This is a genomic window from Cupriavidus phytohabitans (assembly GCF_017815025.1).
GTDB lineage: Bacteria > Pseudomonadota > Gammaproteobacteria > Burkholderiales > Burkholderiaceae > Cupriavidus.
Genome location: NZ_JAGIQB010000045.1, coordinates 1 through 57,671, shown reverse-complemented (window position 1 = coordinate 57,671; position 57,671 = coordinate 1). Strand labels below are relative to the sequence as shown.

The following is a 57,671-nucleotide window of genomic DNA, read 5'->3' as shown; positions in this document are numbered from 1 at the left end:
GCATGCCTGGCAGCTGACCATCGGCTCGTCGGGTACGGCTCGCCTGCTTGCGCGGTTGTTGCAATGTAATGGCCTGACCGCACGAGGGCGCAGCACGATTACCTATGATGGACTGTTACGGCTGTCGCTGCGCCTGCTGGAGGCGGGGCATCTCCGTCGCCTGGAGCTTGCCGGCCTGAAGCGCCATCGCATGGAAGCGCTGCCGGGTGGCCTTGCCGTGATGCTGGCGGTGTTCAAAGTGTTTGGCATCGATGAGATGCTGCCATCCGAGCCCGGCTTGCGTTTCGGCGTATTGCATGGCTTGATGCAGAGCTAGCGTCCTGGCGCGGTCACTGAGAAAGGGGCGCCAGGACGGCGGCAAATGCGCGACCTACCGTTGGTTGTCCAGCGGCGACCCACCGTCGGCAATCATTGCCTTAAGTTTCGCAACCTTCAGTTCGGCACTGGTGAACGCGGTAGCCTGTTGCGCCGCCTTGCCCCCAGCGCGGAAGATGGTCTGTTGCAAGCCGGTCAACGTGTGATGGCGTACCACCACGAAGCCTTGATAGCCTCCACTGGAAAGCTGCTCAACGTAGGCCCGGAAGTCGTAATAGCCGGAGCGGTGGAAACTCTCAAAGGGAGAGATGGGACTGTTATCAGAGGTGGTCAAGCTGGAAACTTCACTGCGATGGCGTCGGAATGGCAAACGGCGGCATTGCGGCGACCAGGTATCGGCGGTAGGCGTGCTCGATGTCGGCATCCGCATCAAAGCGCGCCTCCAGGGGATCGTTTCGGTATTTCGAGCAGTGAAAGCTGCTAATGCCGGCGGTGGACTCCAACGTCACCAATCCTTGGTACCGTCCGGACGGTAGTTCCAGGACCGAGGTTGTAATGGATACCTCTCCACGCTGATACGTCGCCATCTTTGATTCCATTCTGGACACCAAATGTGGACAGCTTATCAGAGGCTTACTGTTTTCAAACATAGATTTCTCTTGCGACCAACGTGGAGCGATCACGAAAAAAATGTCCCCTCCGAAGGGATCCTCACCACGATCGCGTCGGATGGCGACGTCTCGGTCTCGATGCCATTCTCAATGGTAGCGCAGGGGTCATCTGGGGCCCCTCGTTGCTCGAAGCCACGGCCTGAGTCCGTAGCTTGCCCGCTAGAAGGGAAGTCGGGCCCCCTTGAAGCGCTTCCACAGGCCACGCAGTTGCTCCTTGTCCGCGTCCACCTTGCCTGCAAGGTAGCCGCGCGCATAGCCGGTGCCAGATGCCAGCTGCGGGTCCTTGACTGTGAGGCTGCGCAACAGGTCATCCGCAACCGCCATGTCGTTGCGCCAACCCAGGTCATCCTGCAGACGCGACAGCTGGCGACGGAAGCGCTGCAACTTCTTCGCCGGGAACAAGGACTCGAAAAATTCCGTCGCGTAGCGGAGCTTCTTGGCGGCAATGCGTGCGCGGTGGCGCCGATGTACGTCGAGCCTTGCCATGCGCCGGCCGCGTTTCAACAACTTGCGATGGCGCTGGCGCAAGGTGTCCAGCGCAAACTTCGTGGCCGGCTCAGCCAGCTCACTGCGTTGCGCATGACGCCAGTCGCCGCTACCCGCCCAATGGTTTAGTGCAAGGATCAGCCGGGTGTAGCGCTCGGAGTCGACCGCTTGCCCAGCGCGTTGTCGCGCTTCGGCGGCGACCTCATTTGCCGCAGCCAGGATCTCATCGGCGCCCACGTCACTCCGCGCCCCGTCGACGGACTCGCGTAATGTTGAGTGGGCGAGGACCTCCCAGTCCCGTGCAGGGCCCAGCTCGCCGGCAATCCACTTGACTTCTTCCTGAAGTTCGGGCGGGCAGGCAATCAGCGACTGGAAGATGCCCAGCGCGGAGCGCAGGCGGCGTAGTCCGACCCGCATCTGATGCACGGTCTCCGGGTTGTCGCTGTTCACGACGCCGTGTTCGTTGGCCGAAATCTGCGCGAGGCAGTTTTGCACAATGCTTTGGAACACGGCTTCGGTCGAAGCCTCGTCGGAAAGCCTGAGGGGGGCCGCGCGAACCGCTTCCGAAGGCTCGCAAACGACAAGCGCGTAGCCGCGGTCGCCCTTGCTCGCTCGGCTCACGCGCATGGGAATCGAATCGAGCAGCTCCAGTGCGAACCCGAAGAGTTCAATCGACGCTCCGGCCTGGATCTCCAGCTCGAGTTCGCGGATGGGCACCGTGGCCTTTCCTGCGCGGATGACGCCGCGATCCAGGGCCACCTGCACCTCCGCGCCTTGCGGCAAGCGCAGCAGCGCAACGGTCCGCTGCACCTCGGAGACGAAGAGCGGCTCCAGGCGCTCCGCCAGGTCACTTTCACGAAGCAGGTCTCCCAACGCCGTGTCCTTGGGGAGTTTCTCCTGCAGTGCAGTCAAGTCGGGCGCGGGCCCGGCAATTGCAGATTCGAATTCCTCGCGCTCGTATAGGCCACCCTGCCGCCTGCCGTGGGTTTTCAATGTCTGCACATAGTGGCTTCCCGCCTGGCGCACGCGCAGGGAAGCACGGTGTTGACGCAAGGACAGGTCAGCCGTATCAAAATACGTACTGACGAGCTGCTCGTCGTGAGGCGGCTCCACGCACCGGGACGAAAGCAGGGGCAGCGCGATCAGTCGGTCAACCTCGTCTTGCAGAAGTTCGAGCTTCAGTTCGCGTTCCATCTATTCCAGCTTGGCGGAACTCTCGAATTCCGCAAACACGCGGGCCTGTACCGCGTCCATGACCGCCAGGACCCGGGCATCGACTGGCCCGCCGGCCGTGACACCCGTGGCATTCTTGGGTTTCGACCCGAGTGGATAGAAAACAAAAACCGTATCGAACTGGCCTGCCGCCTCCTTCTTGAGGTTCCGGTTGAGCGCTTTCAGATATCGCTTCTTTGTAGTCTTCGACATGGGCGTCATCGCTTACTGTTGTTGTCAAGGGTTGGCGGTTGCCGGCCATCTCCAAACCAGTCCGCTTAGAACCGTTGGTACCACTGCGCCCCGCCGAGGTCAATTATCCACCCACTGTGATGACCTGCGGCAGCGCTGTTTTGGGAGGGCTCGTTGGGCCGGCCGCTTATCGCTCGGAACGGATAACTACTTTAGTCGACTTCAAGAGCAAAAGTGGAAGTGTCTTGCATAACTTGGCGCGGGCCTGCCTTTTTCCGTTGGTGCTGTCGTCAATGCGAGTCAGTCCTCAGGCGAACGTTCATTACAGGAGGCTGCGCAGTAGTCCCTGGTGTGAATGCCTCATGGCCGCGGGCCGTTGCTGTGGCGCAGGACGCTGCACGGCCCCGTCTGGGGTCACCAGTGAGACAGTGTGAGCACCAGCTGCGACCTGCCATGAAACGCTGACGCAGGATGTGGCGCAGGTATTCAGCCAGCTGACGGGCCTCGGTCAGACCGAGGGCATGACTCATCTCTGGCAATCGCCGTTCACTGTGAAACAGGCGTCGTTGTCAGCAATTCGCCCCGAAGCCGAGCACGCCCGGGCGGGCCGCAAGGGGGAGATCATCGCCAAGATGAATGCCTTGCTGTCGCCCGCATCTTCTATCTCCACGATGGCGGGGAAGAGGGGCTGATGCTGTCCAGCGGTGAATGGATGGAGCGCAGCTTGAGCGTCGCTCGCAGCAGGAAGGCGACTCGGCGCAAGATTCTCTGCTGTCGTCTTTGGCCTGAGTTGTCTTGGTTTCTTCCGCTGGTTATCTGGCCCGAAGCGTCACCATGTCAGAAATATGACGGTCATAATCGGGGCGCGTCTGGCGAGTCCAGCCACTGTGGACGGATGAAGCATTTCTTCACTTCTTCACCCGAACGCCCGCACGCCGGTCATCCACCCATGAAGCACGAATCCGAACAGCGCCCAGGCCGCGAGCCCGATGACCCCTGCCATGGCATCGCGCGCCAGGTTCCCGGTCGGGTAGCTAGCGCCTGCTTCCCTGTCCCGCCGGCGCGCTGACACGAAGTCCGCGACCGCCCATGCCAGGAACGCGCCAAACAGCACCACTGCGGCGAGTGTTCCGTTGGCAAGCAGGTGCGCCAGGGCCCAGGCCTGCACGCCTGCCAGCATCGGATGACCGAACGCTGCCTTGATGCGGTTACCAGGCACATATGCCGCCGCAATCAGCACGAAGGCCGGGATCGTGACGAATGCAGCAACGTGCCGCCCCCACACCGGCGGCGCCCAGACTACCACGTGATGCGCGCTGGCCAGGCCGTAGCCCCAGACAACCAGCGCCAGGCCGGCAATCGAAACCAGGGTGTACAAGCCTTTCCAGCCACGTAGGCCGAGCCTGGCAATCTGCGCGGTACGCCATGGGTCGGCAACCATGCGCACGGAGTGCACACCCAGGAAAATGAACAATCCCAATACCAATACCGTCATGCTGCGACCCGATTCGAACGCCACAGGGGAATCGCCATCCGGTGGGCGAGTCGACAATGCCGAAGCGCCGCAAGCGTTGGGCGGATAGCGCCAAGACTGCTCATTGTTTGTTTGCCTCCTGCCCGATGTGCCGGACATCGGTGCCCTTGACGATGTAGATCGTGAATTCGGCGATGTTCGTGGCGTGGTCGCCGATGCGTTCGATCGCTTTGGCGATGAAGAGATAGTCGAGGGACACGGAGATCAGCTTTGGGTTCTCCATCATGTAGCTCATGAGCTTGCGCACGAAGCCGCGAAATTCTTCATCGAGGCCGCGATCCTCTTGCTCGATCGTTGCTGCGGCTGTTGCGTCGAGCCTGGCAAAGGCATCCAGGGCCTTGCTGAGCATTCCGACAGCGAGTGCAGCGCAGACGCGGAGCTCGGAAAAATCGATGGTCGAGCGCGGCACTTCGTTGAGGATGCGCTTCGAGCGCTTCGCAATGTGGTAAGCCTCGTCTCCCACGCGCTCCAGGTTCGTAATGGTCTTCGAGATTGCCATCAGCAGTCTCAGGTCGCGAGCCGTAGGCTGCCGCCGGGCGATGATGTCACTGCAATGCGCGTCAATTTCGACTTCCTCCCGGTTGACACGCGCCTCCGTCGCGATGACGTTCTGCGCAAGGCTCACATCGAAGGTCTCCAACGCACGGATTGCCGACTGAACTTGTGCCTCTACCAGCCCCCCCATCTGCATGACTTCCGTGAAAATATCGGTGAGGTCGGCATCGAACTGGCTGGACAAGTGCTTCTCGGTCATGGGGTTCCCCATTCAGCCGAAACGACCGGTGATGTAGTCTTCCGTTGCCTGCTGAGTCGGCTTGAGGAAGATCTGTTTGGTCTGGCCATGTTCAATCAGCTCGCCGAGGTACATATAGGCGGTGTAGTCGGAAACCCGCGCCGCTTGCTGCATGTTATGGGTCACGATAAGAATGGTGACGCGTGCCCGCAGCTGGCCGATGAGTTCTTCGATACTGCCCGTGGCAATGGGGTCCAGTGCCGAGGTGGGCTCATCGAACAGCAAGATCTCAGGATCGGTGGCCAGGCATCGTGCGATGCAAAGGCGTTGCTGCTGTCCGCCGGACAAGGTCATAGCCTGTGCCTGCAGACGGTCTTTGACCTCGTCCCAGAGTGCAGCATCCCGCAGGGCCCCCTCGACACGTTCATCGAGCATGGAGCGATTCTTCGCCCCCCGCAGGCGCAGCCCATAGGCGACATTTTCGTAGATCGTCTTGGGGAAGGGATTTGGCTTCTGGAAGACCATGCCGATGCGCATGCGCACTTCGATGGGGTCGACCCGGGGATCGAGGATGTTGGTGTTGTCGGGATAGAGCCGGATGTCCCCTTCGTACCGGTTGCCCGGGTAGAGGTCATGCATGCGGTTAAAGGAACGCAACAACGTCGATTTGCCGCAGCCGGAGGGGCCAATCAGGGCAGTGACACGCTTCTCGTGGATGGGCAGGTTGACATTCTTGAGCGCCTGGAAGGTTCCATAGTAGAAGCTGAAATTGATTGCAGCCGCCTTCACGGGAGTCGGCTCCAGGGCATGCACCTTCAGTTCTTGCGCGATGGCATTGCGTGCCGAAGCGGCATAAGGGGTCTGGTCTGACACGGACATTGTGTTGCCTACCACTTGATGTCCCTCCTCAGGCGATAGCGAATCCAGATGGCAAGTCCGTTCATCGAAAGTGTCATCAGGACCAGGATAAACCCGGCTGCAGCGGCGTTCTGCTGGAAAGCTTCCTCGGGGCGGGATGTCCAGTTGAACATCTGGATCGGCATCACGGTGAATCCTGACCAGAGCCAATCAAAATTGATCCAGGGGAATCCCGGCTCGAACGGCGACGGGGGCAGGAATGCGATAAAGGTGAGTGCGCCGATGGTAATGATGGGGGCAGTCTCTCCGATGGCGCGCGACATGCCAATGATGACGCCGGTCATGATGCCGGGCATGGAGTATGGAATGATGTGGTCGCGGGTTACCTGCCACCGGGTGGCACCCAGCCCGTACGCGCCTTCACGAATATGCTGCGGGATGGCGCGAATCGCCTCGCGCGTGGCCACAATAACGACCGGAAGGATGAGCAGTGCGAGCGTCAGGCCGGCGGAGAGGATGCTCTGGCCCAAGCCAAAGGCATAGACGAAGATCCCCAGTGCGAGCAGGCCATAGACGATGGAGGGCACGCCAGCCAGGTTAGTGACGTTGATCTCGATCACGTCGGTGATCAGGTTCCTGGGTGCGTATTCCTCCAGGTAAGTGCCGGCGGCAATCCCCAACGGAACGGCGGCAATAGCCGTCACCAGCATCACAAGCAAGGAGCCGACCCAGGCGGAAAGTATGCCGGCCTGCGAAGCCCGCCTCGACGGGAAGTTGGCAAAGAACTCCGGTGTGAGACGTTCCCAGCCCGTAAAGGCCATCTGGACGAAGAGCGCAACGAAAGTCAGGATGCCGACAAGCAGGGCGATAAAGCCGGCAATGGCGAAGAAGAGGTCCCAGCGCTTATTGGACTTGATGATGACGCGCATCGCCTCGAGTGGCGGCTCGTGCATGGACGTACCTTTCAATATGCCTCGCGATAGCGGCGGCGAATAATGTGTCCGAGAATGTTAAAGAGCAGCGTCATCAGCATCAGCGTCAACCCTGCTGCAAAGATAGATTGGTAGCCAATGGATCCGTGCGGGAGGTCGCCCAGCGCCACCTGCACGATGTAAGCGGAAATGGTCTGGGCGGGTTCCACGGGATTCATCGTGAAGTTTGGCTGCATGCCGGCGGCCACCGCAACGATCATGGTTTCCCCCACGGCACGGGAGATCCCCAGGATGTAGGCGGACAGGATTCCGGACAACGCTGCCGGCACGACGACCCGCACCGACGTCTGGAAGCGTGTGCCGCCCATGGCATAGGATCCTTCGCGCATGTTCATCGGCACCGCCCGCATTGCATCTTCGGCCAGCGAACTGACGTAGGGGATGATGGCGATGCCCATCACGAGCCCGGCGGAAAGCATATTGAATCCAGGCAGCGAAGGGATCAGCGCCTGCAGCATCGGCGTGACGACCGTGAGGGCAAAGTAGCCGTAAACGATGGTAGGAATGCCGCCAAGCAATTCAAGGAACGGCTTGATGACTTCCCGGAGCGAGGGATTGGCGAACTCCGAGAGGTAGATGGCAATCACGGTGCCGAGTGGGATGGCGACCGCCAGCGCGACCAGTGAAGTTGTCAATGTGCCCAGAAGTAGCGGCAGGATGCCGTAGCGGGGTTCCGCGAACAGCGGAGTCCACAGCGTATCGGTGAAGAATTGCCGGACGGGAATGTTGCCGAAGAAGTGCGCCGACTCGCTGACCAGGACCCACACGATGCCCAGGGTCGCAATAACGGAAACCGAGGCAGCAAGAAAGAGAATGCCCTCGATCACGCGTTCCTTCGTATTCCGGAAGGGCTTCCTGGCGAGCCGCTCGCTGACCACGTGCGGGGCGATAGCCGTGGGAGCGGTTGTGGTAGTGGATTCTGGCATGGCAGCCTTCACTAGAGCGTTCTGGCCTGGCGCGGACGGCGGCCCGTGCCAGACATCAGCTACAGCTTTGCTTCGCGAGCCAGCAGGGAATCGATGGTGACCGCCACGTCGGGTTCACCGCCAAACACGGTGCCAAGCTTCTTCTTCGCCAGGTGCTCCGCTGCAATCGTATAGGCCTTGGCGGGGAGGGGAACATACTTCACCTCGGAAGCCAGACGCGCCCCGTGCTGGAGGTAGTAGGCCACGAAGTCCTTGACCTCGGGCTTCTCGAGCGACTTCTCATTGACGTAGATGAAGATCGGTCGCGAAAGCGGATTGTATGAACCATCCAGGACGGCGCTGGCGCTCGGAGCCATGGCCTTGCCGCTCTTGTTGACGATGGGAACGGCCCTCAGTTTGCCCTTGTTCTCCTCATAATAGGCGTAGCCAAAATACCCGAGGCCGTTCACATCGCGCGAGACCCCCTGCACCAGGACATTGTCGTCTTCGGAGGCGGTGTAGTCGCCGCGCGAAGACTTGGCCTTGCCGACAATGGCTTCCGTGAAATAGTCAAAGGTACCCGAATCCGAGCCTGCCCCGAACAGCTTCATGGGTGCGTCCGGGAATGAAGGGTCTACTTGCTTCCAGGTCGTGATCTTGCCTTGTGCCGCCGGCTCCCACATCTTCTTGAGCTGCTCGACAGTCAGTTGCTTGACGAAGGTGTTCTTCGGGTTGACGACGACAGTCAGGGCGTCGAATGCGATAGGAAGTTCGTAGTATTTGACGCCCGTCTGCGCGCAGGCTTCCATTTCCTGCTTCAGGATAGGGCGTGAGGCGTTTGAGATATCGGTCTCGCCGCGGCAGAATTTCTTGAAGCCGCCGCCAGTGCCGGAGATACCCACTGTGACTTTGGTCGCCCCTTTTTTGGCCTTTTGGAAATCTTCCGCTACGGCCTCGGTGACCGGATAGACGGTACTGGAGCCGTCGATCTTGACAATGGCCTGGCCGTGCGCGGCCTGAGTGCCGATCGCCAACGCAGCTATCGCCAGTGCAGCTGGAGGAGCGAAGCGCATCTTGAACCCCCTCGTGTCGGTGGGTGGACAAAGCCAGAATAGAAATTGCAATTCTGCAAATCAGTTCTATGAAGGCATTGCGACAAAACGATGACAGTGAATTGACCGTGCACGACAAGTGCGTGAAACGGCCCTCGCTGCCTTGCGCGGATGACGTGAGCGCCTCAACAGCTTGAGCAAAAGTGAAACCCCGTTGCGGCGCTTGCGGCACTTGCGGCGCTTACAGCAATCGAGCGCGATGCATGCGCAAGCGAGTCTTGGCGCACACGTGGCAATGGCTGCCGCAGGTCAGGGGCTGAATCTGCCGTCGATCCGTTCCTGCCATGGAGCCCGCACCCGCGCCCCCGGGCAAGCGGGGCAGGCTCATGCGCCGCCGTCGACATTGATGATGTCGTGAGGCAAGCCCAGTTCCGCCGCCACGCCAGCGGCACCGCGGCAAAGGCTTCATTGATCTCAATGCGTTCGATATCGCCCAGCGCCCAGCCGGCGCGCTGCAGCGCCTGCCGCACCGCCGGGACGGGGCCAGGCCGAACATGCCCGACTCCACGGCACCGACCCCGTAGGCCACCAGCCGGCCCAGCGGCTCGAGGCCGGGCTTCGGCAAGCGAACGTTCCGCCACGATCATGGCCGCGGCGCCGCTATTGAGGCCGGGCGCATTGCCGGCGGTGATGGTGCCGTCCGGACGAAACGCCGGTTTCAGCCGGCCGAGCGCCCCCAGCGTGGTATCGGGGCCGGTTGGCTTCGTCGACCTCGAACAGGGTTGTGCCACCCTTCCCCTTGACCGCCACGCCGGCGATCTGGCCGGCAAACCGGCCGTTCGCGTTTGCCTGCGCAAGATTGCGCTGCGAACGCGGGATATCGGCAGGCCGTAACGGTGTTCCGGCCTGACCAGCGTGAAGGCCACGGCCGCGCCATGGCGGTCGCGGCCGCCCGCGTCATGTAGTCCTTGCGGGAGTGCCCGCGCCACCGTCGTCCATATCCGCGCGATGCTGCGTGACTGCAGGCTTGCCCGGATCCCTCTCGTTCGCATCGGCGGGCACCCTGATCCGGTACCAGATGGCATACATCGCTGGCAGGAACACCAGGGTCAGCACCGTGCCGGCAAGGGTGCCGCCGATCAGCGTGTAAGCCAGCGTTCCCCAGAACACCGATTGCGTCAGCGGAATGAAGGCCAGCACTGCCGCCAGCGCGGTCAGGAGTACCGGACGGGTACGTTGCACCGTCGCTTCGACGACCGCGTCGAACGGTACCATGCCCGCGCGCTTGTTCTCATGGATCTGCCCGATCAGGATCAATGTGTTGCGCATCAGGATGCCGGACAGCGCGATCAGTCCGACCAGGGCGTTGATCCCGAACGGCTGCCGGAACAGCAGCAAGGTCGGCACCACCCCGATCAGCCCCAGCGGGCTGGTGGCAAGCACCATGACCATGGCCGAGATCGAACGCACCTGCAGGATGATGATCAGCAAGGTCAGGGCCAGCATGATCGGGAACAGCGGCAGCAACGCCTTGGTGGCCTTGTCGGATTCCTCGATGGCGCCTGCCTGCTCGATCCGGTAGCCCGCCGGCAGCCTGGCCAGGATCGGCTGCAGCTGCTGCTGGATCGCCGCGGACACATCGGGGGGCTGCAGTCCCTCGGCGATATCGCCGCGTACCGTGATCGTCGGCGTACGGTCGCGGCGGCGCAGGATCGGATCTTCCATGCGCACATCGACGGTGCCTACCTGGGACAGCGGAATGCGCTGTCCTGCCGCCCCGGTCAAGGTGAAGCCGGAGATCTTCGCCGGGTCCAGGCGGATGTCTCCCGCGGCGCGCGCCAGCACCTGTACCGAGCGGATATCCTCGCGCACTTCGGTGACCGGCAGGCCGTTGAGCAGCAGTTGCAGTTGCTGCGCCACGCCGCTGGAAGTCAGCCCTACGGCCTGCAGGCGATCCTGCTGCAGTGTGAAGTGCAAGGCGGGCGCACGCGATCCCCAGTCGGTATTGACGGTCCGCATCAGCGGGCTGCTCTCCATCACGCGGCGAACGTCCGCCGCAATGGCGCGCAGTTTGTCCGGATCCGGCCCCGCGACGCGGAATGCCACCGGGAAGGGCGAGTAAGGGCCGAATACCAGCTGGCTGACGCGCACGCGGGCCTCCTGCGCCAGCCCATCGGCAATGGCCTGGCGCAGGCGGACCTTCAGCGCTTCGCGTTCGGCCTGGCTGTCGGTCCGCACCACGAGCTTCGCAAAGGAGGGATCCGGCAGTTCCGGCGACATGGCGAGATAGAAGCGGGGCGCGCCCTGGCCGATGTAGGCCGTCACGATCTTCGCCTCCGGCTGGCGGGCGAGCCAGGCTTCGACCTTGGCCGTGGCCGCGCTGGTCCGGCCAATCGCCGTGCCATAGGGCATCTGGACTTCGACCAGCACCTCGGGGCGATCGGAAGTCGGGAAGAACTGTTTCTTCACGATGTCCATGCCCAGCACCGACACCACGAAGCTGCCCACCACGACCGCGGCCACGATCCACTTGCGCCCGATGACGCGCCCCAGCAGGCGACGGAAGCGGTTGTAGTTCGGCGTGCCATAGATGGCATCGTGGCCGCCTGCGGCCTTGCCGATCTCGGGCAGCAGCTTGACGCCCAGGTAGGGCGTAAAGGCGACGGCGACGATCCAGGACACGACCAGGGCAATGCCCACGATCCAGAACATGTTGCTGGTGTATTCGCCGGCCGTTGAGCGCGCAAAGCCGTTGGGCATGAACCCCACCGCAGTGACCAGCGTGCCGGACAGCATCGGCGCGGCGGTGTGGCTCCAGGCATAGGCGGAGGCGGCGATGCGGCTGTAGCCTTCCTCCATCTTCACCACCATCATCTCGATCGCGATGATGGCGTCGTCCACCAGCAGGCCCAGCGCCAGGATCAGCGCGCCCAGGGTAATGCGGTCGAAATTCTTCCCTGTCGCCGCCATGACCACGAACACCGCGGCCAGCGTCAGCGGCACGGCGGCCGCCACGACGATGCCGACGCGCCAGCCCATGCTCACGAAGCACACCGCCAGCACCACCATCAGGGCGACGAAGAACTTGACCATGAACTCGTCGACCGATGCGCTGATGTTGACGGACTGGTCGGTCACCTTGGCCAGGCTCATGCCCAGCGGCAACGCTTCATTGATCGCCGACACTTCCGCATCCAGCGCCTTGCCGAGGTCCAGGCCGTTCCAGCCGTCGCGCATCACGACGCCCAGCAGCAGCGCGGGTTCGCCGTTGTTGCGGACGAGGAAGGTCGCCGGATCCTCGTAGCCGCGTTCCACCTTGGCGACATCCGAAAGCTTGAGGGTGCGGCCCTGCGCCACCACCGGCGTGTCGCGGATCTTCTGCAGCTTGTCGAAGGCGCCGTCGAGGCGAATGAAGACCTGCGGACCCGCGGTGTCGATCGACCCGGCGGGCGTGAGGGCGTTCTGGCTGTTCAGGGCCGCGAAGATGTCCTGCGGCGAGATGCCCAGCGTGGCCAGGCGATCATGGGAAAAGCTGACGAAGATGCGCTCGGACTGTTCCCCGATGATGTTCACCTTCTTCACGCCCGCGACGTGCAGCAGGCGCTGGCGCAATCCTTCGGCGTCGCGGACCAGCGCCCGCTGCGGCTCGCCCTTCGCCTTCAATGCGAACAGCGCGAAGGTCACGTCCGAATACTCGTCGTTGACGAGCGGGCCGATCACGCCGGCAGGCAGCGCCGCGGACTCATCCCGGATCTTCTTGCGCGCCTGGTAGAACTCTTCCTGGACCTCCGCTGGCGGGGTGCTGTCGAGCAGGGTGACGGTGGTGAACGCCAGGCCGGGGCGGGTGTAGGTCTCCGTGCGGTCGTACCAGCGCAGTTCCTGCATGCGCTTTTCCAGCCGTTCCGCCACCTGGTCCTGCATCTCCTGCGCCGTCGCGCCCGGCCAGGCCGTGATGACGGTCATGGTCTTCACCGTGAACGCGGGATCTTCCGCGCGACCCAGCTGGAAGAAGGCGATGACGCCTGCCACCGACACCAGGAGGATCAGGAACAGCGTGACGGATCGCTCGCGCACCGCGAGCGCAGAAAGGTTGAAACCACTCATTGCTGCGCTCCCTGGCCGGAAGCCTGCGCGGCTCCGCTCCCGATTGCCGCGATCCGCACCTGCTCGCCCTCGCGCAGCAGGTGGGCGCCCAGCGCGATGATCCGGTCGCCGGCGCGGAGGTCACCGGCGACACGCGCGGCATCGTCGTCCAGGCTGCGCACCTTGACCGGGCGCCAGCTGACGCGATTGGACTTTCCGTTGAGCACCCATACGCCCGGGCCTTTGCCCGGATCGAAGAGCGCGCCGATCGGTACCTGAAGGTCGGCTTGCGTCGAAGCGCGGCGGACTTCCGGAATCCGGAGGACAACGGTGGCGCCGAGCGGGGCCTCGGCCAGCGCGCCTTCGAGCACGTACCTCGCTTCGTAGGTGCGGGTCTGCCGGTCCGCCGCGTTGGAAAGCTGCCTGAGTTTTGCCGATACCGTCAGCGTGTCGTTGCCGTAAAGGGTCGCCTCGCCGACCGAGCCCACCGGCGGCAGAAGGGTTTCAGGGAGGTGGACCACGGCTTCGCGCCGCCCCGCATGCGCCACGCGCACCACCACCTGGCCGGCATTGACGACCTGCCCGGCATCGGCCAGCGTTTCCACGACAACGCCGTCGGCGTCAGCGACCAGGACTGCGTAGCCGGTGGCATTCCTTGCCACGTCCGCCTGGGCTTCCGCTGCCTTGAGCTGTGCCCTGGCCGATTCCGCCGCGGCCCTGATCTGGTCGTAGGCCGAGGCCGACACCGCGCCGGTCCCGACCAGGTCGCGATAGCGGGCTTCGTCATCCGCCGTTTGCCTGGCCCGGGCCCGCGCGGCAACGACCGTCTCCTGCTGCGCGTGCTCCGCCAGCTTCAGGTCGTTGGGGTCGATACGCATCAGCGGCTGGCCGCGCTTGACCGCCTGGCCCGTATCGACAAGCCGCTCCAGGACTTTGCCCGGGACACGAAAGCCCAGGTCGCCCTGGACCCGGGCGGCAACGGTTCCGGTGAAAGAGCGTGTGGCGGCGGCCGGGTCCTGGACGATTCCGACCCGGACCAGCGGGGGCTGGATGCGTGGATCGGCCGCCGGCGGCTCGCCGCAAGCGGCTAGTGCAAGTGGCAACACGCACGCGGCGGCGGATAAAGCGATTCGGCGCTGAAGCATAAGGTCCTCTCTACGCGAGATTGAACCTGAATTATTGGTCGTGTGACCATTTTAGTCAATGGTCACAAGCGAGCGCAGCAGCGCGGCGGCGCATACGCCGCCTGCAACGAAGCGCAGGTGCCTGTTACGGGGCCAGGCTGCGCAGTATCAGGCTGGAAAGCTGCGCGTGAGCCTCCGCGGCAACGTCGAGGTTGTGCTGCAGCAGCAATGGATCGATGTAGGGACGCATGACGAGGTAGATCCCGTTGGCGGTTTCGTCCAGCGGTGTCTTGCGCTCGAATTCACCCGATTTCCGGCCCTCCAGGATGGTCCTCATCACGAGATTCCGGATGTGGTCCTCATAGGCGAGAACCGGCTGCCACCGCTCCTGCGCGGCCGCCGCGGCAATCGCATAGAGCTTGCGGTCCTGGAAAAACAGGCGCACGCCGGCGTCGACCAGCGTCTTGAACAGCCGCCGCAAGCGTTCGGAAGCCGTCGGGACGACGGCAAGGGCATCGTCGACCTCATTGGTGATCGCGCCCAGGCAGTTTGCGCAGATCACTTCACCGATCGCCTGCTTGGAATCGAAGAACTTGTAGATGTACGCCTTGGAGAAGCCGATCGCCTTGGCGAGGTCGGAAACCGTGGTCTTCTCGTAGCCGTAGAGGCTGAAGTGCTCGGTGGCCGCCTCGACGATCTGGGAGCGGACATTGTGGTCTGCGGGGCCCCGGGATGGCGGGGCAGAGGGTGTGGTTTCGGTCATTCGGCCAGCTTACCGTGGTAGATGGTCATTGACAACCAGTGACCAATTTATACTATAGTCACTACTCCGATCGCTTAAGTCACCGCACACTCCAATGCTTTTCCCTCGCTATCTGACCCTGCTGCTGAGTGCCTGCGCCATGGCGGGCTGCGCCGTCGGCCCTGATTACAGAAAACCGGACGTTCCGGTTTCGGAACGCTACCTGGGCCAGTCCGGCATTGAACAACGGTACGCGCCGCCGCCGGCCGAGTTGGCAACCTGGTGGGAAGGTTTCGGCGATCCCATGCTGACCCGCCTGGTGTCGCTGGCGCTGGAACAGAACCTGGACCTGGCGCAGGCGTCGGCGCGCGTCACCCAGGCACGCGCGGGGCTTGGCGCGGCCAACGCGGCCTTGCTGCCTTCGGGCAGCGCCAGCGCGCAGGCGGGCAGGAGCTACCAGTCGATCGAGACGCCGCTTGGCAGGCTGCAGAATGCCACGCCGGGCTTTGACAGATATGGCAATACCTACGAGGCTAACCTCGGCGCCGGCTGGGAGCTGGACGTCTTCGGCGGACTGCGCCGCGGGCGGGAAGCCGCGCTGGCGGAATACCAGGCCTCGGCAGCGGGCGCGGCCGCGACGCGTCTCGCCGTGGCCGCGCAAACGGCCGACCTGTACATCACCGTGCGTGGATTGCAGACCCGTCTGGGCATCGCCAGGCGGCAAATGGAGACGCAGCAGAAATTGCTCTCCACGGTTGGCCTGCTGTTCGGCAAGGGCCTTGCCGCCGAGCTGGAGGTCCGTCAGGCCGAGGGCGCGCTGGCCCAGGTCAGCGCCACCATCCCGGTGCTGGAGACAGGGCTCGATGCAGCGTTGAACGCGCTCGACGTGATGCTTGGTGTTCCGCCGGGCACGTATCGCGCCGAACTGGGCGGTCCAGGAACGATACCTGCGGCACCGCAGCTGGCCGGTACGGGTTCGCCGGCGGACCTGCTGCGACGCAGGCCGGACCTCATCGTCGCGGAGCGCCGGCTGGCGGCAGCCAACGCACGCATCGGTGTCGCCATTGCCGAGTACTACCCCAAGTTCTCGATCAGCGCCCTGTTGGGCAGCGCCACGACCGTGGCCGGCGGCAACCTGTTTTCCGCCGGGGCGAGCCAGGCGGCGGGCGTGCTGGGCCTGCGCTGGCGCCTGTTCGATTTCGGCCGCATCAATGCCCAGATCGACCTGGCCCGCGGCCAGGAGGCGGAAGCCCTGGCGGCATACCGGCAGGCCGTGCTGCGCGCGACCGAAGATGTCGAAAATGCCTTTTCCGCGCTGATCAAGCGTGAAGAGCAGGCCGGTACGCTGGCACAGGGTGAAGCCTCGCTGACGCAGGCGCGTAACGCCTCGCTCGCGGCCTACCAGAAAGGTGTGGTCCGCCTGATCGAGGTGCTGCTTGCCGACGAGAGCCTGCTGCGCACGTCCGATGCCAGAGCGCAGGCCCAGACGGAATCCGCCCGCGCCGCCGTGGCCGCGTTTAAGGCGCTGGGCAGCGGCTGGCAGCCGGCAACGGCCCTATAAGGCAATAATGCGGCTTGCTTTCCGGCAATCCGGCTGCTGGACTCAAAAATCGCACAGTTGAACGTACGGAGCTTTGGGGATTTACAGAGCTCGTGGCTATGACGGCCGATATATCGAGACCCGTGCGGCCAACGGTCCCTAGTCAATCATCCCTTGAACGTCAAAAACATGATAGCCCCAGGGGGGCATGTCGAGGAACAGACCACGGGCGTGCAGGTCATCGCCTGGTCGGTCGTAGACAGCAGGACCGAGCCGGTCCTGGAGTCGTATGGTCCGCCCTGCCAATTCCGTGAAGGGAATTCGCATGAAACATTGGCTTTGCTGGGGTGAGTAGTTTACGGCCACGAAGATCCACTCATGAGAAGCACGTACCCAGGCGAACGCAATGAAGTTGTCGGACGTTTTGTTGTCGACCCAGGCGGGAATGCATTCCAGCAAGGACCAGTTCCCGTCGCGAAGGAGCGGTTGGCGCAATACAGCAAGCAGCCGGGTATAGAACTGCGCGAGCGTTCCGTCCACCGCTTCATCCGGGGCGCGGACCAGGTGCGGCGAGATACGTGCTCGCCGGCCCTCGAACTGTCCTTGGTGGAAAAACCGCAAGCCCGGCGTGAGGAAGGTCAGCACGGCGGCAGCTTCATGAACTTCGGATGCAAAGGTTGATGCCGCGCGCGGTTCATCGTGATTCTCCAGGAAGCGCACCAACTTGTCCTGATAGGCGAGCTCAGCGTGCAGGTGCTCTCGCACGGGGCGGGCGTGCTGCTCGTGCAAGCGGTCGTACAAGCGCTTGTCATACGTGTAGTCGAAGCCCTGTTGCTGCAGCGTCCATTCCAGATCCCAATACACTTCAGCCATGAACAGGAAGCCGGGATGCTGGCGCCGCACCGCCTCCGTCGCCTTTGGCCAGAACGGGTCGGGCCGGATGCCCCAGGTGCGCTCAAATACCTCTGGCAAGATAAGCATGGCCATGTCGCAGCGCACACCGTCGCACTGGTCGGCAATGCGCTCCAGTTCGCCAATCATCGCTTGCTGCAATTGCGGATTACCGTAGTTGAGCTGCAGCGTGTCGGGCCAGCCGTCGAAGTATGGGTCTCTGCCGTAGGCGAGCAACATCGGTCCGCTCCTCGTTTCCACGCGGCAATAATTGCGTGGCGAACGCACCAGAGCCTCCTCGCTGCAATGGACGAAGTAGTCGGGGTGCTCGTCCACCCATGTGTGATCCGGGGCCATGTGGTTCGGCACAAAATCGAGCATCAGGCGCAGCCCGCGCTTTCTCGCGCGTGCGCGCAGGCGCGCTAACGCTTCGTCGCCACCGAGGTCGCGGTGCACGGTGTAACGTTTGATCGCAAAGCCGGAACCAGCGATATCTGCCTCGCGCAGATCGGGCAGCGTTTGCTCGAACTCCCGACCCCACGCCGCATTGCTGCGCGAGATGCGCTGCGCGGCAGGCCCCGTCTGCCAAACGCTTAGCAGCCAGAGCCAGTCGAAACCCAGCTCTGCCAGATGGTCCAGTTCGGTGTCGGGGATATCATCCAGCGTGGCCGCATGGCCGAGCGATTGCGACAGCTCGGTCATACGGACTCGGGTGTTGAGCTGGTATAACGCCGGGTAGCGAGGTGTCAGCACAGCTGTCAACCAGTCCAGGTGGCCTTCTCGGGAGAGACCGGGTTGCCCGGAGTCGCAGACTCCGGGCCGTCGTGTGTGCCTCTAAGCGCGCGCAAGGCAGCGACCTGCGCGCCCGGCGTGAGCAACATGTCCTTCGACAGTATGGAATTCCCTTGGATGATGCGCGCGACGCAGCCCGTCCAGCCGGTCTGGTGGCTCGCGCCGAGTCCCACGCCGGTGTCCCCGTGGAAATATTCGTAGAACAGCAGCAGATCGCGCCAGTGGGGGTCGTCGCGGAACTTGTTTGCTGCGCCGTATACGGGCCTGCGGCCGTCTTCGTTGCGCAGGAAGATCCGACTTAAGCGCTCGCCTAATTCATGCGCTACTTCGAGCAATGTCATCATCCGCCCGGTCCCTGTTGGGCACTCAACTTTAAAGTTCTCGCCGAAGTAGGCATACAGGCGTATCAGCGATGTATAGATCAGGTAGTTGATGGGCATCCACACGGGCCCGCGCCAGTTGGAATTGCCGCCGAACATCCCGGTGTCGGAATCGCCGGGCACGTAGGCCACACGATACTCTTGGCCTGCATGGCGGAAGACGTAAGGGTGATCGAGGTGAAAGCGCGACAGCGCGCGAATGCCATGCGGGCCGAAGAACTCGTCTTCATCCAGCATGCGCGTCAGAATCCGGCGCAGCTTCTGCTCGTCAACGATCGCCAGCATGCGACGGTTGGATACCCCGGGCTGTTGCGGCAGATGCATGCTGGCGGCGAGCTCCGGGTGGCGCCCCAGGAACAGCTTGGCACGCTCCCGGAACGTCGGTAGCCTGGCGAGGATGTCTTCCTCGAACACGGCCACCGCCGCTAGCGGCAGCAGCCCTACGATGGAGCGCACCTTGAGGCGCGTGGCATTGCCGTCAGGGAAACGCAACACATCATAGAAAAAGCCATCCTCGTCATCCCACATTTCGTCGTTCCGCTCGCCGACGCTGTCCAGCGCGCCGGCAATGAACACGGTGTGCTGGAAGAATTTCTCTACGAACTCCTCGTAGAGCGGCTCCTGCAGCGCAAGCTCGACGGCGATACGCAGCATCTGCTGGCTGAAGAACACCATCCAGGCAGTACCGTCAGCCTGATCCAGGTAACCGCCCGTTGGCAGTGGCGACGAGCGGTCGAACACGCCAATATTGTCGAGCCCGAGAAAGCCTCCCTCGAAGACATTGGCCCCCGTCCGGTCCTTGCGGTTGACCCACCAAGTGAAGTTGATGAGCAGCTTGGAGAAGGCGTACTTGAGGAACTCGACATCGCCTCTTCCACCGTGACGCTCCTTGTCAAGGACGTAGAGCTGCATCGTAGCCCAGGCATGCACGGGGGGATTGACATCGCCGAAGTTCCATTCGTAAGCGGGAAGCTGGCCATTCGGATGCAGGTAGTCGTTGCGAAGCATCAGGTCGAGCTGTTGCTTGGCGAAGTCGGGATCGACCATGCTTAGTGGAATCATGTGAAACGCCAAGTCCCATGCGGCGTACCAGGGATACTCCCATTTGTCCGGCATCGAGATGATGTCATCGTTGAACATGTGCGCCCATTCGCTGTTGCGTACCCGCCTTCGCTCCAATTTCGGCAATCGGCCACCCGCGCCGTGCTCGTCGAGCCAGATACCGAGGTCATAGTAGAAGTACTGCTTAGTCCAGAGCATGCCGGCCAGCGCCTGGCGCATGACGTTCGCTCGATCTGGGTCGCCACGAATGGCGGAAGGTGTGATCGACGCGTAAAAGGCATCGGCCTCCTCCAGCCGGGTGGCAAATACCGCATCGAAGTCATTGAAGGGTGCGAATGCCGAGCCCGGTGCCCGGGTCGTCAAGCGCAACCGCACGACTTGTGACTCACCGCCGCCGATGTTGAGGTGATAGTGGGACGCCGCCTTGGTTCCCTGCTGCGCCGGATTCACCGCCGCGGCGTCGCCGTGCACGATGAAGTCGTGGATACCGTCCTTAGCATAGGGCGACGCGTTGCTTGTGCCGAACAGCCGGGCGTTGTTAGTCTCATTCTCGGTGAAGAGCAGCGGCACGTCCGAGTCGCAGTAGAGGTAATACTCGCCCAGCGATTCCTGAATTAAAGGGTCGCTGTGACGAGCGCGGACCGTCGCTTTCCCGGAGGAATCGACGCGCTCGACGATTGGCTTCGAACCGCCTCGAGGCTGCGACCAAGTATTGCGGAACCACAGGGTCGGCAACACGTGAAGCGGCGCTGCATCTGGACCGCGGTTGAAGATGCTGATTCTGACAAGCACGTCTTGAGGCGTCCCCTTCGCGTACTCGACAAAGACGTCAAAATACCGGTTGCCGTCAAACACGCCGGTGTCCAGTAACTCGTACTCGGCTTCATGCTTGGTGCGGCGGCGGTTGGTCTCGACGAGATCCGTGTATGGATAGGCGGCCTGTGGATACTTGTACAAATACTTCATGTACGAGTGCGTCGGCGTGGAATCGAGATAAAAGTAATACTCCTTCACGTCCTCGCCATGATTGCCCTCGCTGTTGCCCAGTCCGAAGGCGCGCTCCTTGAGAATCGGATCGCACCCATTCCATAGCGCTAGCGCGAAGCACAATACCTGATGATCGTCGCTAATACCGCCGAGGCCATCCTCACCCCACCGGTAGGCGCGTGAGCGGGCCTGGTCATGGGTGAAATAGTTCCAGGCGTCGCCGTTGTCACTGTAGTCTTCGCGCACCGTCCCCCATTGCCTCTCGCTGAGGTAGGGGCCCCACAATTTCCATGCTGCGCGGCCCGCGTGCGCTTCATCGAGCCGGTGTTTCTCTGTTTCATTGCTCATGACGCAATCCTTCTCTAGCCGGCGAGGCCGGGCAAACTGGACCGGAATGGGGCCAGTGTGAACACGATATACGCGCAATCCAATCAAGCGTCAGTCAGCTTTCGCCAAATCTGCTAGATGCTTACTGGTACACAGGAGACATTCTTCAGAATATGGTTAAGCTGGTTCCCGGTCTTGATCACACCCCTGGAAATGAAGAAGGCGAGCAGAGAAGCGACCGCAGTCGCCCGGTGTCGAGGGAGGTACCAGATCTCTGCGCTTGGGATGGTCACGGCCGCAAACAGGGCCGCGGAGCCGCCGACAAGGCCTGCGCCGACAATGACAATCTTCGGTTGCCGCATGGCAAGCCTCCTTTCGAGCCTGTCTTCAGGTGCGCTTGAACCTATTGAAGTGCGCAGGGATCTCACTCTCTTGCTCCATATCAAATAATATTTCGAGCTGTTCCGTGACGAGTCGAGAGAGCCTCTTTTCGCAGGCCTTTGCAATAAAGTGAAGCACCGCGGGAAGATCGATGCCGTCGTGCCAGTAGGCAATGCTCGTACGGCAGCATTGGGCGGGGTCGTCCGCGCCCAGCGAGTTCCGGTTTTCCAGTGAGCTTCATTTTTGAAGCCGGGACCGGAGGCAGCCTCAGCGCCCTGAAGCCTTTAAGAAATTCCTCGTTCCTTTTCGGCGTTCACAGCTACTTCATTCGTTTAAAGCGATGTCTAAGGCGTTAACTGAAAGGACGAGCGTCTTGACGGCCTCCGATCTTCCCCAAGAGGTCGCAAAGTGCGATCAGATGCCAACGTCTGGCAGTTCGTGTTGTCCCGCACAATATATAGCTGAGCCTGATCCTCCGACACCTTTGGCGGCGACGAAACGATGCGATCGGAAGCGGAGCGCGCGGCCGAGCTTTGATCATATGTTGATACCCACCTTGCTGCGGGAATGACGGAGGCGGAAGCGCGACCAATCAAAGGTAGTCTCCCATAGAACCAACCACTATATTTCTGCAAGACAGTCGGGTGTGGCCTGCCCGAGGGCGTGCGCCACGCTTGCGTCTAACGCGCTCGATTCGCGCAGCCTGCGGGCCGGAGACCACGCTTACAGTTGGGCTTGACAGCCGAGCAATTCCTCGCCGCTCACAGCGCAAAGAACCGACCATGTGGGGAGCCAGTATGAACGGGATGGACGATGCCGCGCTTGGATCCGCACCATGCGTTGGTGACGAAAACACCTTGCAGGTGTTATTGGTGGCGTCGGAGATCGTTCCGCTGGCCAAGACAGGCGGCCTGGCGGACGTCTGCGGGGCGCTTCCCACGGCCCTTGCCCGGCTTGGGATCGATGTGCGCCTGATGATGCCCGCCTACCCTGAAGCCCTGGCGCGCCTTGTTGCGCCGCGACAGGTTGCCGATCTTGGAGAATTGCTGCCGGGAGCTTTCGTACGCCTGATCGCAGGTTCGATGCCGGATTCCCGCTTGCCGATATGGCTGGTCGACTGCCCGGCGCTATATGACCGGCCTGGGACGCCATATCAGGACGCGAGCGGCTGTGAATGGGAGGACAATGCGCAGCGCTTTGGCGTCCTCTGTCATGCCGCCGCGCGGGTGGCGCTAGGACATGCCGTGCCCGGATGGCGCGCAGACGTCGTCCATGCGCATGACTGGCATACCGGGCTGGTGCCACTGCTGGTGGCGCTGAGCGGCCAGCCGCGCCCGCGCACGATATTCACTATCCATAACGCCGCGTTCCAGGGCAACTTCCCACTCGGTCTGGCCGAGCAGCTTGGTTTGCCTCAAGACACATTGACTCCTGATGGAATCGAATTCTACGGCCAGCTCTCGTTCCTAAAGGCCGGTGTGCGCTATGCGGACAAGGTGACCACCGTTAGTCCGACATACGCGAAAGAAATCTGCACTCCCGAATTCGGTTTTGGCATGGATGGGGTGTTCCGGGCCCGAAGTGCTGACCTCGTCGGCATTCTCAATGGTATCGATGTGCAGCACTGGGATCCCTGCACCGATCCGCATCTGTCGCGTAATTACTCGTGCAATGACTTGCGCGGCAAGGAGTCATGCAAAGCGGATGAGCAACGGCGCCTCAGCCTGAATGTCGACACTTCCGCGCCGCTGGCGATCTTTATTAGCCGCTTGACCTGGCAAAAGATGGCCGACGTACTCCTTGAACGGTTGCCGGACATGTTGACGCGCCACCCGCGCCTGCAATTTGCGCTACACGGGCGCGGCGAAAGTAAGCTGGAAGCCGGCTTTTCCCGCATGGCTGCCTGCTTTCCCGGGCGTGCATCGGTGCAGATTGGCTATGAGGAGGCACGGGCGCATAGACTCCATGCTGCCGGCGACATTCTTCTGCACGGGTCTCGCTTCGAGCCATGTGGCCTGACTCAGATGTACGCCATGCGTTATGGCACGGTTCCGGTCGTTCGGCGGGTCGGTGGACTGGCGGACAGTGTACGCGATGCAGGTATCCATGATCGGCGCGCTCCTGATGCGACCGGCTTCGTGTTTGACGACGCCACTGGCGAAGCCATGGAGTCCGCGCTGACTCGCTGCCTCTCGCTGTACGAGAGGCGGCCCAAGCGCTGGTCAGAACTCCGGAAGCACGCCATGTCGGGAGACTTTGGCTGGACGCGTTCGGCTGCAAGTTACGCGCGTATCTACCTTGAACTGGCGGGTAAACGTATTTCCCTGCCTGGCAGGCGTATGCCGGTGTGCGCGGGAGCTTCCACGGATCACGAGCCAACCGCTGCTAGCGGAGCCGGGCGGCAGCAAGCGATCTTATAGTAGTGGGGGCTTCACATGTATGTCTTCCCGGCGGAAGTTTCTGAAACCGCTGTCTGCGCTCGTACAGTGGTCCTCGCTGCGCTCGAAATAGAACTTGCACTGCGCATGTACTTGATGCCACGCAGCGGGGGAGGTACCCAGTACGGACCCTTGATCCACGGCAAATAGCCATAGCGATTCAACTCCTATTGTGGAAACACGGTGTGCAGTTGCTTTCCACATCTGAGGCCGCGAGTTTGATCGAATTATGGTCGTCACTTTGCGAGGGTAACCATGTCATCAACCCTGAATATTCTTGTGATGCCAGCGCACCTTGGCTGGACTGTCTGGGCTGAGGACAGGGCAGATGTGTACAGGTTTTTGGGTTCACTCAATGAAGCCATAGAAACAGCTATTGATATCGCAAAGCTGGAGAAGGCCGAACTAGCCGTCTACGGACTCGATGGCAGGATTCGGATGCGACGTTCCTTCATTGAACGAACATCGGAAGCGCCTTCGTTTTCGCAGACCCGAGGCGAGAACGTCGAGGAAGCCTCCGATAGACCAAATTAAACCGGCGTGTGGACACCAAGCTTTGGCAACCGCCGTTGGTCGGTCACCGACTCTTGTGCCGGCGCGCGAGGCGGCGAATGAGAAGCGAGAAGTTCGTGACTTGAATTGCAGATCCAATCTCAGATCACTGGATAGCGCCAACTCGGCAGATCAGCCAAGGGTAGTCGGTCCGCCAGACTCAGGGCGTGCGCAGGCGCAGCGCGACCTCAATTTGTGAGACTCATCATGCTCAAGAAGTCCATTCCATCCCTGATCATTGCCGCGTTGACAGCAGTCGGCATGACACAGTTGAGCCATGCGCAGAAGAACTACACGGAGGGGGCCGATCTGTACGGAGGAAGCCATGCCGCCAAGAAGCTGTCCCCCGATGCCGACGCAGCCAAGGCCAGCAAGTTTGATTCCTACACCGACGGTGCGAAGCAGTCGACCGGATCCCACCTGAACGCTTCCAATAAGCCTTTCGATCCGTACTCCGAAGGGGCGAAGGCCGGCAGAAACGACCCTTACACAGACGGCGCAAAGACCGGCAAGTTCGATCCATATGCCGATGGCGCGATGGCGCCGGCTGCTGGCAAGTCCCGTTAGGACCGTCAATCCTGGGGCAAGACGGTGAAGCAGGGCGAACGGCTGTACCGGCCGGCTCGTTCAAGACCGTGGTGTCTCCGGAACGGAGCAAGGAGACCATCTCGGGCTTCTACATGGCCGGAGACTCCACCGGCATGGACGGCGTCTGCCAGGAAGCCCATAACTGCGATGCGATTGCCCTGGAGGGTAGCGTGGTCTGCGTGATCCCGTTCCACCTGCTCGAGGCGCTTTGTCGCGAAGTCAAGCCTCTGCAACATGTCCGCCGAGCAGCGTGTGGCGGCATTCCTGTTGAACGTCTCGGCACGCTACCGGGAGCGCGGCTATTCGGCCACGTCCTTTGTACTGCGGATGACGCACGAGGACATCGGCAGCTTTCTCGGCGTGACGCTGGAAACAGTGAGCCGGACATTGTCTAAATTCCAGCAGGAAGGACTGCTCACGGTGCAGGGCAAGTCCATCGAGCTGATCAACCTGGACGCCCTGGATGCTCGCTAGCGGCGTCATACCCGGTGAGGCATGGCGTGAACGATCCCGGTCTTGATTCCGGCATTCCCGGCCGGCTCGGAGATGTCTTGGCCGCCGCCGCGTCCCGCGAAGTCGGCGCGCTGGTGTTCCGGCCGCTCGAGATCGATACGTGGCAGGAGCATGTCATCTACATGCATCCGGATTGCCCCGTCTGCCGTGCCGAGGGCTTTTCCGCGCAGGCGCGTGTGCGCGTGCAGATCGGCGACCGGTCATTGATCGCCACGCTGACACTGCTGGGCGCGCCGCTATTGAACATGGGCGAAGCGAGCCTGTCGGTGAGCGCGGCACGAACGCTGGCGGCACGCGCCGGCGATGTCGTGCATGTCACCCATGCACCCGCGCTAGAGTCGGTGCGGGCACTGCGTGCGAAGATCTATGGCTGTCACCTGGACAGCGCCCAGCTGGAGGGCATTATTGGCGACATCAGTGCAGGGCGGTACGCTGACGTGCATATTGCCGCGTTTCTCACCGCCTGCGCGGATGGTCGCATGAGCCTGCGCGAAACCGTCGATCTGACCCGCGCCATGGTCCGGTCCGGCCAGCGCCTGAGCTGGGATAGGGAAGTGGTTGCCGACAAGCATTGTGTCGGCGGGCTGCCGGGCAACCGCACCACGCCGATCGTGGTGGCCATCGCGGCAGCCGCGGGGCTGCTGCTGCCCAAGACCTCTTCACGCGCGATCACGTCGCCCGCCGGCACCGCCGATACGATGGAAGCCCTGACCCGCGTGACACTGGACGCGACGGAACTGCGGCGCGTGGTGGAACAGGTCGGGGCTGCACTGGTGTGGGGCGGCGCGCTAAGCCTGAGTCCCGCGGACGACGTGCTGATCCGCGTGGAGCGCGCCCTGGATATCGACAGCGATGCGCAGTTGGTGGCCTCAATCCTGTCGAAGAAGATTGCCGCCGGATCCACTCATGTGCTGATCGACGTGCCGGTGGGGCCGACCGCCAAGATCCGCGAAGACAGCGAGCTGGAGCGCCTGCATATCGCCATGGCCAAGGTCGCGGACGTTTTCGGGTTGAAGATCCGGATTCTGCGCACTGACGGCTCGCAGCCGGTGGGCCGGGGCGTCGGGCCGGCGCTGGAGGCGCTCGACGTGCTGGCAGTGCTGCAGTGCCAGCCGACGGCGCCCGCCGACTTGCGTGAACGCTCGCTGCTGCTGGCGGGCGAGCTGCTTGAGTTCTGCGGCGCGATGCCGGCCGGGCAGGGACGGTTGCAAGCCGGCAGTCTGCTCGACAGCGGTGCCGCCTGGGCCCGGTTCCAGGCGATCTGCGAAGCGCAAGGGGGACTGCGCACCCCGGGGCAAGCGGTGTTCCGGCGCGACGTACTCGCGGCCCGTAGTGGCATCGTGACGTCCATCGACAACCGGCACGTCGCGCGCGCGGCGAAGTTGGCCGGGGCACCGCGCCGACAGGTGGCCGGGCTGGAACTGCATGTCCGCACCGGCGACGAGGTCGTAGCCGGCGCGACGCTCTGTACGCTGCATGCCCAGGCGTCCGGCGAACTGGAATATGCGTACAGCTACGCCCGGGCGCATGACCCCTTCCGCATCGAATAGCCCAGGCGTCCCGTTCGCCTTTGTCCGCTTCAGTCCACCGGCACCCACCGGGCCAGCAGGCGGCGCGCAGCAAACGCAGCGGCAGCGTAGCCCAACAGGATGGCCGTGAGCATCGGCCAATAGGCGGCAGGCAGCGGCCGCATGCCCAGCGGTGCGGCCAGCGGCGAGTAGGGCAACCACGCGCCGACGAGGCACAGCCCAATCGTGGTGGCCAGCAGGGCATGGCTGGGAAGGCTCTCGATGAAGGGCAGCCTGCGGGTTCGGATAATGTGGACAATGAGTGTCTGCGAGAACAGGGACTCGATGAACCAGCCGGTCTGGAAAAGCGTGGCCTGTGCGGGCGAATTGGCACCCAACAGCCAAAACAGCGCGGCGAAAGTCAGGTAATCGAAGATTGAGCTGACCGGGCCCATGCCAAGGATGTACTCTCCCATCTTGCCGACCTCCCAGCGCCTCGGCCTGCGCAAGGACTCCTCGTCGACATTGTCGGTGGGCAGCGCCGTCTGTGAGAAATCGTAGAGCAGGTTGTTGGTCAGGAGCTGGATCGGCGCCATTGGCAGGAAAGGCAGCCAGGCGCTTGCTCCGAGCACGCTGAAGATATTGCCAAAGTTGGAGCTGGCACTCATGCGCAAGTACTTGAGCAGGTTGGCAAAGACCCGCCGCCCCTCCATGACGCCGTCATGCAGCACCAACAGGCTTTTCTCCAACAGGATCAGGTCGGCCGACTCGCGGGCGATATCGGCCGCGCTGTCCACGGAAATACCGATGTCGGCGGCGCGCAGCGCCGGCCCGTCATTGATCCCGTCGCCCAGCACGCCAACGACCCGTCCACGTTCGCGCAGCGCGCGCACGATGGCTTCCTTGTGCGCGGGTGTGAGCTTGGCAAAGATCTGGTTGCGCATTGCTGCTTCCGCCACGCCCGCGGCATCCAGCTTATCCAGGTCGCTACCAAGCACCGGCGTGCTGCGTGCAAGCCCGACCATCTGGCAGATCTTGCTCGCGATGCGTGGACTGTCCCCGGTCAGGATCTTGACGTCGATACCGCTGTCGGCCAGAGCAGCCAGCGCGGGGGCTGCACTTTCCTTGGGGGGATCGAGAAACGCGATGTAGCCCAGCAAGGTCAGTCCCTGTTCGTCGGCCAGGCAGTATGCGTGCGTCTCCGGCGCCTGCGGCAGTTCGCGAAAGGAGATCGCGATGACGCGGAAGCCATCGTCATTCAGGCGATCGCTGATGGCTATCAGGTCGCGGTAATGCGTTGCATCCAGCGGTACGCGCTGCCCCTCCAGTTCGGCCGTGGTGCAGACAGAAAACACTTCCTCCACCGCTCCTTTGCAGATGAGCATCCGGGTGTGAGGTGCCTGCACGACCACGGACATGCGTCGGCGGGTAAAGTCATAGGGTATCTCGTCGATCAGCCTGTATGCCTGTGCAATGCGCATGCGCTCGCTCAACTCCTCATGCCGCAGCACGGCCACATCCAGCAAGTTATGCAGGCCAGACTGAAAATAGCTGTTGAGATACGCAAACTCCAGCACCCGCTCGCTGTCGTTCCCGGCCAGGTCGACATGTTGCTTGAGGATGACCAGGTCCTGCGTCAGAGTCCCGGTCTTGTCCGTGCAAAGCGTGTCCATGGCGCCAAGGTTCTGGATTGCGGCCAGCCGCTTGGTGATGACCTTGCGCCGGGACATTGCCATCGCGCCCTTTGCCAGGTTGACGGTGACCAGCATCGGCAGCATCTCGGGGGCGAGGCCAACGCCAACCGCCATGGCAAACAGCACCGCTGCAAACCAGTCGCCTTTGGTCAGCCAGTTGATCAAGAACACCAATGGCGACATCACGGCGACGATCGCCAGCATCAACCGGGCGATGCGGTTCAGGCCAGCCTCGAAATCGGTGGGTGGCTCCTGCCCGGCGATCGACTGCGCGATGTGCCCGAAGATCGCGCGGTCACCGGTCAGCACGACCACCGCCGTGGCTGTCCCGCTGAATACCGCCGTCCCCATGAGAGCGATATTGGGGAAGTCGCCGGCTAGGGCAGCGACCGTGCAGCGCGCGGGAAATTTTTCTACCGGCATGGACTCGCCGGTCAATGCCGCCTGGTTCACGAAAAGGTCTTTGGATGCGAGCAGCCGGACATCGGCGGGTATCAGGTCACCCGCAGCCAGATGGACGATCTCGCCAGGAACAAGCTCGGCGATCGGGCGTTCCTGCACGACGGGCGCGCTGCCGGGGGCCGTACGGCGCTGCACGGCGATGGTGGTGTGGACCATCGTGCGCAGCGCCGCCACGGCGCGGTCGCTGCGGGTTTCCTGCCAGGTGGCAAGCGAGACGCTCAGCACGATCATTCCGCCGATCAAGGCAGCAGCGCTGTTGTCGTGCACAAGCACTGATACCGCCGACAGCACTATCAGCATCACGTTGACGGGGTTTAACAGCCGCCTGGACAGGCTGGCAAGCCAGTGTGGGCTTTGGTTGGGGGCAATGGTGTTGGGGCCGCATGTCCCCAGGCGCGAGGCTGCCTCGCGTTCGGTCAAGCCCGCCTCGGTCGCGCCAAGTCTGGCCAGAACTTCGCTGGCATCATGAGTGGCGGCCCATTCCAGTTCGGCCGGCAGCGACGTCACGTCGGCGGCGTGCGGAGAGACCCGCCGGCCGGCGGTTGACGCGGCACGGCGGTCGACACCCGGAGGCCGCTCGACCGTAAGGAGGGGCGGCTCTGCATCCTTCGCCATGCCTTACGGGGCCCGTGGCGCGCGCACCAGCAGCACTGGCACCTTCGACTCTTGCACCAGGCCCTCGGCCACGCTGCCCATCACCAGGCGCCGCACCCCGCGCCGGCCGTGGGTGCCTACCACGACAAGGTCGGCGTGGACTCGCTGTGCAGCCGCGTCGATCGCCGTGGCAATGTCGCCAATGGCAAGGATTTCATCAACCAGTTGCGTGTGGCATTCGACCTTGCCCGCGTGGGCTTTGGCCGCGGCCTCAGCGAGCAGGCAGCGTCCGCCCTCGACCAGGTCGGGGCGCAGGTCGGCCAGGTTGCCGTAGCCCATGTCGTACTTGAGATAACTGTTGTCGACCACGTGGACGATCTCCAGGCGGGCCTTAAGCATAGCCGCGAGCTGGATCGCCTCGGCCAAGGCACGATCGCCGCAGTCGCTGCCGTCGATGGCGACGAGGATTGTCTGGTACATGGCGTTGCCTCCTTGTGAGCGCCCGCGGAGTGAGGCGATCCACGTATGCGGGGACATAGACAGTGCTTCCAGCTTAGGACCGGGAAGGGTAGGCCGGTTGATGCAGGTCAGGGGCACGTCTATCGGCCAGCCCCCAGCGGCATGTACTTTCGTTGACAGGCATCAACAATGCATGCTCTGTCGTCCCCTACGTTGGACAGGACCATGGCCGAAGCCGCGGCGCTGGTCGTCAAGGATGCGGAGTTTCGCAAGCTTGAGAACCCGGATGTCGGCACGGTCTTCGAGATCAACGACCACCGCGGCGTGATCGTCGGCATCGCCGAGGTTGCGACCAGCGGGCTGTTTGGGGTGCCGACGCTGTATAGGACATACCAGCGCGCGATCCAGTACCTGCCGACGGCCCGGTACACCATTTCCTACATCCTGGTGGAACCCAAGTCGCCGGCGGATACGGCGCGTATCCAGCGTACCGTAAGCCGCATCGGCTACCGGGCGCTGACCCGAGATGAGTTTATCCAGCGGATCTCCGACTTCTACAAATACCAGACCGGACTGGGGACAAACATCGGAGTACTGGCCACCTTCCGGCTGGCCAGAGTCGGATTCGTGGCTAACTATTGGCGGTCGCTCAGAAATGGGGGCCGCTCGGGCCCTGCCGGATTCGGCGGCGGTGGCGGCGGCTTTGGCGGTGGCGGTGCCGCCGGCAAGCGGTGATGGTGAGAATTTGTCGTGCGGCATTGCGGAGGACTCAACGGCTAATGACGGTCGTGTCGCGGGAAACTTGCGCGCAATCGAGCCGGATGGCCGCGGGTCCCGTGCAGGACGTTGCGCTGGGACAAAGGCTGCGGCCAGGCAGCAGCTAGGCTCGAGCTATGCGGCCGGCGAGGGGTCGGCACCTTGAGGAGTCGAACATGGCCATATTTATCATGGAAACGCGTGTCTCCGTGGAGTCCCTGCGGCAGCCGCGGTCGTTTGAGGCACTGGAACGCGGCGTTGCCGGCTATCTGGAAAAAGCCTGTCCGGATGTGAAATGGCTGGGCAGCTATGCAACCCTCGGGCCCTATGACTATCTGGATATCTTCGAGGCCAACGACATCGAGACTGCCATGCAGGTGTCGGTCCTGGTGCGGGCGTATGGTCACGGAGAGGCCTCGGTGCGTCCAGCCGTGGACTGGGGACGATTCAAGCACCTGGTGCGGAATCTTCCAGAATTACCAGCCGTGTGAGAACGGCCATGCGGATCGGCGTGCCGAAAGAGATCAAGGACAACGAGTACCGGGTAGGCTTGACGCCTGCCTGCGTGCGCGAACTTGTCAGCCGCGGTCACCAGGTCATGGTCGAGGCGGGCGCCGGGGCCGCACTTGGCCTCTCCGACGCGCAGTACGTTGCGGCCGGCGCAACGCTGGCTGCCGATGCGAAAGCCGTGTACGACCTGGCCCAGATGATTGTCAAGGTCAAGGAGCCGCAGCCAGGTGAACTGGCGCTGCTCAAGCCTGGGCAGATTCTCTATGCGTACTTGCATCTGGCCGCGGACCGTGAGCTGACTGCCGCGCTGGTCAAATCCGGTGCGGTCTGTATTGCCTATGAGACCGTGACGGGGCATGACGGTGGTCTGCCGTTGCTGGCCCCGATGAGCGAGGTGGCCGGCCGCATGTCAGTCCAGGTGGCGGCCGCCTGCCTCGAGAAGCCACACGGTGGCATGGGGCTACTGTTCGGCGGCGTCCCGGGCGTCGCGCCGGCACATGTCGTGGTGATTGGGGCCGGTGTGGTGGGCATCAATGCGGTCCGGATCGCCGTTGGCATGGGCGCGCGCGTGACGGTATTGGACAAGAATATCGATCGCCTACGCCAACTCGACGCTATGCATGGCAATGAGGTCGTAACGATCTACTCCAGCGCTGACAGCGTCGAGCGCGCATTGCTTTCGGCTGATGCGGTTATCGGCGCGGTGCTGGTGCCGGGCGCCGAGGCGCCCAAGCTGATCACGCGCGCGATGGTGGCGCACATGAAACCAGGTTCGGTGCTGGTAGATGTGGCGATAGACCAGGGTGGCTGCGCAGAGACATCGCGTCCCACCAGCCATACGGATCCGACCTACGTAGTGGACGGCGTGCTGCACTACTGCGTGACTAACATGCCGGCTGCCGTGGCCCGGACCTCCACCTTCGCCCTGAACAACGCCACGATCGGATATGCGATGGTGCTTGCCGACAAGGGATGGTCTCGCGCGCTCGCAGACGATCCCTGCCTGCGGGCGGGGCTCAATGTCTGTCGCGGGAGTGTGACCTATCCAGCCGTCGCAAGCGCTCATGGCTACGTCCATGTGCCCGCCGAGGTGGTGCTGCACTGAGCGGGTGCCGACACTATCCGACTGCACGGTCCACACCTTGTTGTTGGCCGCCGCTGGCGCGAGCTCTCCGGAATGACAAAGCAAGATGACAACTCCCAGCAATTCCCCGGAAAATCAGCAGGTTGCCCATTACCTGCAGGAAGCTGCGCAGCTCCTTGAAGAGCAGGGCGCGAACCCTTTCCGGGTCGGCGCATACTTGGCCGCCGCGGACACCGTCTCCCGGCTTGATGCCGATATCCGGGCGCTCTTTGACAAGGGAGGAATTGACGCGCTCGATGCGCTGCCTCGCATTGGCAAGGGGATCTCGAAGGCGATCGCGGAAATACTCATCACCGGCCGCTGGCGCCAACTGGAGCGACTTCGGACTGGCGAGGACGATGCAGGTCTATTCCAGGCAGTGCCGGGGATCGGCCCCGAACTCGCCACCCGCATCCATGACACTTTGCATATCGATACCCTTGAAGCGCTGGAACTCGCAGTGCGAGACGGCCGTCTCGGCCGAGTCGAAGGCATTGGCCCGCGCCGCCTGGCAGGCATCCGCGCTTCGCTGGATGACATCCTGAGCCGGCAGCGTCAGTGGCGAGACCTGCATCAACGCAAGGCACCGGCGGTGGAGCCGTCCGTGTCTACGTTGCTGGAGATAGATCGCCTCTATCGCGAGAAGGTGGCCGCCGGTGCTCTGCCGACCATTGCCCCGAAGCGAATGAACCCAGAGGGCAAAGCGTGGCTGCCGGTTCTTCATGTGAGCAGGGATCAGTGGCACTTTACGGCGTTGTTTTCTAATACCCCGCGCGCCCATGAACTCAGGCGTACCGCAGACTGGGTGGTCATCTACTTCTACGACGCGGATCATCAAGAGGGCCGGCGAACCGTCGTTACAGAGACGCGTGGTTCACTGATCGGCAGGAGGGTCGTGAGAGGGCGTGAGCTGGAGTGCAGGGCCCAATACCTGGGGCTGGCGCGGTAACTTCCCCGGGCGGGGATCAAACTGCCGCGTCTGGCTCGAGCAGTCGTGAGCGGATTTCTTCGCGCGCCGCGTCGCGCAGTCGCAATAGTGCCGGCCAGTCATCACCTGATGCGTATGTCGCTTCGCCGGCAACGAGTGCCAACGGAGCATGACTCGGCCACCAACGCCCGTCCCGCAGCAATGAGCGGGTGCCGATCAGGGCAATGGGAACAACCGGGGCCTGTGCGCGGGCTGCGCACCGGAACGCGCCCAGCCGGAAGGGCATCAATCCCGGCTCTCGCCGGAAGGTCCCCTCGGGGAAGAAAACGAGGGATTCGCCCCCCAGGATCCGCTGCTCCAGTGCACTGGTATCTTCGATCCCACGCGCGGGGTCGAAGCGCTCAACGAAGGCGCAGCCAAGCCTGTGAAGGAGCATGGCCAGCGGCGGGCTCCTTAGCAGCTCCTGCTTTGCCACGAAGGTAAAGTGGGGAGGCAGCACTGCCGTGAGCAGAATCACATCCGTGTAGCTGGCATGGTTGGCCACGATAACCACCGGTGCCGACCCGCTGAGATCGGGCAGGCCGTCGATCTTCGGAAACAGCCCGGTCAGCGCGAGCCCGACCCGGGCGCTGGCCCGTGCAAGCCGCCGACGCAGTGCGCGCCCTGGCAAGAGCGCCACCAGCAGACATGCCGGTAAGGCAAACAGGAGGCAGACGATCCATACCCAGGCCCCCCAGATCCACGCGGAGGCCTGATGCAGGTAGCGTGCAAACTGGACGCTTGCGCCAGAGATGGCAATTCGAAGCAATTGACGCCAGGGCGCGCGCGGCGCGCTATGGATCTCGCCCCGTTCGTACAATTCCCGGCAAGCCGCGCGGCGCAGCTTTCCGCTGGACGTCTTAAGTACCGTGCGCGGCGGCACCAGCACCACTTCGTCGACAGGCATGCCCATCAGGTCGACTGCCAGATGGCCGATTTCGGCGCGTAGCCGGCTGCGCGCCTCGTCGTCCTCTTCACGCGTCTCGGCCAGAACGACCAGGCGCTCGGTACCGGATCGCGCATCGGTGGCGGGAAACACTGCGACACCGCCCTGGCGCACGCCGGCCACCCGGCTGATCGCTTCCTCGAGTTCCTGCGGGAACAAGTGCTGGCCGGCGCGAATGATGATGTCCTTGAGGCGTCCGGTTAAATAGAGCTCGCCGGCTGCGATATAGCCCATGTCGCCAGTCTTCAGCCATGGACCATCGAACAGGCCAGCCGTGGCGTCGGGGTTGCGGAAGTAACCCGTGGTCGCGCTTGGGCCCCGGAACTGGACATGCCCCAGCGCACGTTCAGGCAACTCGTGTCCGGCTGGATCGGCAATGCGGATCTGATGTCCCGGCAACGGCAGGCCGCTGGAGACCAGCCTGAGCGCCTTGCGCCCCGACCGGTCCGGCGCACGGGCGATACCCTGGCGCGCGAGCACATCCCGATCGATCTCGTCGATGCACGGGCCCCGCCCCGCTGGCGGGAACGCGAGTCCGACCGAGCATTCGGCAAGGCCGTATACAGGGGCCACCGCAGTACGATCGAAGCCATACCTGGCAAAGCGGGCAGTAAAGTTGTCAATGGTTTCCGGGCTGACCGGCTCAGCACCGTTGTATGCCAGGCGCCATGAACTCAGGTCCAGACCGGCGAGGTCCTTTTCCTCAATTTTGCTCGCGCAGAGCTCATAGGCGAAATTCGGCGCCGCGGACACCGTGCCGCGATGCTGATGAATGGCCCGCAGCCAGGAGGCAGGGCGCGTCAGGAAATCAGTGGGCGACAGCAGCACCAGGCGGAATCCAACCTGCAGGCTGCCCATGCAGGCGCCGATCAGGCCCATGTCGTGGTACAGCGGCAGCCACGACACAAAGACATCGGCCGCGCTAACATGCGCGGCACGCTCCATCGCTCGTAAATTGGCGAGCAGATTGGCATGCGTCAGCACGACTCCTTTTGGGTTGCCCGTGCTGCCAGAGGTATATTGCAAAAAGGCAATATCATCCGCGCGCCCGCGCCCTGCGCCGCTCGGGGCATCACCAGCGGCGCCGAGATCGGCGGGCGCCAGGATCTGGCGCAGGGCCGCGCACTGCGCACGCAGCAGGCGTAGCAGGGGCTTGGCCGGTGGCACGGTCACCAGGATCGCAGCCTCGGCATTGGCAAGGATTCCGGCGCTGCGCCGCATGTGGTCCTCGATCTGGGAGAGGCGTGCGGGCGGATAAAGCGGCACGGGGATACACCCCGCATATAGTGCGCCGAAAAAGACGTCGAAGAAATCGCGTCCGGTCGGCAGCATCAGGGCCACCCGGTCACCTGGGGCCAAGCCCTGCCGCGCCAGGCCGCTGGCTACGGCAAGCGCGCCCGCCCGCATTGACGCATAGCTGAGGTTTTCGCCCCCCTGGAAGATCGCGTATACCTCGTCGCCATGGGACGCGGCGTGCCAGTCAATCAGCTCCATGAGCGTGGCGGCACTATCTGGCGGCCGGTTGGCCGCTGCCGTCCTGGCCGCACCAGGCACGACGGGAACCGCGAGCATCGCAGCGGGAATGGCGGCGGCTCCGTGCGCTGTCAGGCGGAGCAGGTCACGAGGCGTTTCGGCGGCCATAAGCGCTTCTTCATTTAACTTGGCGCCAAATTCGTGCTCGATACGCGTCAGCAGCTCCGCGCGCGCCAGGCTGTCCAGGCCGAAATCGCGCTCGAGAGAATGATCAATCCCCAAAGTGCTGACTTCCTGCGCACCGGGCCGCAGCTCAGCCGCCAGGGCGCGTACGAGGCCGAGCAGACGTTGCGCATCGGCAGGCCCGGCTTCGGGTGCACAAGGGGGATCAGGATCGCGCATGTCATTCATTGCATCTTTCCTGCCTGGCAACTCAGAGGCACATTCCGATGGTAGTTGCCTGCCCTTCGGTTGGCGGCCTGAGCAAGACCTTGCCGAGGGCTGACCTGGCCAGGGAGGGCCGGAACTCAACGTAGTGGGGCACCTTGTAGCTGGTCAGCTGCGCGCGGCAATGGGCCAGCACCGCCTCGGCGGAAAGCGCTGGATCGCGCCTGACCACAAGGAGCCTGACTGCCTCGCCAGAGCGTTCGTCCGGGACGCCGATGGCGCAGGCGTCCCGGATACCGGGGTGCTGCATGGCCACATCCTCAACTTCCTTGGGGTAGACCTTGAAGCCGGATACCACGATGACCTCCTTGCAGCGCGCGAGGAAGCGGATACTGCCTCGGGCGTCCATCACACCCATGTCACCGGTGCGCATCCAGCCACCGACGCCGAGGACGCATGCCGTTTCCTCCGGCATGTTCCAGTAGCCCGGCATGACCTGCGGGCCTTGCACGCAGATCTCGCCCGCCTGGCCCGGCGGCAGGTCGTGGCCTGTCTCATCCCGGATGGCGACCCGCGTGGAGGGTAGCGGCATGCCGATGGCCCCGCTGAACGCCACGCCACCCACAGGATTGATACAGACGACCGGTGCAGCCTCGGTCAGGCCATACCCTTCTGTCAGCGGGATGCCGGTGGCCTGGTGCCAATGCAGCGCCACCTCACGCTGCACTGCCATGCCGCCGGCAACCGCCAACTTGAGGTTACCGGCGTTCGCCCGGCAGACCTCCGCGAAACCCGGTGCGTCGAGCAATAGGCGGAACAACGTATTTACACCGCTGATCGCGCTGAAGCGCGTGGTCCGCAGCGTACGCAGCAGCGTGCGGAGATCACGCGGATCGGTAACAAGCACATTGTTTCCACCCCATCGCACGAACGTCAACAAGTTGGCCGTCAGCGCAAAGATGTGATGCAGGGGCAGCGGCGTTACCACAACCTCCTTGCCTGCCTCCAGGGTCGCGCCCAGCCAGGCAGAGATCTGTTCGACATTGGCCACCAGATTCCCGTGCGTGAGAATGGCACCTTTCGGAATCCCGGTCGTGCCGCCCGTGTATTGCAGCAGGGCAACATCCTTCGGGCAAAGGGCGGGTTCGTCTGGCGGATGACGACGACCACGCCGCAGCGCGGCATGGAAGCTGACCGAACCCGGCAGACGCCAGGGCGGCACGCGACGCTGGACCCACTTGACGAGAAAATTGACAAGACGCGCCCGCAATGGAGGAAGAAGATCGCCCACCTGGGTGGTCACGACATGACGCACGGCAGTGGCGCCGAGAACCGCCTGCAAGGTGGGGGCAAAATTTTCCAGGACAACGATCGCGGCCGCGCCTGAATCGGCAAGCTGATGCCGCAATTCGGGCGCCGTGTAGAGCGGGTTGACGTTGACCACCACCATGCCGGCCCGCAGGATTCCGAAGAACACCACGGGGTACTGCAGCAGGTTTGGCAGCATGATCGCCACACGATCACCCCGGTTTAGCCCCAGGCGCTTCAGATATGAGGCAAAGTCGCGCGTCAGGCGATCGAGTTCCGCGTACGTGAGAACAGCTCTCATGTTGGTGAAGGCCGCACGCGTGGCGTATCGTCGGCAACTGTGCGCGAGCATGTCGGCAAGCGAAGCAAAGTGATGGACGTCGACCTCCGCAGGCACGCCTGCGGGATAGTGTTCCACCCAGATGGGTCTCGGTTCGGGAGACGCGGCTTTCACGTACTCTGGCATGATGCCCCCGATGCGTTTGACTTGCCCGCCGCCCTCACCGACCACCACTGTTCCGCGAAGGGCTTCCAGCCGGTGCCATGTGTGCCGCGCTTGCGGCACACGGCGTCCTCTCGCTTTCTGGCTGAAGCGAGCTCAACGTGTTGCTGCGGCTTCCAGGTAGGACACGACATCGTCAAGCGTGACGAGCCGGCCGTAGTCTGACTCCGGAATCTCCACTTTCAATTTCTCGTGCAAGATAACCAGGAAGCGGAGCCAGTCCATGGAATCAAGGTCGACCTCCCTGCGCAGCGGACGATCCGGGCGCAGGACCTGCGGCTCGATCTCTGGGGCGATCTCGCGCAACGTGGACAAGACGATGGCGCGAATACTGGCGTTGTTCATCGATCAAGCTCCTCAGGATGTTGCAGCAGTTCCCGCAGATCAGTGAGAAAAAGCGCGCCGCGATGACCGTCGGAGACACGATGATCGGCCGACAGGCTGGCTGTGATCGCTGGCATCACTGTCACTGCACCGTCTTCCGCCCATGGCTGCTCAACGATGCGGCCGAAACCCACCAGGGCCACCTGGGGAGGATAGATGACCCCAAACACCTGTTCCGCGCCCTGATCCCCGAGATTGGTAATGGTGACGGTAGGCTCGGACAACTCGGCACGCCTGAGGGAACCAGCGCGACAGCGTTTGACCAGGTCGGCCAGTTCCTGCATCAGTTGTGCAACTGGCTTGCTGTCGGCATGCAGCAGCGCCGGCGCCACCAGGCCGCCCTGGCGCAGCGATATCGCGACCCCGACGTGCACGGCCGTTGCGGCGCTGAAGGTACCGTCGCGGAAGAATCCATTTAACTCTGGAAAGCGCTTGAGGGCGACTGCGACGGCTTTGACCAGCAAGACCGCCGGGAGGACGCGCTCGGTCATGCACCGATCGGCATTTTCCCGGGCGAGCCAGGCGAGCGCAGCCCGCAACGGAATCGTCTCTGCGACGTAGTAATGAGGAATCTCGCGCTTGGACCGCGCCATCGCCGCGCCAATTGTCTTGCGGATCTCGGCCGATCGGTCGCCCGGCGTGGCGACGGGCTTGGACGCGGCGTGCTCGACGTCGGCCAGCGTTACCGCGCCACCCGGCCCGGTGCCGCTGAGGGCTTCGACGTCGATCTCGTGTTCCCGTGCGAGCTTGCGCGCGGCCGGGGACACCATGCGTCGACCCCGAGGGCCGCCGGCCCCCGGCTCTGGCGCAGGCGCGCGCCGCATGGCGCCTGGTGTTTCGCCAGGCTCAAGGAGAGTCGCCATCAGCGTGCCGACGGGAATCTTGTCTCCCCGCGAAACCAGGAGTTCAGCGACGACACCGTCGTACCACGTCTCCACCTCGATCGCGGCCTTGCTGGTATCGACCACGGCAATGACCTGCCCCTTCTTCACGGTGTCGCCGGGCTGCACGGCCCATTCGAGCAGCGTACCCTCATCCATGTCTGCGCCCAGCGAGGGCAGGCGGAATTCGATCACGTTGTCCTCGCCGGAACGATGCGCCGGTTGCGGGCATTGGAGGTGTTGTGGACTGCCGGCTTGCTCATGCGATCAGCTGGCTGGCGGCGGAGGCAATCTTGTCGGCCTGGGGCAGGGCGGCCTCTTCCATATGCCTGGCATAGGGAATCGGTACCTCCGCGGAGCAGACCCGGGCCACCGGAGCGTCGAGTTCATAGAAAACCTGCTCGACGATGCGCGCCATCACCTCCGCGGCGAGGCCGACACTGCGCCAGCCCTCGTCGACGACCACGGCACGCCGGCATTTCGCGACGGATGCCATGATGGTCGCATCGTCCAGCGGGCGCAGGACGCGCAAATCGAGCACCTCGGCATCGATTCCCTGGGCCGAAAGCAAATCGGCGGCTTGCATCGCCTTGGGCAGGCCGCCACCATACGCGATCAGGGCCACGTCCTTGCCGGGCCGCCTGACCCGTGCGGAGTGGATATCCACGACGGACGCATCCGGGATTTCGCTTTCCACGTTGTACAAGCCTGCATGCTCGAAAATCAGCACCGGGTCGGGATCGGCCAATGCCGGTGCCAGCATGCGGCGTGCATCCTCGACAGTGGCAGGCGCCAGGACCCTGAGGCCCGGTATCCCGGCATACCAGCCCTCGAAACTGTGGGAATGCTGGGCCGCGACCTGACGGCCCGCCCCGGTGGCCATCCGGATCACCAGCGGTACCGAGAACTGCCCACCCGACATATGGCGGTACAGGGCTGCGGTATTGACGATCTGGTCGAGTGCGAGCAGGCTGAAATTGACGGTCATCACTTCGACGATGGGGCGCATGCCGCCCAGGGCTGCGCCAATGCCGGCGCCGGTGAAGCCGAGTTCCGATAGCGGGGTATCGCGGATGCGTTCGGGGCCAAACTCCGCCAGCAGCCCCTTGGAGACCGCATAACTGCCGCCGTAGCGGCCGACGTCCTCGCCCATCAGGAAGACGCGGGGATCCTTGGCAAGCGCCTCGCGCAGGGCTTCGCGCACGGCCTCGCGGTAGCTGAGGCGTATGCTCATGGGCTACCTCCCGCCGGTGAGTACACGTCCTTCAGCAGATCCTCCACCGGTTCCAGGGTACCTGCCTCTGCAAAGGCTTCGGCCCTCGCAACCTCCGCGCCAACGTCGGCGTCCAGCGAGAGAAATTCGTCTTCCGACAGCTTGCCTTCCGCCTTCAGCCGCGCGGTGAACGTATGAATGGGACCGCGTGCCTTCCACGCCTCGACTTCGGCCGCCTGGCGATACAGATCCGGGTCGTACATGGAGTGAGCGCGGAAGCGATAGGTGCGCAGTTCAAGGAACACCGGCCCGCTGCCGCCCCTGATGCTGGCCACGGCATTTCTGGCAGCTTCGCAGACGGCGACCACGTCCATTCCGTCAGCCCCGAAGGCCGGCATCTTGTAGGACGCTGCCTTGGCGCAAAGGTCTGTCTGGGACTCATGGCGCTCCAGAGCCGTGCCCATCGCGTAGAGATTGTTTTCGCAGCAGAACAGAAGCGGCAGCTTCCACAAGGCGGCCAGGTTCATCGACTCATGGAACGCGCCTTCGGCGACCGCGCCGTCGCCGAAGAAGCAGGCGGTGACGCGCTGGCTGCCCTGCATTTGCTCGGCGAGCGCAAGGCCCACCGCCAGCGGCAGGCCTGCGCCCACGATGGCGTTGCCCCCGAAAAGCCGGGTGGCGCGGCTAAACAGGTGCATGGAGCCGCCGCGGCCGCGCGCGCAGCCTTCCTGCTTGCCGTACATTTCGGCCATCAGCACGCCCATGTCCATGCCGCGAACCAGCGCATGCCCGTGCTCCCGATAGGTGGCGACCACATTGTCGTCAGGGGCGAGCGCATGGAGAACACCAACGCATACGGCTTCCTCGCCGATGTACAGGTGCAGGAAGCCGCGTATCTTGCCCTCGCCGTAGCGCTGCGCGCAGGTCTCCTCAAGACGGCGAATACGCACCATGTCGCGCAGCAGCGTAAGCGCGAATGCCTTGTCATAGGGCACCGGACCGGCAGGGGGCGGGGGAGCGGGATGCTCGATGTCCATCATGATCCGGTCTCAAGCGTAGAGGTGTCGCCCTCTGGCAGGCCCAGCTCGCGCGCCTTCAGCAATCGGCGCATGATCTTGCCACTGCGCGTCCGTGGCAATTCCGCGAGGAAGGCGATGTCCTTGGGGGCCACCGCCGCGCCGAGGCGGCGCCTGCCATGGCCAAGGAGCTCCAGGCGCAGCGCTTCAGAAGGTTCAAAACCTGAGTTGAGCGATACGAATGCCTTAACCACTTCTCCTGCCACCGGATCCGGCTTGCCGATGACGCCGGCTTCGGCGACGGCCGGGTGCTCCATCAGTGCGCTCTCGACCTCGAAGGGGCCGATCAGGTGTCCGGAAGACTTGATGACGTCGTCAGTGCGGCCGACGAACCAGTAGTAGCCGTCGGCGTCGCGGCGCGCCAGGTCGCCGGTCAGGTACCATTCGCCGGCGAAGCACTTGCGGTAGCGCGCTTCGTCGTTGAGATAGGCGCGGAACATCGACGGCCAGCCGCTTCTGAGTGCAAGCTCGCCCTCGATCTCGGGCGTATCGATCAGCTCGGCGCGCCCGTCTTCCTTGCGTCGGACGATGGCCGCATCCACGCCGGGAAGCGGCCTGCCCATCGAGCCAGGCTTGATATCAAAGGCTGGCGTGTTGGCGATCATGATGCCGCCCGTTTCCGTCTGCCACCAGTTGTCGTGAATCGGCAGGCCCAGCACGTTCTTGCCCCACCAGACAGCTTCCGGGTTCAGCGGCTCGCCGACACTGGCGACAAACCGCAGTTGTGGGAAAGCCTGCACGCTGGCCGTATCGGCACCCGCCTTCATTAGCATGCGGATCGCGGTCGGCGCCGTATACCAGACCGTCACTCCTTCGTCGTGGAGGATTTCATACCAGCGCTGCGCGTCGAACTCTTCGGGATCCACGATAGACGTGATGCCATGCAGCAAGGGGGCGATGGCACCGTAGGATGTGCCGGTCACCCAGCCCGGATCGGCCGTGCACCAAAAGATGTCGTCCGGATGAAGATCGAGCGCATACCTGCCGGTTGCCCAATGGGTGACTGCCGCGCCATGGACGTGCACCGCCCCCTTTGGCGTGCCGGTCGTGCCGCTGGTGTAATGCAACAGCGCCATGTCTTCGGAAGTGGTGGGCGTGATTGCGCACGTGTCCGTCGCGCTGTGCATCATTGCAGTCAGGTCAAGCGTGCCCGGTATCGTGGTAGGGCCGCCGTCTTCGGCGACCAGCAGAACGTGTTTGAGGCTCGGTATGCGGTCGCGCCATGCGGCGACCTTGCGCATGAAGAGTTCGTCGGTGGTGACCAGCACCGAGCCCTTGCCGAGGTTCAGTCGGGTGGCGATCGGCTCGGGCCCGAATGCCGAGAACAGCGGTGAGACCACGCAGCCGTTCTTCAGCCCGCCGAGCAGGGCGGTATAAAGCTCCGGGATGCGTCCAGCGAGAATGAAGAGCCGATCACCCTTGCCCACGCCGAGTTCGCGTAGCACATTGCAGAAACGATTGGTGAGTCTGGCCAGCTCTGCGTAGGTAACGGCACGCGTTGACGGTCCGTCCCGGGAAAGAAAGCGGAATGCGACCTTGTTCCCTGCACCGTTGCCCACATGGCGATCCACCGCCTGCCAGGCGATATTCAATCCGCCATCGGGCTGGGTGCCGAGGGTCCTGCGGATGGCGTCCCAGGAAAAACCACGACGCTCCGTCTCATAGTCGGCAAAATTTGGCGCAACACGCAGGTCCGCCGCCGTCTTGTGGATGATTCTTGACAGATCCATTTTGGTGCCTGGTCTCCATGGGACCAATATTAGAGCCGGGGCAGGCGACGAAAAGCGGGGCGGCCAGCGCTGCACGGCCAACCGTTACCTGCGCGGGCAAGCCCAGCCCCAAGACCTCGGGATAAGGGCAATGCTGCTGTAGGGAGCGTATTTGGGTAGCTCCGGCATGTCTCTTCCATCTTTCACCTCGGTGACGCTCATATGGACGAGATCCTCGTCCTCGCTTGCTCGGCGGCTGCAACATGACGCTTGACCGCGATAAAGCTATCGGGACTCACCGACATCGAATCGATGCCGCTTTCGACGAGGAAGCCCGCAAACTCCGGATGGTCGCTGGGCGCCTGGCCGCATAAGCCGACATCGGCACCGGCCTTGTGCGCTTCTCTGATGACGCTACGGATCATCCACTTGACGGCCTCGTCCTGTTCGTCGAACAACTCCGCGAGGTCAGCGGAATCCCGGTCCACGCCGAGCGTGAGCTGAGTCAGGTCATTGCTGCCGATTGAAAAGCCGTCGAAGCGTTTGGCGAACTCGCCCGCCAGGATCACGTTCGACGGGATCTCGCACATGACATATACGTTCAGGCCGGCCTCCCCGCGCACGAGGCCGTTCTCCGCCATGACTTCAAGTACGCGGTCCGCCTCTTTCGCGGAGCGGCAGAACGGAATCATGACGATCACATTGGTGAACCCCATCTCCCTGCGCAGACGGCAAATCGCCTGGCATTCCAACGCGAACCCCTCTCGATAGCGGGGAGAGTAGTATCGCGACGCGCCACGGAATCCAAGCATCGGGTTCTCCTCCCGCGGCTCGAATTCGGCGCCGCCGATCAGATGCGCATACTCGTTGGTCTTGAAGTCGCTCATGCGGACAACTACCGGATGTGGATACTGGAGAGCGGCAATCCGCCCGAGTCCGCGCGCGAGCCGGTCCACGAAGTACTCCGTCTTGCTTTCGTATCCAGCTGTCAAGCCGGCAATCGTCTGCCTGGCCTCATCGTCTTTCAGCGTATCGTATCGGACCAGCGCCATTGGATGGATCTTGATGTGATTACCGATCACGAACTCCATCCGTGCCAGCCCTACGCCATCGGCCGGGATCCGCCACCAGCGGAACGCTGCAGCGGGGTTGGCCAGGTTGAGCATGACCTTGGTTTGCGTCGCCGGGATACTGCCAAAGTCGATTTCCTCGACTTCATAGTCGGCGGTGCCTTCGTAGACAAAGCCCTCACGGCCTTCCGCGCAGGATACGGTGACCTCTTGCTCATCGTGCAGCAGATGGGTCGCATTGCCTGTGCCGACGATTGCCGGAAGCCCGAGTTCACGGCTTACGATGGCTGCATGCGAGGTGCGGCCGCCGTGGTCGGTGACGATGGCACCCGCGCGCCGCATGACGGGGACCCAGTCGGGGTCCGTGGATTGCGTCACGAGGATGGCGCCGTCGACGAAGCGTCCCATCTCGCGTGGGCTCTCGATGACGCAGACCATGCCCGCCGCGACGGCATCGCCAATGCTCACGCCCGATGCCAGCTTGCGGCCGGCCTTCCTGATGTGATAGGTCTTCACCGCGCTCGCCTCGCGTCGCGACTGGACAGTTTCCGGTCTGGCCTGGACGATATATATCTCTCCGCTCTCGCCGTCCTTCGCCCACTCGATGTCCATGGGCTGGCCATAATGATCTTCGATCATGGTGGCCCAGCGCGACAAGGTGAGAATTTCCGCATCTGCCAGCACGAAGGACGCACGTTCTGCCTTCGAGCTCGGGACATACTTGGTCGGAAGGCGGCTATCGCTCGTGTAGATCATCTTGCGCCGCTTGTCGCCGAGCTTCTTCCCAATGATCGGCGTGAGCGACGGGTCGGACAGAAGCGGCTTGAACACCTCGTACTCGTCCGGTTCGACGGTGCCCTGCACGACGCTCTCGCCCAGACCCCATGCGGCGTTGATCAGGACCGTCTTGTCGAAGCCGGTTTCGGTGTCTATGGAGAACATCACACCGGCGCCGCTCAGGTCGGATCGCACCATGCGTTGGACGCCGACCGACAACCCAACCCTCAGATGATCGAAGCCCTTTGCCTGCCTGTAGCTGATCGCGCGGTCGGTGAAAAGCGAGGCGTAGCAGCGCCGGCAAGCGTCAAGGAGTGCACGATCACCCCGGATATTGAGGAAGGTTTCCTGTTGTCCGGCAAAACTCGCATCCGGCAGATCCTCGGCGGTCGCGCTCGAGCGGACCGCAACGTCCATGTTGACCCGACCGGACCGGTGGTTCAATGCTTCATAAGCCAGACGAATCGCCTCTGCCGTCTCCCTGGGCCATTCGCCGCGGAGGATGATCTGACGAATGGCGGCCCCGGTTTCGACAAGGGACACCTTGCCTTCAGCAAGTTCGCCGAGCATCCTGGACAGTGGCTCCCGCAGGCCATTTGCCTCAATGAAGCGCCAGTATGCATCCGCCGTGACTGCGAACCCAGGTGGAACCTTGACGCCTGCGGGCGCGAGGTTGGCCACCATCTCCCCCAGCGACGCGTTCTTGCCACCGACGCGAGGAACATCGGCCCGTCTTAATTCTTCGAACCAGACAACCTGCGTATGTTCGTTGGACATGTGCTGCTCCTTCCGGGTGGACTTATGCCGACGCCAAAGCAAAGCCTAGGTTCCGATTGGGACGAGCAACGTCCGGGGAGCTGTCAAGGGTTGGCTGAACAGCGCTAGCGAGCGACCTGGATTCACACTAGTGGCGACATGGCGCTGTGGCTTGATCCAACGCAACCGGCTACAAGGCAAGCTTCACCGGCGGCGGTTCTGTGCACTGAAGGCCGCCTTGGTGCGAAACCCGGCAGGTGATGTGTGCGCAATGCGCTGCGCAGGAAGACGCGATGCCGGACCACTACCGCATGCAATTAGCCGACATCGCCGCCGCGCGGGCGCGGAAGCAGCGCGGCCAGTATGGCAACTGCATCGATTGCCAGCAGCCGATCCCGTTTTCGCGCCTGCAGGCGTACCCGACCGCGAAGCGCTGCACCGCGTGCCAGCGCCGGCACGAGATCTTTATGTGTGACAGTCGGGGGGGCAGAAGCGGTCGGCAGGCCACCGAGCCCGGGCGCATCGGCCTGCCGGGCTGCCACAGCGGAAACGAGGCCTGCCGGGCAGTGGCCGGCAGGCTGGCGCTGGCCGGCTAGCGCAGGTCGTACTCACGCATCATTTCTGCTGTGACAGCCTGTACCGTCGCCAGGCATGCCTGCGGAACTGCGGGAAAGGCGTCGATGGTCCAGTTGCAGCCGCCGTTGGCATCTGCGTCGACACGCTGCGGCAACGGGATGTCGCAGTCGCGGCAGGTGTCGCCTAGGTCTGCGTTTTCCTGCAGGCGCCGCAGAATCTCATTGCGGATCTGTTCCGCACTGCCGAGGTTCTTGATCATGTCGGTGTCTCCTGTTGTCTGGTGGTGGCGCTCCGGCCAGGACGCCTAGACCGGCGCGCTGTCATGCGGGGCCCCGGGGTGCCCTCACATTTGTTGCAAAGAGCGGCGCCAGCGCTCTGCACATGGCACGGCACCGGTATGGATGAATGTAGGCGCTGCCCCCGGCCATGGGTTGCGCTCCATCAAGCAGCGTCGATGGGGCGTTGCCGGGTGTGAAAGCAAGCGATGCTGGCGCTGCTTTAGATGACGGCCGCAGCCCTGGGGTCACCGCGGCCGGGCGTAGCGCGGCCCGTGAAGCTGCCCGGCGAGGCGATGAAGGCACGCTCGGCTTCGGTCAGTGGCTCCTGGACACGCATTTGCCACGCCAGCACGCCGTCGTCGGCATCCGGAAGCTGCGGCGGGCAGGAATCCTATGGCGCATGTCGGCAAGCTGTACAGGTTGACAATCCTCGAATCGTGTCCATCGGCGTTGTGGCCGATGGGTCCCCGGCCGAGGAGAGGCGAATACACGATACGCTGAGGTCGAGTCGAGCAACCTTATGCTATTAAGCAATGAACTCGCTAGCGGTCCTTTGAGTGTATTTTGAGACCCCCTTGGGGGAGGGCGGGCGCCTCTCGCCATTATGGCCCTTCTCATGTGGGAGTCGCCAACTGTGGCGTGCGAGTCCGTGCATGCAGCCAGCTTTTTTCTAGATAAATCAGGTTAAAAAGAAATGTCAGGTCCATCGGCTCGGCTTCAGCCGTAATCCACTGCTGGTGATCCGCGTCTTGATAAATTACGGTCAGATAATAGCGGCCATGAGGCAATTTGAGGTAGACCAAGGGGCCATCGGTCACCAACCGTAGCAGGCGTTTTCCCTTTTCGTTGACGAGGATCAGCGTGACGCCAGAAATCGGGGTGCCTTCTGAAGGGTCTTGGAACATGAGTCGGACATTGAATTGGTCGGCTATCGCCTGCATTTGCTGCATGGCTTCGCGCCCGATCCCGCCCGAGACATACCGGACGCCAGAGGATTGGTGGATTTCTGGCGGTTTCGGATGCGCTGCGAGAGTCTCCGCGTAGAGAAGCGGGACAACGCCCAGTAGCCACGCAACGGAGGCGGTGCGCATAACCTTGATGACGCGCATGGCAAGTGATTGATAATGACAGGGAGCCTCGGAGCCCTTCTCCCCTACAGCTTTCAGTGTCACAGTCATCGTACTTCTCCTGCTTTGGCGACAAGGCGCGCAAAAAATGAAGCCGCTACTTTGAACAGTAGGTCGCATTCGAATTGGCCCATTGATCCTTCGCAAGACTTGAATCCACGTACATGCTGTCGCGTTATGGAACAGTCGCGGCTGCGCTTCTTTGGCAACACGCCGAACGCGGCTCGCAATATCCTGGAAGACCTGGGTCGCGTCCCTTTATGACGGCTATCTTCGCCGTCCGGCTTGCAATTCAATCCGCATCCAGGGTCGCCTTGATCCGTCCTTCGCGAATCGCTGCGACGAACGCGCGGAAATCGCTGCGGTTCTGTGAACAGTACTCCGTGGCGAACTCGCAGATCGCATCATCGAAGGTCTGGCCGGAGCCCATGTAGCCAGCGATCATGGCGGCGTCGCCAGAGCGCGCATGCGCGCGAGCAAGGGCATGTGCGCACATGCGGCCATATTGCCGGAGCATGCCCGTATCCCAGTCCTCAATCACCGGGGAGAGCTTCATGTCGCGCAACTGTCGTACATAGAAGTCGCGTCCGCTTTCTCCGCGCGTCCAGCCCAGGAAGACATCGCTCGCCGCCTGCATGAGACGCTGGCCCGCGATGACGCGCTCGCCATGGTTGGCATGCAGGCTCTTTCCCGCGTAGGGTTCCAGCACGGAAGCACGCGCTTCCTTTACCTGCAGGAACAAGGGATCGTTGTCCGCGGCGAGAAACAAGCCCACGCCACACATTGTCCCGACGCTGCCGACGCCAACGACCTTGATAGCCATGTCGAAAAAATGGAAGCGGTCGAACAGCACACGGACGTGCTCGGGAAGGCTGTCGCGGTAGGAAGCGATGGCTTGCGCATAGTCCGACGCCAGGCCGGGAGCCAGTTCCTTGGTGGGATGAAAGATGAACGGAGGCTCATCCTTGATTCTCGGCCTTTCGCCCTCTTCGGATACCAGCCTGGGATAGAGGTGATCGGGAACAGTCTTGCGCCGTTCCGCCTCGATTCTCTGCGCCAGGCGCTTGCGTGCCGCAGCGACGATTTCGGGATCGCCGCTGCGGTCTTCATACCTCTGCAGGTCGATCCGGTCGTACCAGACGTCAAGGGTGCGCATCCACCCATAGTTGAACATGCGTTCGCGGTACTCGCGCACAACATCGGTCACTACGCGAGCGGCATCGCTCTTTGGCAGCGCGAGATGCTCGGCCGCGATCGCCAGACTGGCCGCCAGACGCTTGAGGTCCCACTCGAACGGGGCCGGCAATGTCTCGTCCAGGTCGTTGATGTCGAAAATGATGTTACGTTCGGGCGTAGCGAACCCTCCGAAGTTCATCAGGTGAGCGTCTCCACATGCCTGCACGCGGATGCCGCTGGACGGCGTGGTGGCAAGATCGGCCGCCATGAGCGAGGCCGATCCGCGGTAGAACGCAAACGGGGATGCCGCCATCCGACCGTATCGGATCGGGACTAGGTCCAGGATCCGCCCGGCGTTGGATTCATTCAGCAGTTCGACGGGGTCGCGGCGATCTTCCGGCGGTTGCCAGCCGGATTGCGAGCCGCGAGGGACGGATTCGCGCAACGCGCGTCCTGTCGCGGCGCGCTCATCGGCAGTCAGGTATCCGGTGCGTACCTGGGGCGTTGCGGCTGGGTGGCTGACCCTTTCCGGTTTGTTCATCACGTATTCCTTCTATCGAGTCGGCGCCGCCGGATGCGGCACCAGCAGGCTGTGCCGCGATCCGCGCCAAGGCGAGCGGATCGCGGAAACGAAGTCATGGTCGCTCTGCTTGTTGCGGAGGCTGATATCTGGAAGGCTAGGGGCCGCGACGCAACAGGAGTTGACACGCATCAAGCCGGAGGGGTGTCCTGGCCTTGGTGAACCATCATCGCAAGTCTTGACGTGCGACAACTGCACGGATGCAATGCGACCTACATTGCAGCACACCGTGCAACAGGGGACTGCGCATGGACTATGCCACCCTCCCAGTGCATCTGGATGCCAGCCGCCGCACGCACCAGCGGCTGCACATCGCCATCGCGCTGGCGCAGCAGTTTCACGCAACGCTGGTCGGATTGTTCACGATCGGCCATGCGGATCCCGGTTCAATTCGCTATCTGATCGTGATGCGGTCGCCAAGTTGCAGCAACAAGTGTCGTTCCAGGACCGAGGTCAGTTAAAAATCGTCGAATCCGCAGGCAGTTGCGCCTGATTGATTTTGCCTCGATTCCCGGAAGCGCCAGCCGTTGAACACTGCCCAGTTTATACGTAACACCCGGTAGAGGTCTTTTGTTTGTGTACGCAGTTCCTTCGTCACCGACTCCCGATCGGAGCGCTCAGATTGCGGCATTCCGCAATGTCATGGCTGCCGCCATCAGGGTAACCAGGGTAGTGTGATAGCAGCCCAGGAAATCCCGGCGTGCAGCTGTGTCGCCCGCAGCGAAAAGGAAGCTGCCTGCGCCGTCAGGTCCCGGCACGGCTCCATCCTCGCGCTGGCTAGCAAGCGCGCTATGCAGCCCCTGGGTACTCGCGTGATCATGGCTGGCTTGTAGGCAGGCAGCAACCATGGCCAGTTCCGCCGCGAGGTCGTTATCATTGGCGTCCGCAAAGGCACGTGTCCAGTATGGCAGCCAGGCGCGCAGGTAATCCGTCACACGGGCGTCTTCCAGCGCGCGCGCCCCAAAGTCAGTTAGGTAGAACACCTCATGCGTAATCGCGTAGGCCACCTCCCCGGAGACCACCCACGGTTCGGGCCGTGCCGCTATATAGAGCCCAGCCTCGTGGCTTGGCCATTCCGTCAGGCCAAGCTGCCATAAGTTATAGCGCATCGCCAGGCGTGACCAAGGTTGCAGCGGAAGCGCTGCCGCGATGTCCGCGCGCGAAAGTAAGCCTAGCACGCGGTCTAGTGCCGGGTTTCGGAAATCGAGCTGGCGCAGCGGCGCATAGAGTGCGCAACAGGGCAGGAAATCGTGTCGTGCCAGCAGCAGTGCCACCAGCTTGCGGCCATGTTCGCACTGTTGCCAGATCCAGCCGGCGGTCGCATCGAGGAGGGGAAGCCCAAGACCACATCGCTTCAGCATCCAGACTGTCAGCGCAAGCTCAGAGAGCGGCTTCAACTGTGCCACGTCGTGTTTGTCAAACCGCTGGCTGGTGACTGTGCGCACCGCGAAATGCTGAAGGTTCTCGTTGAGCCAGGCCATACCCAACAAGAGGCCGCGCCGGGCAAGCGCGGCGGTTCCTGGACACGGCAGCGGGGTCAAGGCTTGTCCCTCAGACATTTCAGCACGCGGTGTTCATGTCGCAGGTCGTTGGTGTCCGAAAGCCGAGCGAGCGTTCGCAACATTGCGCCGCTCTGGGAAAGGAGCCTGTCACGCACGCTTTCGAGATGGGGCGGCATGGGCATAGCCGACACCACGGTCTGCCAGCGCAGCAATTCCACCAGGGCGAGCATCCTGGCTGCGTCTGCCAGCGCATACATGGCCGCGCGCGGCTCGGAAGCAGGCGTGTAACCTCGCGCCGATAGGCGAGCCGACAGCCAACTGCCGAGGATCAGCGACGAGTCCGCGGCGAAGCGGCGCGGTGCGTCGCCCCAGGGGCTAAGCAGCGCTGCAATCGCATCGGCGCTACGGCCCGGCGGCATGCCGGCGAGGAAGGCCGCGGTCTCATGTCTGTTGGCGCCACCAAGGATCAGGCTATCGGCTGCGGCCTGGGTGGCAAGGTCGATAGCCTCGTCGGAACGTGGCATCGGCATCCCGTTTCATCCGTTCTGTAGCGGTCCCGCTGAAGGCAGCGCCTCCAGCTTGACGCAGTGCAGACAAAAGTCGCAGGCGGTTGCCGCCAGTACGCCTTGGGTGCCCAGTCGAACGCCAAGTTTCCGGATGCTCTCAAATTCGGCTGGGGTGAGGTATTGGCTTGCCGGGCCTGGTTTGTTGGTTTCGTCGCGGGCAGAGTGCGGGCCTTCGGTTGCGACCAGGGCCGGGCGCTGGCTGAACAGCTTGCGAACGACCACTTCCTGCTCGGGCGTCATGCTGACCGATGCCAGGTCGAAGGTCAGCATGGCGGCTCCAGCGCCGCCTAGCGTAACCACATGGGTGGTGCGGGTGTGCAAGTGGGAAGTGAGAGTATTGGCGTCCATGGAAGGCTCCTTTCGAAAGTGCGAGTGATGCGGGCAGAGTCGCCTTGCTTACGGCCATGCGCTGCCGTGCGCCGAAACGTGGCCGAACGCCAAGCCGAGGGGCTAGGACCACAGCCTGCCGTTTTCCTCCGGTCGGATCGCGTAGCCGGGCAGCGCTTCGAGCGTGACATCACGCAGGCGATGGCGAAGCCCGACATTTCTTCGACGGAAGCCGCGACGGGACGGGTATACCGGAGGAGGTGCCGCTGTTTATGAAGGGCCTGCGGCTGAACGGATCGGTCACGTCGGACAGGGCCTGTGCCGCGTTGCTGATGAACCGTTGGCGCAGCGGAAAGTCGGTCGACATTGTGCTGAACAGCGCATCCCCCCGCAAGACCGTTGCAACTCGTCGCCGGAGGTCGGACCTTTCGTGCGTATCCATAAGACGCCCTCCCTGAGGGACTCCTGGTTCTTGTTTGTGGATTCAGGTTAGGTGAAGCGAATTCCGGCTGGCATTAATTTTTGTGCATATGAGATTAAAAAACAGCGCAGTGAGGACGGTCGCGGGTTAGATCGGATAGCGGCGGCACAGGCGTACGCAGAGGCAGTTTGAATTGAAGGCTCATGAGTCGAGCGCTGACAGTCTTCCGGCGAACGAGAAACCTCGGCCACATGAGTACATACGCTGATCAGAGCGATTCAAATTTGTTACACATTCAACACAACTAAATTCAGGTTTTAAAATATCTGAATGCCGGCGGCAAGATACTACTACCTATCCAATCACTGGACATCTATTTTTATTTTCAATCCCTACACTTAAATCGTGGGATTCAATTTGTAATGCGATCTTTAAGTCATGTCGTGCCATTCGCCCTCTTCCTGATATGCGCAGGAGGCGGTGCTACCTGAAGTTTCGCTGTCCGACTGGGGAGGCAGTATGTCCCAATATGTAGAAGTGACCCAGGTCGATGTGAACGGCCTTGCGGAGAAGCTCAACGAATTCGGTGCCAAGCTCGACGACAAGGAGGCGACGGTTCTGTTGGGAATCCTGTCGTTGGCGGAGAAATCCCTGGGCGCGCAGAAGGGACCGGATCCCGCCGGCGGGCAGCCTGACCAAGCCAAGAAAAGGAAGTTGACGCTGGAGCGCGAAACCATTCGCAATCTCAATGTCTGGGAACGGCTGCTGGCCCCTCGAAGCGAGAGTCTGTGGACTTGCCCCGGACTGCCGGACCCGGGCGCTGACGTGATTAATCCCGCCAAATCATAGTTGGAGGACCCGCATTACTGTGTCGGCATCTGAGCGCACGGGAGCTAAGTCATCGCGGCTTAATGGCGTGACCGGCGATGAGAGCCATGGAACTCAATCCTGTTCCTCGCATTGCCGCTTGCAGCTTCAGGCCTGCGCGCTTGGCGCGGGCGCCTTGTGTCGTGACAGGCAACGTGGACGCCTGGCCGGCATTGCATCGGTGGCAGCCTGCATACCTGAAGACCGCCGTTGGGGCGCGCAAGGTTGCCGTGCGCGAGGTAAGCGGGGCGCCGCGGAACGTCTACCAGAACATGCTGGCTGGGGGCAAGATCCTGTTTTCCGACTATCTGGACTGGGTTCTGGAAATCGCCGGCTCGGAAGATATCCTCGCCATCGCGGCCGCCGGCGCGGACACGGCGCAGCTGATCCGGGCCATCGGAGCTTGCGGGTTCGAAAGCAGCTATTACCTTGACGTGAGCCTGGGCGCCTTGTCGCCACTGCTGCTTGCCGACACCGCCGTTCCACCCTGGTTTGATCCGCCCCCGATAGACACTATCTTCTGGTGCGGCGTACTGGGAACCTCGTCCGGTCTGCACGCAGATATCAAGCCGAACTGCAATGTGCAGGTATTTGGCAACAAGACCTTCATTATGTTTGCGCCGTCGCAAGCACGTTGGCTATACCCCATGCCGCGCATGACCCATTGCCGCTTCGATCCCAACCTGCCAGATTTCGAGCGGTTTCCGCTGGCGCGCCGGGCGGTCGGGTGGCAATGCACTCTGCAAGCCGGGGAATCTCTTTATATTCCAGTTGGCTGGTATCACCAGGTGACGGTGGCCTCGCCGTGGGCCATCAATGTCAATTTCTTCTGGCCACGACCGTTCCCCCAAGGGCTGGCAACACCGCAGCTGTGGGGCCAACTGGTGCGTCGAGGCTGGGGTAGCCTGTGGCAGGCTTTCGCCAACCGGCGTCGCCTGGCTCCTAATGAGGAACAGCGTACTTTGACCGGCAGGGGCGAAGAGTAGTGACGATGGCACGAATAAAGAAAGAGCTGGCGGACACGGGATTTTTCCTGATGCGCTCGCCTGCGCTGCCGTGGGATGTGTTGCTGGATTGGTGTGCAGATCTGTCCGGGCCGGCTGGGGCTGCGCTGTTGCGAGCGCGCTTACGCGAGATTGTCGCGCGCCCACAAGTGCGTGAGGCAATTGAGCTGGCTTCCCCTGGATTTTCTCGACGCATGGCCGCCTGGTTGAACGGCTGCGAGAACAAGGATGCTCTCGCAGTCGAGAGGGTGGCTGTGCGCTATCTGCAGCGTTTGGCCAGCCGCGCGACGCCGTTCGGCCTGTTCGCCGGCTGGGCCTCTGGTCCGATCGGTGACGTCACCCGCCTCGCAGTCGCGCCCCTGGCTGATCATCGTCGCCATATCCGTCTAGACGCCGGTTACCTGCAAGAAGTGGCACGATCATTGGCAAGGGACGCTTGCATTCGGCGCCACCTGCACTATCGCGCAGAGCAGACTCTATACCAGGCCGGCGACCGTTTACGCTACCACGAGATGCGCCTCGGCGACCCGCATCCGACCTATCACTTGGTGGAAGTAAAGGACAGTCACTACTTACGATGGGTGCTGGCGGCAGCTGCAGGGGAGGAGGCCCCTACTTTGAACGCGATCGTCGAGCAGTTGACGGTGGCATTGCCCGATCTTGACGAAAGCGACGCGCTCGCCTTCCTAGATGAACTGATCGAGGCAGGTCTGCTTCGCCCCGTGCTGCCTCCTTTTGCCACCGGCCCCGAGCCGGGCAGGGCGACTGTGGCATGGTTGCGCGATTTGGCCGCCAGTCATTCGTCCCCCTCTATCCTGAGCACAATATTCGCTGCGTCAGACCAGACAGCCTGCCCCGGCGAGTACCCCGAAGCCGAGTCGAAGGCTCTGCTGCAAGCACTTGCCGAAAGCGATTGCTCCGGACACAAGTTCTATGTCGATCTGGAGAAGCCTGCCGCGTCGCTCTCGTTAAGCCAGCACATGGCCAACGAGATAGCCAGCGGGGCAGAGCTACTTTGCAAGCTGGCAGCGCAGCGCGAGCCAGATGTGCTGGACGAATTCGCGCGGCGCTTTGAGAGCCGTTTCGGCCAGCGCGAAGTGCCGCTATTGCAGGCGTTGGACGAAGAAGACGGCATCGGCTTCGAAGCGGAATCATACATTGGCGCAAGTCCCTCATCCTTGCTGGAAGGGTTGCCATCCACTCGCGAGCCCCCCAAGCGCGTCTGGCACGGCCGCGATCAACATTTGTTGCAGCTTCTCGCGCAGGCGCTCATGCATCAATCGACACAGGTTGAGCTTGACCACGCTGATATTGAGGCGCTTGTCGGGGATAAGCCGTGGGTCGCACCGCATGGCTGCGCGGCAATCGTCTCGATTGCCGCGTCAGATGCACCAGCGACGGCCCGGCGGCGCGACTACCAGATCTACCTTCAGAAGGTAATTGGTGGCTCGAGCGCCACCCTGCTGGGCCGCTTTTGCCATGCGTCACGGAAACTCACTACGCTGGTGCGTGGTGCCCTTCGGCTGGAGGAGGCCTGCGACCCGGATGCGATTCATGCGGAAATCGCCTATTTGCCGCCAGGCAAGGCTGCCAATGTGGTCTGTCGGCCAATACTGCGCGCCTATGAAATATCGCTACATGCGTCATCCGGGGCATCGCGTTCGCAACAAATCGCCGTCAGTGACCTGCTTGTGTCCGTGCGCGAAGGCAAGGTGGTTCTACGCTCTGCCGCCATGGAGCGCCGCGTCGTGCCACATTTGGGATGCGCACACGCCCACCAGCGCGGAGGTCCCTTGCTGTATCGCTTCCTCGCCAGCCTGGCAGCTGGCGGGCACGCCGCCGAGTCCAAATTCTCTTGGGGAGCATTGTCCAGCGCCCCTTTTCTGCCGCGGCTGGTGTTCGGTCGGTTCGTATTGTCGCTTGCACGCTGGCAGTTCAGTGCCAAGGAACTGGCGGCGATCCACTTGCTTTCCGAGCACGACAGGATGACAGCTATCGAGGCCCTACGGGCAGCGCATCGGCTGCCTCGCTTGGTGTGGTTTCTGGAAAACGACAAGACGCTGTTAGTTGACTTCGACAATGCCTTGTCAGTAGACAGCTTCCTGGCCACCGCCAGGCGGCGCACCTCGGTTGCCGTAAGCGAAGTCTTCCCGTTGCCCGACCAGCTGTTGGCGACCGGCGAGGAAGGCAGCTTTCACCATGAACTGGTCGTGCCATTGGTTCGCGCGCGCCGTGTCCGCGAAACATTGCGGGCAGCCCGCGCCATGCCGTCCGGCCAAGACAGCCGGCCGGGGGAAGACTGGCTCTATCTTCGTCTATACGCGGGCCCCGCTACGCTAGACCGATTCCTGACCGAGTGCGTGGGACCTTTGGCCGCTGCGTTGCGGGCAGAAGGGGTGATCGATACCTGGTTCTTCATACGCTATGCTGATCCTGACTGCCATTTGCGATGGCGGCTGCATGGCGAGGCATCGCTGCTATGGCAGCAGGTGGTGCCACGGGTGTTCTCTGCATTGGCGCCATGGCGCAACAGCCTTTACAGACACACCGTAGACACATACGTGCCCGAGGTTGCGCGCTACGGTGGTTTTCAAGCAATGGAACTCGCGCATGCAATCTTTGAAAGTGACAGCGTGGCTGCGATTTCGATTATTACCCGGCATCGCGTAGACAATGAATCGAGATGGCGCGCCGCCTTGCTCGGCATGCACACCTTGCTCGATGACTTTGGTCTGGACATGGATGAGCGCCGACGGGTCATGGCCACCTGCCGAAGTCTCCTTCTGAAAGGCCGCGCGCATCAACAGGCATTGTTCGCTCTGGCAGCAAAATACCGCGAACTTAGGGGTGTGGTGGAAAGCTTGCTTTCCACGAAAACTCGTGACCACTGCGAAGCCGATCTCGCTATCCGGACCCGCTCCGCGAGCATCGCACCCACAATCAATAGACTAGTTGCGCTGGAGGCTGATGGGCTGCTTGGATGTAGTCGTGCAGCGCTTGTCCAGAGCTATCTGCACATGTGGGCAAACCGGATTTTTCGGGATTGTGCGAACTCCTTTGAGTTGGTCCTGTATGACCTGCTCGCACGACACTATGCGAGCGAGATGGCGCGGCGGCAATCCTCGAAATGCCAGGCCGGCGACAACTGATGCGTCACGCCTCCGGTCGAGCTGAATCGCCTTGAAAAAGTAAGCTCGTCTGATAAGCTTTTAAAGGCGGAAAATCGCACCTTGCTAGTTAACCAGGCGGGTGGCACACATGGCTTTTAGCAGGCTGCTGAAATACCGGCAGTGGACGTCAGCGCGACGACTTGCTGAATCGTTAATCTGAGGACTCCTTACA

47 protein-coding genes and 3 pseudogenes (1 of these 50 running past the window's edge) are annotated in these 57,671 nt (G+C 62.7%); 17 read left to right on the top strand and 33 right to left on the bottom strand.

Translation table 11 applies throughout. The features are described 5' to 3' along the window. Nucleotides 1–316 carry the 3' end of a Ppx/GppA phosphatase family protein gene (locus J8I34_RS25945; protein WP_209807306.1) on the top strand. Its footprint begins 656 nt before the window's first position, so only the last 316 of its 972 coding nucleotides appear in the window; the start codon falls outside the window, past its left edge; the stop codon is at nt 314–316. 54 nt (nt 317–370) lie between these two features. On the opposite strand, the gene J8I34_RS25940 is transcribed toward J8I34_RS25945, so the two are convergent. The 4 genes from J8I34_RS25940 to J8I34_RS25925 all read right to left on the bottom strand — a co-directional run bounded on the left by J8I34_RS25940 (nt 371) and on the right by J8I34_RS25925 (nt 2,897). After that, a complete protein-coding gene (locus tag J8I34_RS25940) occupies nt 371–649 on the bottom strand; it encodes a hypothetical protein (protein ID WP_209807305.1) in 279 nt (92 codons plus the stop codon). 10 nt (nt 650–659) lie between these two features. Further along, the gene (locus J8I34_RS25935; protein WP_209778205.1) at nt 660–902 is read right to left on the bottom strand and encodes a hypothetical protein; all 243 of its coding nucleotides are present in this window, start codon (nt 900–902) and stop codon (nt 660–662) included. Between the two features lie 243 nt (nt 903–1,145). After that, nucleotides 1,146–2,666 (bottom strand): CYTH and CHAD domain-containing protein, encoded by a 1,521-nt coding sequence (locus tag J8I34_RS25930; protein WP_209807304.1) that lies wholly within the window; start codon nt 2,664–2,666, stop codon nt 1,146–1,148. Beyond that, nucleotides 2,667–2,897 (bottom strand): hypothetical protein, encoded by a 231-nt coding sequence (locus J8I34_RS25925; RefSeq protein WP_209775139.1) that lies wholly within the window; start codon nt 2,895–2,897, stop codon nt 2,667–2,669. Between the two features lie 452 nt (nt 2,898–3,349). Here J8I34_RS25925 and J8I34_RS25920 point away from each other — a divergent pair, with 452 nt between their 5' ends. After that, nucleotides 3,350–3,568 (top strand): hypothetical protein, encoded by a 219-nt coding sequence (locus J8I34_RS25920; RefSeq protein ID WP_245176136.1) that lies wholly within the window; start codon nt 3,350–3,352, stop codon nt 3,566–3,568. Nucleotides 3,569–3,792: 224 nt separating this feature from the next. On the opposite strand, the gene J8I34_RS25915 is transcribed toward J8I34_RS25920, so the two are convergent. The 10 genes and pseudogenes from J8I34_RS25915 to J8I34_RS25870 form a co-directional block, all read right to left on the bottom strand. Beyond that, entirely contained in the window at nt 3,793–4,371 is a 579-nt protein-coding gene (locus tag J8I34_RS25915) for an NnrU family protein (RefSeq protein ID WP_209807310.1), read from the bottom strand. A 100-nt stretch (nt 4,372–4,471) separates the two neighbouring features. Continuing rightward, on the bottom strand, nt 4,472–5,164 hold the full coding sequence (gene phoU / locus J8I34_RS25910; protein ID WP_209775136.1) for a phosphate signaling complex protein PhoU: 693 nt from the start codon (nt 5,162–5,164) through the stop codon (nt 4,472–4,474). A gap of 12 nt (nt 5,165–5,176) precedes the next feature. Further along, complete coding sequence (gene pstB / locus J8I34_RS25905) at nt 5,177–6,022, bottom strand: phosphate ABC transporter ATP-binding protein PstB (RefSeq protein WP_209775134.1); 846 nt, start codon at nt 6,020–6,022, stop codon at nt 5,177–5,179. Nucleotides 6,023–6,030: 8 nt separating this feature from the next. Then, on the bottom strand, nt 6,031–6,954 hold the full coding sequence (pstA, locus tag J8I34_RS25900; protein WP_209775132.1) for a phosphate ABC transporter permease PstA: 924 nt from the start codon (nt 6,952–6,954) through the stop codon (nt 6,031–6,033). 11 nt (nt 6,955–6,965) lie between these two features. After that, complete coding sequence (gene pstC, locus J8I34_RS25895) at nt 6,966–7,919, bottom strand: phosphate ABC transporter permease subunit PstC (RefSeq protein ID WP_209775131.1); 954 nt, start codon at nt 7,917–7,919, stop codon at nt 6,966–6,968. A 59-nt stretch (nt 7,920–7,978) separates the two neighbouring features. Further along, nucleotides 7,979–8,971: a PstS family phosphate ABC transporter substrate-binding protein gene (locus tag J8I34_RS25890; RefSeq protein ID WP_209775128.1), complete on the bottom strand. Its 993-nt coding sequence runs from the start codon at nt 8,969–8,971 to the stop codon at nt 7,979–7,981. Between the two features lie 366 nt (nt 8,972–9,337). Next, nucleotides 9,338–9,823 (bottom strand): annotated as a pseudogene (locus tag J8I34_RS25885) (thiolase family protein); the annotation flags it as partial. An 84-nt stretch (nt 9,824–9,907) separates the two neighbouring features. Further along, nucleotides 9,908–13,054, bottom strand: a complete 3,147-nt coding sequence (locus J8I34_RS25880; RefSeq protein WP_245176135.1) for an efflux RND transporter permease subunit — start codon at nt 13,052–13,054, stop codon at nt 9,908–9,910. Then, complete coding sequence (locus J8I34_RS25875) at nt 13,051–14,178, bottom strand: efflux RND transporter periplasmic adaptor subunit (protein WP_209775126.1); 1,128 nt, start codon at nt 14,176–14,178, stop codon at nt 13,051–13,053. Before J8I34_RS25875 ends, J8I34_RS25880 begins: the two co-directional genes overlap by 4 nt. A 124-nt stretch (nt 14,179–14,302) precedes the next feature. Then, complete coding sequence (locus J8I34_RS25870) at nt 14,303–14,920, bottom strand: TetR/AcrR family transcriptional regulator (RefSeq protein WP_209775124.1); 618 nt, start codon at nt 14,918–14,920, stop codon at nt 14,303–14,305. A 94-nt stretch (nt 14,921–15,014) separates the two neighbouring features. Here J8I34_RS25870 and J8I34_RS25865 point away from each other — a divergent pair, with 94 nt between their 5' ends. After that, nucleotides 15,015–16,460: an efflux transporter outer membrane subunit gene (locus J8I34_RS25865; RefSeq protein WP_209775121.1), complete on the top strand. Its 1,446-nt coding sequence runs from the start codon at nt 15,015–15,017 to the stop codon at nt 16,458–16,460. 138 nt (nt 16,461–16,598) lie between these two features. On the opposite strand, the gene J8I34_RS25860 is transcribed toward J8I34_RS25865, so the two are convergent. The 3 genes from J8I34_RS25860 to J8I34_RS25850 all read right to left on the bottom strand — a co-directional run bounded on the left by J8I34_RS25860 (nt 16,599) and on the right by J8I34_RS25850 (nt 21,240). Then, a complete protein-coding gene (locus J8I34_RS25860) occupies nt 16,599–18,032 on the bottom strand; it encodes an alpha-amylase family glycosyl hydrolase (protein WP_209775119.1) in 1,434 nt (477 codons plus the stop codon). 56 nt (nt 18,033–18,088) lie between these two features. Continuing rightward, nucleotides 18,089–20,899, bottom strand: coding sequence for an MGH1-like glycoside hydrolase domain-containing protein (locus J8I34_RS25855; RefSeq protein WP_209775116.1), 2,811 nt, complete (start codon nt 20,897–20,899; stop codon nt 18,089–18,091). A 113-nt stretch (nt 20,900–21,012) separates the two neighbouring features. Then, nucleotides 21,013–21,240, bottom strand: a complete 228-nt coding sequence (locus J8I34_RS25850) for a hypothetical protein (RefSeq protein WP_029049160.1) — start codon at nt 21,238–21,240, stop codon at nt 21,013–21,015. An 816-nt stretch (nt 21,241–22,056) separates the two neighbouring features. Between J8I34_RS25850 and glgA the strand changes: the two genes are divergently transcribed. The 5 genes and pseudogenes from glgA to J8I34_RS25825 all read left to right on the top strand — a co-directional run bounded on the left by glgA (nt 22,057) and on the right by J8I34_RS25825 (nt 26,900). Beyond that, nucleotides 22,057–23,679: a glycogen synthase GlgA gene (gene glgA / locus J8I34_RS25845; protein ID WP_245176134.1), complete on the top strand. Its 1,623-nt coding sequence runs from the start codon at nt 22,057–22,059 to the stop codon at nt 23,677–23,679. 273 nt (nt 23,680–23,952) lie between these two features. Further along, nucleotides 23,953–24,231: a DUF2188 domain-containing protein gene (locus J8I34_RS25840; RefSeq protein ID WP_209775113.1), complete on the top strand. Its 279-nt coding sequence runs from the start codon at nt 23,953–23,955 to the stop codon at nt 24,229–24,231. Between the two features lie 225 nt (nt 24,232–24,456). After that, a complete protein-coding gene (locus J8I34_RS25835; protein ID WP_209775110.1) occupies nt 24,457–24,816 on the top strand; it encodes a hypothetical protein in 360 nt (119 codons plus the stop codon). A 41-nt stretch (nt 24,817–24,857) separates the two neighbouring features. After that, nucleotides 24,858–25,311: pseudogene (locus J8I34_RS25830) on the top strand (helix-turn-helix domain-containing protein); the annotation flags it as partial. Between the two features lie 77 nt (nt 25,312–25,388). Then, the gene (locus J8I34_RS25825) at nt 25,389–26,900 is read left to right on the top strand and encodes a thymidine phosphorylase family protein (protein WP_209775154.1); all 1,512 of its coding nucleotides are present in this window, start codon (nt 25,389–25,391) and stop codon (nt 26,898–26,900) included. Between the two features lie 29 nt (nt 26,901–26,929). Here the strand turns inward: J8I34_RS25825 and mgtA are convergent, their stop codons facing one another. Both mgtA and J8I34_RS25815 read right to left on the bottom strand, forming a co-directional pair. Continuing rightward, a complete protein-coding gene (gene mgtA, locus J8I34_RS25820; RefSeq protein WP_209807303.1) occupies nt 26,930–29,629 on the bottom strand; it encodes a magnesium-translocating P-type ATPase in 2,700 nt (899 codons plus the stop codon). A 3-nt stretch (nt 29,630–29,632) separates the two neighbouring features. After that, complete coding sequence (locus tag J8I34_RS25815) at nt 29,633–30,088, bottom strand: universal stress protein (protein ID WP_209807302.1); 456 nt, start codon at nt 30,086–30,088, stop codon at nt 29,633–29,635. A gap of 231 nt (nt 30,089–30,319) precedes the next feature. Between J8I34_RS25815 and J8I34_RS25810 the strand changes: the two are divergent. The 4 genes and pseudogenes from J8I34_RS25810 to J8I34_RS25795 form a co-directional block, all read left to right on the top strand. Further along, a pseudogene (locus tag J8I34_RS25810) lies at nt 30,320–30,655 on the top strand (ABC transporter permease); the annotation flags it as partial. A 344-nt stretch (nt 30,656–30,999) separates the two neighbouring features. After that, nucleotides 31,000–31,314, top strand: coding sequence for a GYD domain-containing protein (locus J8I34_RS25805; RefSeq protein ID WP_029049164.1), 315 nt, complete (start codon nt 31,000–31,002; stop codon nt 31,312–31,314). Between the two features lie 8 nt (nt 31,315–31,322). Further along, on the top strand, nt 31,323–32,438 hold the full coding sequence (ald, locus tag J8I34_RS25800) for an alanine dehydrogenase (RefSeq protein WP_209807301.1): 1,116 nt from the start codon (nt 31,323–31,325) through the stop codon (nt 32,436–32,438). A gap of 85 nt (nt 32,439–32,523) precedes the next feature. Next, on the top strand, nt 32,524–33,405 hold the full coding sequence (locus J8I34_RS25795; protein ID WP_209775105.1) for a helix-hairpin-helix domain-containing protein: 882 nt from the start codon (nt 32,524–32,526) through the stop codon (nt 33,403–33,405). Nucleotides 33,406–33,421: 16 nt separating this feature from the next. Here J8I34_RS25795 and J8I34_RS25790 read toward each other — a convergent pair whose 3' ends face one another. From J8I34_RS25790 to ppsA, 8 genes are all read right to left on the bottom strand, one after another. Then, a complete protein-coding gene (locus J8I34_RS25790; RefSeq protein ID WP_245176133.1) occupies nt 33,422–36,253 on the bottom strand; it encodes an AMP-binding protein in 2,832 nt (943 codons plus the stop codon). Nucleotides 36,254–36,275: 22 nt separating this feature from the next. Continuing rightward, complete coding sequence (locus J8I34_RS25785; RefSeq protein WP_209775102.1) at nt 36,276–38,003, bottom strand: AMP-binding protein; 1,728 nt, start codon at nt 38,001–38,003, stop codon at nt 36,276–36,278. A 132-nt stretch (nt 38,004–38,135) separates the two neighbouring features. Then, entirely contained in the window at nt 38,136–38,384 is a 249-nt protein-coding gene (locus J8I34_RS25780) for an acyl carrier protein (protein ID WP_029049168.1), read from the bottom strand. After that, nucleotides 38,381–39,499, bottom strand: a complete 1,119-nt coding sequence (locus J8I34_RS25775) for a dihydrolipoamide acetyltransferase family protein (protein ID WP_209775100.1) — start codon at nt 39,497–39,499, stop codon at nt 38,381–38,383. Before J8I34_RS25775 ends, J8I34_RS25780 begins: the two co-directional genes overlap by 4 nt. Before the next feature lie 64 nt (nt 39,500–39,563). Then, nucleotides 39,564–40,538: an alpha-ketoacid dehydrogenase subunit beta gene (locus J8I34_RS25770; protein ID WP_029049170.1), complete on the bottom strand. Its 975-nt coding sequence runs from the start codon at nt 40,536–40,538 to the stop codon at nt 39,564–39,566. Further along, on the bottom strand, nt 40,535–41,557 hold the full coding sequence (gene pdhA, locus J8I34_RS25765; protein ID WP_029049171.1) for a pyruvate dehydrogenase (acetyl-transferring) E1 component subunit alpha: 1,023 nt from the start codon (nt 41,555–41,557) through the stop codon (nt 40,535–40,537). Before pdhA ends, J8I34_RS25770 begins: the two co-directional genes overlap by 4 nt. Then, nucleotides 41,554–43,323 (bottom strand): acetate--CoA ligase, encoded by a 1,770-nt coding sequence (gene acsA, locus J8I34_RS25760; RefSeq protein WP_209807300.1) that lies wholly within the window; start codon nt 43,321–43,323, stop codon nt 41,554–41,556. Before acsA ends, pdhA begins: the two co-directional genes overlap by 4 nt. Nucleotides 43,324–43,520: 197 nt before the next feature. After that, a complete protein-coding gene (gene ppsA / locus J8I34_RS25755; protein WP_209807299.1) occupies nt 43,521–45,926 on the bottom strand; it encodes a phosphoenolpyruvate synthase in 2,406 nt (801 codons plus the stop codon). A 272-nt stretch (nt 45,927–46,198) separates the two neighbouring features. Here ppsA and J8I34_RS35525 point away from each other — a divergent pair, with 272 nt between their 5' ends. Then, nucleotides 46,199–46,501 carry a TraR/DksA family transcriptional regulator gene (locus J8I34_RS35525; protein ID WP_348635772.1) on the top strand — a complete coding sequence of 101 codons (303 nt, stop codon included), beginning with the start codon at nt 46,199–46,201 and terminating at the stop codon, nt 46,499–46,501. Here J8I34_RS35525 and J8I34_RS25745 read toward each other — a convergent pair. From J8I34_RS25745 to J8I34_RS25735, 3 genes are all read right to left on the bottom strand, one after another. After that, nucleotides 46,498–46,740 carry a hypothetical protein gene (locus tag J8I34_RS25745; protein WP_029049174.1) on the bottom strand — a complete coding sequence of 81 codons (243 nt, stop codon included), beginning with the start codon at nt 46,738–46,740 and terminating at the stop codon, nt 46,498–46,500. The genes J8I34_RS35525 and J8I34_RS25745 overlap by 4 nt on opposite strands. 633 nt (nt 46,741–47,373) lie before the next feature. Continuing rightward, entirely contained in the window at nt 47,374–47,937 is a 564-nt protein-coding gene (locus J8I34_RS25740) for a hypothetical protein (RefSeq protein WP_245176132.1), read from the bottom strand. Between the two features lie 241 nt (nt 47,938–48,178). Then, complete coding sequence (locus J8I34_RS25735; RefSeq protein WP_029049805.1) at nt 48,179–49,603, bottom strand: DUF2252 domain-containing protein; 1,425 nt, start codon at nt 49,601–49,603, stop codon at nt 48,179–48,181. A gap of 287 nt (nt 49,604–49,890) precedes the next feature. Here J8I34_RS25735 and J8I34_RS25730 point away from each other — a divergent pair, with 287 nt between their 5' ends. After that, on the top strand, nt 49,891–50,103 hold the full coding sequence (locus J8I34_RS25730; RefSeq protein WP_029049806.1) for a hypothetical protein: 213 nt from the start codon (nt 49,891–49,893) through the stop codon (nt 50,101–50,103). Between the two features lie 156 nt (nt 50,104–50,259). Here the strand turns inward: J8I34_RS25730 and J8I34_RS25725 are convergent, their stop codons facing one another. From J8I34_RS25725 to J8I34_RS25715, 3 genes are read right to left on the bottom strand one after another with little or no spacing between them, the layout of a single operon-like run. Beyond that, nucleotides 50,260–51,183 (bottom strand): DUF6895 family protein, encoded by a 924-nt coding sequence (locus J8I34_RS25725; RefSeq protein WP_209807298.1) that lies wholly within the window; start codon nt 51,181–51,183, stop codon nt 50,260–50,262. Then, complete coding sequence (locus tag J8I34_RS25720; protein WP_209807297.1) at nt 51,180–51,668, bottom strand: hypothetical protein; 489 nt, start codon at nt 51,666–51,668, stop codon at nt 51,180–51,182. The genes J8I34_RS25725 and J8I34_RS25720 overlap by 4 nt, the downstream gene beginning before the upstream one ends. A gap of 12 nt (nt 51,669–51,680) precedes the next feature. After that, complete coding sequence (locus J8I34_RS25715; protein ID WP_029049809.1) at nt 51,681–52,058, bottom strand: hypothetical protein; 378 nt, start codon at nt 52,056–52,058, stop codon at nt 51,681–51,683. 919 nt (nt 52,059–52,977) lie between these two features. Between J8I34_RS25715 and J8I34_RS25710 the strand changes: the two genes are divergently transcribed. From J8I34_RS25710 to J8I34_RS25700, 3 genes are all read left to right on the top strand, one after another. Continuing rightward, entirely contained in the window at nt 52,978–53,307 is a 330-nt protein-coding gene (locus tag J8I34_RS25710) for a hypothetical protein (RefSeq protein WP_209775083.1), read from the top strand. An 86-nt stretch (nt 53,308–53,393) separates the two neighbouring features. After that, nucleotides 53,394–54,311, top strand: a complete 918-nt coding sequence (locus tag J8I34_RS25705) for a cupin-like domain-containing protein (protein ID WP_209807296.1) — start codon at nt 53,394–53,396, stop codon at nt 54,309–54,311. A gap of 5 nt (nt 54,312–54,316) precedes the next feature. Continuing rightward, nucleotides 54,317–57,478 (top strand): lantibiotic dehydratase, encoded by a 3,162-nt coding sequence (locus J8I34_RS25700; protein ID WP_209807295.1) that lies wholly within the window; start codon nt 54,317–54,319, stop codon nt 57,476–57,478. Nucleotides 57,479–57,671: the final 193 nt, after the last annotated feature.

Bases quoted from the DNA above. Each gene is read 5' to 3' on its own strand.
- J8I34_RS25740 (WP_245176132.1), bottom strand. From the start codon at position 47,937: ATGACTGTGACACTGAAAGCTGTAGGGGAGAAGGGCTCCGAGGCTCCC.
- pdhA (WP_029049171.1), bottom strand. From the start codon at position 41,557: ATGATGGACATCGAGCATCCCGCTCCCCCGCCCCCTGCCGGTCCGGTG.
- J8I34_RS25835 (WP_209775110.1), top strand. From the start codon at position 24,457: ATGCTCAAGAAGTCCATTCCATCCCTGATCATTGCCGCGTTGACAGCA.
- J8I34_RS25780 (WP_029049168.1), bottom strand. From the start codon at position 38,384: ATGAACAACGCCAGTATTCGCGCCATCGTCTTGTCCACGTTGCGCGAG.
- J8I34_RS25870 (WP_209775124.1), bottom strand. From the start codon at position 14,920: ATGACCGAAACCACACCCTCTGCCCCGCCATCCCGGGGCCCCGCAGAC.
- J8I34_RS25770 (WP_029049170.1), bottom strand. From the start codon at position 40,538: ATGAGCATACGCCTCAGCTACCGCGAGGCCGTGCGCGAAGCCCTGCGC.
- J8I34_RS25860 (WP_209775119.1), bottom strand. From the start codon at position 18,032: ATGACCGAGCTGTCGCAATCGCTCGGCCATGCGGCCACGCTGGATGAT.
- J8I34_RS25935 (WP_209778205.1), bottom strand. From the start codon at position 902: ATGGCGACGTATCAGCGTGGAGAGGTATCCATTACAACCTCGGTCCTG.
- acsA (WP_209807300.1), bottom strand. From the start codon at position 43,323: ATGGATCTGTCAAGAATCATCCACAAGACGGCGGCGGACCTGCGTGTT.
- J8I34_RS25730 (WP_029049806.1), top strand. From the start codon at position 49,891: ATGGACTATGCCACCCTCCCAGTGCATCTGGATGCCAGCCGCCGCACG.
- J8I34_RS25805 (WP_029049164.1), top strand. From the start codon at position 31,000: ATGGCCATATTTATCATGGAAACGCGTGTCTCCGTGGAGTCCCTGCGG.
- J8I34_RS25840 (WP_209775113.1), top strand. From the start codon at position 23,953: ATGTCATCAACCCTGAATATTCTTGTGATGCCAGCGCACCTTGGCTGG.
- J8I34_RS25710 (WP_209775083.1), top strand. From the start codon at position 52,978: ATGTCCCAATATGTAGAAGTGACCCAGGTCGATGTGAACGGCCTTGCG.
- J8I34_RS25855 (WP_209775116.1), bottom strand. From the start codon at position 20,899: ATGAGCAATGAAACAGAGAAACACCGGCTCGATGAAGCGCACGCGGGC.
- mgtA (WP_209807303.1), bottom strand. From the start codon at position 29,629: ATGGCGAAGGATGCAGAGCCGCCCCTCCTTACGGTCGAGCGGCCTCCG.
- J8I34_RS25700 (WP_209807295.1), top strand. From the start codon at position 54,317: ATGGCACGAATAAAGAAAGAGCTGGCGGACACGGGATTTTTCCTGATG.
- J8I34_RS25865 (WP_209775121.1), top strand. From the start codon at position 15,015: ATGCTTTTCCCTCGCTATCTGACCCTGCTGCTGAGTGCCTGCGCCATG.
- J8I34_RS25785 (WP_209775102.1), bottom strand. From the start codon at position 38,003: ATGCCAGAGTACGTGAAAGCCGCGTCTCCCGAACCGAGACCCATCTGG.
- pstB (WP_209775134.1), bottom strand. From the start codon at position 6,022: ATGTCCGTGTCAGACCAGACCCCTTATGCCGCTTCGGCACGCAATGCC.
- J8I34_RS25790 (WP_245176133.1), bottom strand. From the start codon at position 36,253: ATGAATGACATGCGCGATCCTGATCCCCCTTGTGCACCCGAAGCCGGG.
- ald (WP_209807301.1), top strand. From the start codon at position 31,323: ATGCGGATCGGCGTGCCGAAAGAGATCAAGGACAACGAGTACCGGGTA.
- J8I34_RS25880 (WP_245176135.1), bottom strand. From the start codon at position 13,054: ATGAGTGGTTTCAACCTTTCTGCGCTCGCGGTGCGCGAGCGATCCGTC.
- J8I34_RS25890 (WP_209775128.1), bottom strand. From the start codon at position 8,971: ATGCGCTTCGCTCCTCCAGCTGCACTGGCGATAGCTGCGTTGGCGATC.
- J8I34_RS35525 (WP_348635772.1), top strand. From the start codon at position 46,199: ATGCCGGACCACTACCGCATGCAATTAGCCGACATCGCCGCCGCGCGG.
- J8I34_RS25925 (WP_209775139.1), bottom strand. From the start codon at position 2,897: ATGTCGAAGACTACAAAGAAGCGATATCTGAAAGCGCTCAACCGGAAC.
- J8I34_RS25720 (WP_209807297.1), bottom strand. From the start codon at position 51,668: ATGCCACGTTCCGACGAGGCTATCGACCTTGCCACCCAGGCCGCAGCC.
- J8I34_RS25735 (WP_029049805.1), bottom strand. From the start codon at position 49,603: ATGAACAAACCGGAAAGGGTCAGCCACCCAGCCGCAACGCCCCAGGTA.
- pstC (WP_209775131.1), bottom strand. From the start codon at position 7,919: ATGCCAGAATCCACTACCACAACCGCTCCCACGGCTATCGCCCCGCAC.
- J8I34_RS25715 (WP_029049809.1), bottom strand. From the start codon at position 52,058: ATGGACGCCAATACTCTCACTTCCCACTTGCACACCCGCACCACCCAT.
- J8I34_RS25875 (WP_209775126.1), bottom strand. From the start codon at position 14,178: ATGCTTCAGCGCCGAATCGCTTTATCCGCCGCCGCGTGCGTGTTGCCA.
- J8I34_RS25815 (WP_209807302.1), bottom strand. From the start codon at position 30,088: ATGTACCAGACAATCCTCGTCGCCATCGACGGCAGCGACTGCGGCGAT.
- J8I34_RS25745 (WP_029049174.1), bottom strand. From the start codon at position 46,740: ATGATCAAGAACCTCGGCAGTGCGGAACAGATCCGCAATGAGATTCTG.
- J8I34_RS25795 (WP_209775105.1), top strand. From the start codon at position 32,524: ATGACAACTCCCAGCAATTCCCCGGAAAATCAGCAGGTTGCCCATTAC.
- J8I34_RS25850 (WP_029049160.1), bottom strand. From the start codon at position 21,240: ATGCGGCAACCGAAGATTGTCATTGTCGGCGCAGGCCTTGTCGGCGGC.
- J8I34_RS25705 (WP_209807296.1), top strand. From the start codon at position 53,394: ATGGAACTCAATCCTGTTCCTCGCATTGCCGCTTGCAGCTTCAGGCCT.
- J8I34_RS25915 (WP_209807310.1), bottom strand. From the start codon at position 4,371: ATGACGGTATTGGTATTGGGATTGTTCATTTTCCTGGGTGTGCACTCC.
- glgA (WP_245176134.1), top strand. From the start codon at position 22,057: ATGAACGGGATGGACGATGCCGCGCTTGGATCCGCACCATGCGTTGGT.
- J8I34_RS25930 (WP_209807304.1), bottom strand. From the start codon at position 2,666: ATGGAACGCGAACTGAAGCTCGAACTTCTGCAAGACGAGGTTGACCGA.
- pstA (WP_209775132.1), bottom strand. From the start codon at position 6,954: ATGCACGAGCCGCCACTCGAGGCGATGCGCGTCATCATCAAGTCCAAT.
- ppsA (WP_209807299.1), bottom strand. From the start codon at position 45,926: ATGTCCAACGAACATACGCAGGTTGTCTGGTTCGAAGAATTAAGACGG.
- phoU (WP_209775136.1), bottom strand. From the start codon at position 5,164: ATGACCGAGAAGCACTTGTCCAGCCAGTTCGATGCCGACCTCACCGAT.